57 protein-coding genes are annotated in these 57671 nt (G+C 35.5%); 8 read left to right on the top strand and 49 right to left on the bottom strand.

Annotated features, from left to right (window positions below; translation table 11 throughout):
- Positions 1-39 precede the first annotated feature (39 nt).
- From FHL05_RS02105 to FHL05_RS02015, 19 genes are all read right to left on the bottom strand, one after another.
- Complete coding sequence (locus FHL05_RS02105) at positions 40-291, bottom strand: helix-turn-helix domain-containing protein (RefSeq protein ID WP_162000164.1); 252 nt, start codon at positions 289-291, stop codon at positions 40-42.
- Positions 292-479: 188 nt separating this feature from the next.
- Positions 480-1421, bottom strand: coding sequence for a thioredoxin-disulfide reductase (gene trxB, locus FHL05_RS02100; RefSeq protein WP_153385224.1), 942 nt, complete (start codon positions 1419-1421; stop codon positions 480-482).
- Between the two features lie 64 nt (positions 1422-1485).
- Positions 1486-2301 (bottom strand): prolipoprotein diacylglyceryl transferase, encoded by an 816-nt coding sequence (lgt, locus tag FHL05_RS02095; protein WP_153385225.1) that lies wholly within the window; start codon positions 2299-2301, stop codon positions 1486-1488.
- Positions 2301-3260 carry an HPr(Ser) kinase/phosphatase gene (hprK, locus tag FHL05_RS02090; RefSeq protein ID WP_153521925.1) on the bottom strand — a complete coding sequence of 320 codons (960 nt, stop codon included), beginning with the start codon at positions 3258-3260 and terminating at the stop codon, positions 2301-2303. Before hprK ends, lgt begins: the two co-directional genes overlap by 1 nt.
- Positions 3261-3324: 64 nt before the next feature.
- Positions 3325-3702, bottom strand: a complete 378-nt coding sequence (locus tag FHL05_RS02085) for a phage holin family protein (protein WP_153385227.1) — start codon at positions 3700-3702, stop codon at positions 3325-3327.
- Positions 3703-3729: 27 nt separating this feature from the next.
- Positions 3730-3981, bottom strand: coding sequence for a PspC domain-containing protein (locus tag FHL05_RS02080; protein ID WP_153385228.1), 252 nt, complete (start codon positions 3979-3981; stop codon positions 3730-3732).
- Positions 3982-4040: 59 nt separating this feature from the next.
- Positions 4041-4715, bottom strand: coding sequence for a phosphate signaling complex protein PhoU (gene phoU / locus FHL05_RS02075; protein WP_153385229.1), 675 nt, complete (start codon positions 4713-4715; stop codon positions 4041-4043).
- Positions 4716-4726: 11 nt separating this feature from the next.
- Entirely contained in the window at positions 4727-5485 is a 759-nt protein-coding gene (pstB, locus tag FHL05_RS02070; RefSeq protein WP_153385230.1) for a phosphate ABC transporter ATP-binding protein PstB, read from the bottom strand.
- 11 nt (positions 5486-5496) lie between these two features.
- Complete coding sequence (pstB, locus tag FHL05_RS02065) at positions 5497-6303, bottom strand: phosphate ABC transporter ATP-binding protein PstB (protein WP_153385231.1); 807 nt, start codon at positions 6301-6303, stop codon at positions 5497-5499.
- A 3-nt stretch (positions 6304-6306) separates the two neighbouring features.
- Entirely contained in the window at positions 6307-7197 is an 891-nt protein-coding gene (gene pstA / locus FHL05_RS02060; RefSeq protein ID WP_162000163.1) for a phosphate ABC transporter permease PstA, read from the bottom strand.
- Positions 7197-8117, bottom strand: a complete 921-nt coding sequence (gene pstC, locus FHL05_RS02055; protein ID WP_153385232.1) for a phosphate ABC transporter permease subunit PstC — start codon at positions 8115-8117, stop codon at positions 7197-7199. The genes pstA and pstC overlap by 1 nt, the downstream gene beginning before the upstream one ends.
- 1 nt (position 8118) lies before the next feature.
- The gene (locus FHL05_RS02050) at positions 8119-8994 is read right to left on the bottom strand and encodes a phosphate ABC transporter substrate-binding protein PstS family protein (RefSeq protein WP_192917950.1); all 876 of its coding nucleotides are present in this window, start codon (positions 8992-8994) and stop codon (positions 8119-8121) included.
- Between the two features lie 99 nt (positions 8995-9093).
- Positions 9094-10743 (bottom strand): sensor histidine kinase, encoded by a 1650-nt coding sequence (locus FHL05_RS02045; RefSeq protein ID WP_153521923.1) that lies wholly within the window; start codon positions 10741-10743, stop codon positions 9094-9096.
- A gap of 2 nt (positions 10744-10745) precedes the next feature.
- Positions 10746-11411 (bottom strand): response regulator transcription factor, encoded by a 666-nt coding sequence (locus FHL05_RS02040; protein ID WP_153385234.1) that lies wholly within the window; start codon positions 11409-11411, stop codon positions 10746-10748.
- Positions 11408-12521, bottom strand: a protein-coding gene (gene prfB, locus FHL05_RS02035; RefSeq protein WP_153385235.1) for a peptide chain release factor 2 whose coding sequence is annotated in 2 segments (ribosomal slippage) — positions 11408-12448 and positions 12450-12521 — 1113 coding nt in all. Because the reading frame shifts where the segments join, the coding sequence is not laid out codon by codon here. Before prfB ends, FHL05_RS02040 begins: the two co-directional genes overlap by 4 nt.
- 42 nt (positions 12522-12563) lie before the next feature.
- Complete coding sequence (gene secA / locus FHL05_RS02030; RefSeq protein ID WP_153385236.1) at positions 12564-14924, bottom strand: preprotein translocase subunit SecA; 2361 nt, start codon at positions 14922-14924, stop codon at positions 12564-12566.
- Between the two features lie 222 nt (positions 14925-15146).
- A complete protein-coding gene (gene hpf / locus FHL05_RS02025; protein WP_153385237.1) occupies positions 15147-15695 on the bottom strand; it encodes a ribosome hibernation-promoting factor, HPF/YfiA family in 549 nt (182 codons plus the stop codon).
- Positions 15696-15791: 96 nt separating this feature from the next.
- A complete protein-coding gene (locus tag FHL05_RS12500) occupies positions 15792-16175 on the bottom strand; it encodes a ComF family protein (RefSeq protein ID WP_238333968.1) in 384 nt (127 codons plus the stop codon).
- Between the two features lie 293 nt (positions 16176-16468).
- Complete coding sequence (locus tag FHL05_RS02015) at positions 16469-17782, bottom strand: DEAD/DEAH box helicase family protein (protein WP_153521919.1); 1314 nt, start codon at positions 17780-17782, stop codon at positions 16469-16471.
- Positions 17783-17811: 29 nt separating this feature from the next.
- Between FHL05_RS02015 and FHL05_RS02010 the strand changes: the two genes are divergently transcribed.
- Positions 17812-18450 (top strand): YigZ family protein, encoded by a 639-nt coding sequence (locus FHL05_RS02010; RefSeq protein WP_153385240.1) that lies wholly within the window; start codon positions 17812-17814, stop codon positions 18448-18450.
- Positions 18451-18515: 65 nt separating this feature from the next.
- Here FHL05_RS02010 and FHL05_RS02005 read toward each other — a convergent pair whose 3' ends face one another.
- The 14 genes from FHL05_RS02005 to FHL05_RS01940 form a co-directional block, all read right to left on the bottom strand.
- A complete protein-coding gene (locus tag FHL05_RS02005; RefSeq protein WP_153385241.1) occupies positions 18516-19265 on the bottom strand; it encodes a helix-turn-helix domain-containing protein in 750 nt (249 codons plus the stop codon).
- Positions 19266-19404: 139 nt separating this feature from the next.
- On the bottom strand, positions 19405-20490 hold the full coding sequence (locus FHL05_RS02000; RefSeq protein WP_153385276.1) for a glycosyltransferase family 4 protein: 1086 nt from the start codon (positions 20488-20490) through the stop codon (positions 19405-19407).
- 121 nt (positions 20491-20611) lie between these two features.
- Positions 20612-22177, bottom strand: coding sequence for a ribonuclease Y (gene rny / locus FHL05_RS01995; protein WP_153385242.1), 1566 nt, complete (start codon positions 22175-22177; stop codon positions 20612-20614).
- A gap of 126 nt (positions 22178-22303) precedes the next feature.
- Entirely contained in the window at positions 22304-23452 is a 1149-nt protein-coding gene (gene recA / locus FHL05_RS01990; protein ID WP_153385243.1) for a recombinase RecA, read from the bottom strand.
- 88 nt (positions 23453-23540) lie between these two features.
- Positions 23541-24083: a CinA family protein gene (locus FHL05_RS01985; protein ID WP_153521917.1), complete on the bottom strand. Its 543-nt coding sequence runs from the start codon at positions 24081-24083 to the stop codon at positions 23541-23543.
- A 24-nt stretch (positions 24084-24107) separates the two neighbouring features.
- On the bottom strand, positions 24108-24692 hold the full coding sequence (pgsA, locus tag FHL05_RS01980) for a CDP-diacylglycerol--glycerol-3-phosphate 3-phosphatidyltransferase (RefSeq protein WP_153385245.1): 585 nt from the start codon (positions 24690-24692) through the stop codon (positions 24108-24110).
- A gap of 66 nt (positions 24693-24758) precedes the next feature.
- A complete protein-coding gene (locus FHL05_RS01975; RefSeq protein ID WP_153385246.1) occupies positions 24759-25616 on the bottom strand; it encodes a helix-turn-helix domain-containing protein in 858 nt (285 codons plus the stop codon).
- Between the two features lie 65 nt (positions 25617-25681).
- Positions 25682-26407 carry an elongation factor P 5-aminopentanone reductase gene (gene ymfI, locus FHL05_RS01970; protein WP_162000169.1) on the bottom strand — a complete coding sequence of 242 codons (726 nt, stop codon included), beginning with the start codon at positions 26405-26407 and terminating at the stop codon, positions 25682-25684.
- On the bottom strand, positions 26408-27646 hold the full coding sequence (gene yfmH, locus FHL05_RS01965; RefSeq protein WP_153385248.1) for an EF-P 5-aminopentanol modification-associated protein YfmH: 1239 nt from the start codon (positions 27644-27646) through the stop codon (positions 26408-26410). It lies immediately after the preceding gene.
- A 1-nt stretch (position 27647) separates the two neighbouring features.
- On the bottom strand, positions 27648-28922 hold the full coding sequence (yfmF, locus tag FHL05_RS01960; protein WP_153521907.1) for an EF-P 5-aminopentanol modification-associated protein YfmF: 1275 nt from the start codon (positions 28920-28922) through the stop codon (positions 27648-27650).
- Positions 28919-31312: a DNA translocase FtsK gene (locus tag FHL05_RS01955; RefSeq protein WP_153385250.1), complete on the bottom strand. Its 2394-nt coding sequence runs from the start codon at positions 31310-31312 to the stop codon at positions 28919-28921. The genes yfmF and FHL05_RS01955 overlap by 4 nt, the downstream gene beginning before the upstream one ends.
- Before the next feature lie 82 nt (positions 31313-31394).
- On the bottom strand, positions 31395-31835 hold the full coding sequence (locus FHL05_RS01950) for a DUF1149 family protein (protein ID WP_153385251.1): 441 nt from the start codon (positions 31833-31835) through the stop codon (positions 31395-31397).
- Between the two features lie 16 nt (positions 31836-31851).
- Positions 31852-32361 (bottom strand): tRNA (uridine(34)/cytosine(34)/5-carboxymethylaminomethyluridine(34)-2'-O)-methyltransferase TrmL, encoded by a 510-nt coding sequence (trmL, locus tag FHL05_RS01945; RefSeq protein WP_153385252.1) that lies wholly within the window; start codon positions 32359-32361, stop codon positions 31852-31854.
- A 188-nt stretch (positions 32362-32549) separates the two neighbouring features.
- Positions 32550-33761 carry an AI-2E family transporter gene (locus tag FHL05_RS01940; RefSeq protein WP_153385253.1) on the bottom strand — a complete coding sequence of 404 codons (1212 nt, stop codon included), beginning with the start codon at positions 33759-33761 and terminating at the stop codon, positions 32550-32552.
- 76 nt (positions 33762-33837) lie between these two features.
- On the opposite strand from FHL05_RS01940, the gene FHL05_RS01935 reads away from it, so the two are divergent.
- The 3 genes from FHL05_RS01935 to FHL05_RS01925 all read left to right on the top strand — a co-directional run bounded on the left by FHL05_RS01935 (position 33838) and on the right by FHL05_RS01925 (position 36624).
- Positions 33838-34854 carry a lactonase family protein gene (locus tag FHL05_RS01935; protein WP_153385254.1) on the top strand — a complete coding sequence of 339 codons (1017 nt, stop codon included), beginning with the start codon at positions 33838-33840 and terminating at the stop codon, positions 34852-34854.
- Between the two features lie 205 nt (positions 34855-35059).
- Positions 35060-35896 carry an undecaprenyl-diphosphate phosphatase gene (locus FHL05_RS01930; RefSeq protein WP_153385255.1) on the top strand — a complete coding sequence of 279 codons (837 nt, stop codon included), beginning with the start codon at positions 35060-35062 and terminating at the stop codon, positions 35894-35896.
- A gap of 83 nt (positions 35897-35979) precedes the next feature.
- Positions 35980-36624, top strand: a complete 645-nt coding sequence (locus tag FHL05_RS01925; protein WP_162000168.1) for a copper homeostasis protein CutC — start codon at positions 35980-35982, stop codon at positions 36622-36624.
- A gap of 145 nt (positions 36625-36769) precedes the next feature.
- Here the strand turns inward: FHL05_RS01925 and mgtE are convergent, their stop codons facing one another.
- The 4 genes from mgtE to yjbM are packed head-to-tail and all read right to left on the bottom strand — an operon-like array spanning position 36770 to position 40508.
- Positions 36770-38143, bottom strand: coding sequence for a magnesium transporter (gene mgtE / locus FHL05_RS01920; protein ID WP_153385257.1), 1374 nt, complete (start codon positions 38141-38143; stop codon positions 36770-36772).
- Positions 38130-39056: an RluA family pseudouridine synthase gene (locus FHL05_RS01915; protein WP_153385258.1), complete on the bottom strand. Its 927-nt coding sequence runs from the start codon at positions 39054-39056 to the stop codon at positions 38130-38132. Before FHL05_RS01915 ends, mgtE begins: the two co-directional genes overlap by 14 nt.
- Positions 39043-39855 (bottom strand): NAD kinase, encoded by an 813-nt coding sequence (locus tag FHL05_RS01910; protein ID WP_153385259.1) that lies wholly within the window; start codon positions 39853-39855, stop codon positions 39043-39045. The genes FHL05_RS01915 and FHL05_RS01910 overlap by 14 nt, the downstream gene beginning before the upstream one ends.
- Entirely contained in the window at positions 39855-40508 is a 654-nt protein-coding gene (gene yjbM / locus FHL05_RS01905; RefSeq protein WP_153385260.1) for a GTP diphosphokinase, read from the bottom strand. The genes FHL05_RS01910 and yjbM overlap by 1 nt, the downstream gene beginning before the upstream one ends.
- 146 nt (positions 40509-40654) lie before the next feature.
- Here yjbM and FHL05_RS01900 point away from each other — a divergent pair, with 146 nt between their 5' ends.
- A complete protein-coding gene (locus tag FHL05_RS01900) occupies positions 40655-41305 on the top strand; it encodes a DsbA family protein (protein ID WP_153385261.1) in 651 nt (216 codons plus the stop codon).
- Positions 41306-41425: 120 nt separating this feature from the next.
- Here the strand turns inward: FHL05_RS01900 and FHL05_RS01895 are convergent, their stop codons facing one another.
- The 5 genes from FHL05_RS01895 to FHL05_RS01875 all read right to left on the bottom strand — a co-directional run bounded on the left by FHL05_RS01895 (position 41426) and on the right by FHL05_RS01875 (position 47474).
- Positions 41426-42280, bottom strand: a complete 855-nt coding sequence (locus FHL05_RS01895) for a competence protein CoiA (RefSeq protein WP_162000162.1) — start codon at positions 42278-42280, stop codon at positions 41426-41428.
- Positions 42281-42354: 74 nt separating this feature from the next.
- Positions 42355-43032, bottom strand: a complete 678-nt coding sequence (locus FHL05_RS01890) for an adaptor protein MecA (RefSeq protein ID WP_153385277.1) — start codon at positions 43030-43032, stop codon at positions 42355-42357.
- Between the two features lie 135 nt (positions 43033-43167).
- Positions 43168-45783, bottom strand: coding sequence for a BspA family leucine-rich repeat surface protein (locus tag FHL05_RS01885; protein WP_153521905.1), 2616 nt, complete (start codon positions 45781-45783; stop codon positions 43168-43170).
- 308 nt (positions 45784-46091) lie between these two features.
- On the bottom strand, positions 46092-46490 hold the full coding sequence (gene spxA, locus FHL05_RS01880) for a transcriptional regulator SpxA (RefSeq protein ID WP_153385264.1): 399 nt from the start codon (positions 46488-46490) through the stop codon (positions 46092-46094).
- Between the two features lie 258 nt (positions 46491-46748).
- The gene (locus FHL05_RS01875) at positions 46749-47474 is read right to left on the bottom strand and encodes an MBL fold metallo-hydrolase (RefSeq protein WP_153385265.1); all 726 of its coding nucleotides are present in this window, start codon (positions 47472-47474) and stop codon (positions 46749-46751) included.
- A gap of 43 nt (positions 47475-47517) precedes the next feature.
- Here FHL05_RS01875 and FHL05_RS01870 point away from each other — a divergent pair, with 43 nt between their 5' ends.
- Positions 47518-47970, top strand: a complete 453-nt coding sequence (locus tag FHL05_RS01870) for a hypothetical protein (protein ID WP_153385266.1) — start codon at positions 47518-47520, stop codon at positions 47968-47970.
- Here FHL05_RS01870 and FHL05_RS01865 read toward each other — a convergent pair.
- Positions 47960-49951, bottom strand: coding sequence for an ABC transporter permease (locus tag FHL05_RS01865; RefSeq protein ID WP_153385267.1), 1992 nt, complete (start codon positions 49949-49951; stop codon positions 47960-47962). The two genes, FHL05_RS01870 and FHL05_RS01865, sit on opposite strands and share 11 nt — an antisense overlap.
- A complete protein-coding gene (locus FHL05_RS01860) occupies positions 49932-50708 on the bottom strand; it encodes an ATP-binding cassette domain-containing protein (RefSeq protein ID WP_162000167.1) in 777 nt (258 codons plus the stop codon). The genes FHL05_RS01865 and FHL05_RS01860 overlap by 20 nt, the downstream gene beginning before the upstream one ends.
- A gap of 77 nt (positions 50709-50785) precedes the next feature.
- Here FHL05_RS01860 and FHL05_RS01855 point away from each other — a divergent pair, with 77 nt between their 5' ends.
- Together FHL05_RS01855 and FHL05_RS01850 are read left to right on the top strand one after the other, a co-directional pair.
- Positions 50786-51460: a response regulator transcription factor gene (locus FHL05_RS01855; protein WP_153385269.1), complete on the top strand. Its 675-nt coding sequence runs from the start codon at positions 50786-50788 to the stop codon at positions 51458-51460.
- Positions 51461-51471: 11 nt separating this feature from the next.
- Complete coding sequence (locus FHL05_RS01850) at positions 51472-52464, top strand: sensor histidine kinase (protein ID WP_153521903.1); 993 nt, start codon at positions 51472-51474, stop codon at positions 52462-52464.
- Between the two features lie 46 nt (positions 52465-52510).
- Here FHL05_RS01850 and FHL05_RS01845 read toward each other — a convergent pair whose 3' ends face one another.
- The 5 genes from FHL05_RS01845 to FHL05_RS01825 form a co-directional block, all read right to left on the bottom strand.
- On the bottom strand, positions 52511-53851 hold the full coding sequence (locus tag FHL05_RS01845; protein WP_162000161.1) for a M20/M25/M40 family metallo-hydrolase: 1341 nt from the start codon (positions 53849-53851) through the stop codon (positions 52511-52513).
- 119 nt (positions 53852-53970) lie between these two features.
- A complete protein-coding gene (gene relB / locus FHL05_RS01840) occupies positions 53971-54201 on the bottom strand; it encodes a type II toxin-antitoxin system RelB family antitoxin (protein WP_153386732.1) in 231 nt (76 codons plus the stop codon).
- Between the two features lie 134 nt (positions 54202-54335).
- Positions 54336-56414, bottom strand: coding sequence for a heavy metal translocating P-type ATPase (locus tag FHL05_RS01835; protein WP_238334030.1), 2079 nt, complete (start codon positions 56412-56414; stop codon positions 54336-54338).
- Positions 56411-56833 carry a CopY/TcrY family copper transport repressor gene (locus tag FHL05_RS01830; protein ID WP_153386730.1) on the bottom strand — a complete coding sequence of 141 codons (423 nt, stop codon included), beginning with the start codon at positions 56831-56833 and terminating at the stop codon, positions 56411-56413. The genes FHL05_RS01835 and FHL05_RS01830 overlap by 4 nt, the downstream gene beginning before the upstream one ends.
- 290 nt (positions 56834-57123) lie before the next feature.
- Entirely contained in the window at positions 57124-57423 is a 300-nt protein-coding gene (locus FHL05_RS01825; protein WP_153386728.1) for a hypothetical protein, read from the bottom strand.
- Positions 57424-57671: the final 248 nt, after the last annotated feature.

Genomic DNA, 57671 nt, shown 5'->3' with positions numbered 1-57671 from the left:
AACAATAATATTATCGCTTTATTAATAATAATTTTTTTACTAATAATCACTACTAATTATTCGATTGATATCCGTATCATAATATCTAGCTAAGGCAATCAATGTATCAATATCCGGCATTCTAATGCCAGTTTCATAATGAGACAAGGTTGTAACATCAATGTTCAAATGTTGAGCCACTTCTTTTTGGGTCACATTCTTATCTCTTCTCAGTAGTTTAAGATTTCTTGCAATGTTAAACCCTGATTCGTGCATTAGTCGGTTCAAGTTCTTATCTACTACTTCGCGCATAAGAATCACTTCCTGTCTTTTTACAGATATTATATGTTTAAACATGTACACTACGGAACCAATTCCTAATAATTTATTTTTCGATATTTAGGTATTTACTGTAAATTCAACAATAAAAAAAGGATTATGCGATTAGGTCAAAAATAACCCATCACACAATCCTCAATTTATTTTTACTTAATGTTTAATTATTTAGCTGAAACTTTTTCATCAGACAATTCTTGAATATAATTGTAAGCTTGTTGTCCAGCAATGCCACCTTCACCAACAGCAATAGCTACTTGACGAAGATCTTTCTTTCTCACATCACCAACAGCAAAGATACCAGGGATATTAGTTTCCATGTGATCATTTGTATCGATCCAACCATTTTCATCCAATACGCCTAAGCTCTTGAATGGTTCTGTCATTGGTTTGATACCAACGTAGATAAAAGCACCTTTAGCTGGAACAACGTGTTCTTCGCCCGTCTTCTTATCAACATATCTTACGCCGGATACTTTATCATCAGCACTCGTGATTTCCTTAACGTCAGCATTCCAAACGAACTTAATCTTATCGTTCTTAAATGCACGGTCTTGCAAAATCTTTTGAGCACGTAATTGATCACGACGGTGAATGATTGTTACTGACTTAGCTAATTGTGTTAAATAGATACCTTCTTCAACGGCAGAATCGCCACCACCGATAACGGCAACGTCTTGTCCTTTAAAGAATGCTCCATCACAGACGGCACAATATGAAACCCCACGTCCTGACATTTCATTTTCGCCAGGTACGCCAATCTTTTTATATTGTGAACCAGTTGCAATGATCAAAGCTTTTGTTTCGTAGTCGCCATCATCAGTATGAATGATTTTGACATTACCCTTATCCTCAACAGATTCAACGGCGCCATAACCAAAGTCAGCACCAAATTGAGTTGATGATTTGTACATCTTTTCACTCAAATCAGGACCCAAAATTGAATCAAATCCAGGATAGTTTTCAATTGCAGCAGTGTTATTCATTTGACCACCATAGATACCACGGTCAAGAATCATTACTGATAAATTAGCACGTGAAGCATAAAGAGCGGCAGTTAAACCACCAGGACCTGCTCCAATAACAACTACATCATATGTTTTCATCGTCGATTACCTCCTATTACTCAACAAATCTTACCATTTTTTTCAAAGTTAGCAATTAAATTGCTCACAACTCATTATACCAAGGCTCCGTTTTTTTCTTTCTTCGATAAATGAACAATGCGATAGCACAGATAAATAAAACTAAAGATAAAACCTGTGAAACTCTTACTCCAGGAAAAATATACAGGCTATCAGTCCGCATCCCTTCGACGAAGAAACGAACAGCTGGATACCAAATCAAGTAAGTCAAAAAGACCTCGCCTCGTTTTAAGAGATGCTTGCGATTTCTCAGTACCAGAATCAATATCAAGCCGATTAAATTACCAACTGATTCATAAAGAAAAGTTGGTTGGCGATAAGCTCCATTGATAAACATTTGATCCACAATAAAATGTGGCAAATGCAACGACTGTAAAAATGACAAGGTCGTTTTAGCACCAAACGCTTCTTGATTCATGAAATTACCCCAGCGACCGACGATTTGACCAAGCAAAACTGAAGGTGCTGCAATATCTAACATCAACCAAGGCGATATTTTTCTTTTTTTGCACAATACTAGCAAAACAATAAAAGCAGCTATCAAACCACCATAAATAGCAATTCCTCCATGCCAAATCTTGATGATTTCGCCTGGATTAGCTAAATAAAATGGCAATTCAAAAATTACGTAGTAAAGCCTTGCTCCGACTAAAGCAATTGGTACTCCATACAAAACTAAATCCAAAATATTATCTGGATCTAAATGTCTTCTTTTAGCTTCTCTCATTGCCATGATTACTCCAACTAGGGCACCCATAGCAATGATTATGCCGTACCAATGAATTTGCAATTCACCCAAATTGAATGCAATTGGGTTCAATGCCAATAAATCAAAATTCATTACTTAGTTTCTCCGTCATTCTTAGTTTTTGTTTCATTTTCTTTAATTAGCAGTCCTAAATTATCTTCGAACTTCTTCGTTGCATCGTAACCCATCTTTCTTGCACGATAGTTCATCGCAGCAACTTCAATAATGATGGAGATATTACGACCAACTTTAACTGGTACTGTGATTTGTGGAACATCGACATCAAAGAAAGTTCTCTTATCTTCCAATGTTCCAATGCGGTCATAATTCTTATCAGCTGACCAATTTTCCAATTTGATTATCAATTGAATTTCACTTTGTGAACGAACCGCACCAGCACCAAAGAGATTCATGACATCGATAATTCCGATACCTCTGATTTCTAGTAGGTGATTCAAGATCTTAGGTGCTTCACCGACAATCGTTTTTTCATCACGTTGGTAAACATCAACTCGATCGTCAGCAATCAATCGGTGACCACGCTTAATCAATTCCAAGGCAGTTTCACTTTTACCAATGCCAGAATGACCTGTCAAAAGAATTCCAATACCATAAACATCGACCAAAACGCCATGAATCGATTCTCTAGGTGCTAATTTCTCATCTAGATATTCAGTAATCATACTTGAGAGTCTCGTTGTTGGCAATTCCGAACCAATCACTGGTACATGATGCTCTTCAGCTGCTTGTAAAATCTCTTTACTAGGTTGGATATTCCGAGAAATAAGTAAAGCTGGCGTATCTTCTCGACACAACTCCAACATGACTTTATAGCGATTATTTGAAGTCATTGAACGTGAATAAGCTGATTCTGTTTGTCCAAATAATTGAATCCGTTCACTTGGATAATAGTCAAAATAACCTGTCAATTCGATTCCAGGACGTGAAATATCGCTTGTTGTTACTTTTTTCTTTTCAAGCAATTGTTCTCCATTATAAACTTTTAGTTCATTATCTTTTACCATTTGTGATACGGTAACGAAATTTGTCATAGCCAACCCCCACTGATTCTAGTTTTATCTTAATTTTATCATTAAAAAAACAAAAAAACGCGCACTAGACGCGTCTTTGAAATTTATCCATGGTATAGCTGTTAATAATCGAATTACAAATTGCCAAAATAATGGCTACAACTATGGCTGAACCAAAGCTACTAAAATGGAAACTTGCAGGTCCGACTAAAGAAGAAGTTAATTCCAAGGTAAATGCATTTATAACGAATGAAAATAATCCAAACGTGATAAACGTAATCGGTAAAGAAATGATATGTAAGAATGGTCTGACAATCATATTTAGGATGGCCAAGACCACACTAGCAATTATGGCTGTTCCTAAACTGGCAATTTGAAACATACCTGGCAAGAGACGTGCAATTGCCAAAAATAATAACGTCTGTACAACCACTCTAATAATCACTCTAATAATCAACTTCATTTTGCTTCTCAAAAACTCCCTTTTAAATCAGTAATATTTTTTTGACGCCTTTGGACGATCATGCTTTTTATTATAATCCGTTTCTTGAATATTGCGCTTTTCCGGTAATGAAAAAACACAGATTACATAAATCAAAATCGGTAAAAAGTAAGTGAACGGTAATAAAAAGATAAAGGCTAAACGAATCCAAGTCGAGTCGATGCCAAAGTATTCACCTAAACCGCCACAAACTCCGGCAAGCATTCGGTCAGTACTTGATCTCGTAATTTTTCTTCTCATACATTCTCACCTCAACTTGTTCAAAAATATACTACACATCGTGATAAATATCAATTGTACTAATCTTCAACAATGTGCTTTCGATTCAGTTCTACCACATGTCCTGTATTTAAGTAAACGACCCATTCACAGATGTTTGTTGCATAATCACCGACACGTTCTAGATAACTGGCAACCAACATATATGATGAACCACTTAAAACATTTTCAACGGTCTTTTGCATATCTTTAATACATAATTCATTGATCATCGCACTTTTAGCATCAATTTCGATGTCACGATGAGCTACTTCTTCAGCTAATTTGCTATCTTTTTTCAAATAAGCTTCTAGGGCATCTTCAACGATACTTGTTGCCATATCGCCCATTTCACCAATAACTTTTTCAATTTCAGGGATTCTCGTTTCACCCTTAACTCTGATTGTTTCTTGAGCAATGCTGACTGCGTGATCGCCCATTCTTTCCAAATCAGAACTAGCTTTTAAAACGGTCACGATCATCCGTAAATCAGAAGTCACTGGCTGTTGTAAGGCAATCATTTCAAACGATTCTTTTTCAAGATCCATTTCACGCTTGTTGATAAAGTGGTCATTTTTAATAACCTCTTTAGCTAATGATTTATCGTGATCAATATATGCCTTAACTGATTTCATAATGGCTTCACTTGCCATCATACCCATTTCTGAGAACCGTAAATGTAAATTATTTAGTTGTTCTTCAAATGTAGTACGCATCTTTTTTTCTCCTAACCGAATTTTCCAGAAATATAATCTTCCGTTTGTTTTTGTTTTGGATTTAAGAAAACATTTTTAGTCTTATCGGCTTCAATTAATTCTCCATTTAGGAAAAAGGCTGTCCTATCAGAAATTCTTGAAGCTTGTTGCATATTATGTGTAACTGTAATGATAGTATAGTCTTCACGTAATGCCAACATTGTTTCTTCAACTTTAGATGACGAAATAGGGTCCAAGGCACTTGTTGGTTCATCTAATAAAATAATATCAGGTTTCACTGCTAAAACTCTAGCAATACAAACTCTTTGTTGCTGTCCACCAGAAAGCGATAAAGCACTTTGGTGCAATTTGTCTTTAACGTCATCCCAGACAGCAGCGTTTTGTAAACTAGTTTCAACTGCTTCATCTAAAGTCTTTTTATCCTTAACTCCCGCTAATCTTAATCCATATATTACATTATCATAAATTGAGAATGGAAACGGATTTGGTTGTTGAAAAACCATTCCGACCTGCTTTCTTAATTCAACAGTGTCGATGTTAGGTGCGTAAATATTCTTTCCATCAAGGGAAATCGTGCCTGTGATTGTAACGTTTGGAATCAAATCGTTCATTCGATTCAAACATCTCAGATATGTTGATTTACCACAACCCGATGGTCCAATCAAGGCTGTAATCTCATTTTTATTAAAATCGAGATTTACTCCCTTTAATGCTTCTTTCTTACCATAAAACAAATGTACATCAGAAGATGTTAAAATTTTCTCTGCCAATTTTAATGCTCCTATCCAAAGTGTCCAGAAACATAATCTTCAGTCGTCTTAACTTTTGGACGAGTAAAGATTTTTCTAGTTTCGTTAAATTCAACTGCATGTCCCATATGAAAAAATGCTGTGTAATCACTAATTCTAGCTGCTTGTTGCATGTTGTGCGTCACGATAATAATGGTGAACTTATCTTTCAAACTCAACATTGTTTCCTCAACATTTGACGTTGAAATTGGATCTAGAGCACTTGCCGGTTCATCCATCAATAAAATATCTGGTTTCATAGCAATTGCTCGAGCAATACAAAGTCTTTGTTGTTGACCCCCAGAGAGCGCTAAAGCACTTTTGTTCAGATCATCTTTGACTTGATCCCACAACGAGGCCTGTTTCAAAGTTGTCTCAACAATTTCATCTAATTTCTTTTTGTCATGTAAACCATGACGTTTTAAAGCAAAAGTAATGTTGTCATAAATTGATTTTGAAAACGGATTCGGACGCTGAAATACCATTCCAATATGTTTTCTAACCTCATAAATATCAACATTATTTTTATTGATATCTAAACCACGGTACATAATCTGTCCTTTAACTGTAGCTCCGGGGATATTGTCGTTCATTCGATTCAAAGATCTTAAATAAGTCGACTTACCTGATCCTGAAGCTCCAATCAAAGATGTAATCTTGTATCTTTCGAACTGAAGCGATGCCTTATGCATCGCTTCTTTTTCGCCATAAAATACTTGTAGATCCTTAGTACTCATGGCAATTTCATGCTCATCCTTATCTAAATGAAGGATGGATTGTTTTACTCTTTGTTCATCCATATATTACTCGCCACCCGTCATTTTTTTATAAACTAAATTACCGATATATCTTGAAAGTAAATTGAAAATCAAAACTGCGATAATCAAAACTGCAGAAGCTCCAGCTGAAACTTGTACAGCATCTGGAATCAATCCTTCTGAATTCACTTTCCAAATATGAACAGCTAATGTTTCGGCAGGTCGCATCAAGTTCAATGGACTAGTGATACTGAAAATATTGAAGTTAGTAAAGTCAAGTGGCGGAGCACTTTGACCAGCCGTATAAATTAATGCAGCGGCTTCACCAAAGACTCTTCCGGCCCCAATAATCATACCTGTAATAATACCAGGAAGTCCATCAGGAATAATAACGTGAATCACTGTTTCCCATTTTGAAAGTCCTAAAGCCAGACCGGCTTCACGTTGAGATTGCGGAACTGATTTCAATGAATCCTCAACATTTCTTGTCAAAATTGGCAAGTTGAAAACTGTCAAAGTTAAAGCACCTGACAAAATGGAAAAACCGAAATTGAAACTGATAACGAAAATCAAAAATCCAAACAAACCAACAACGATTGATGGCAATGAACTCAATACTTCAATTGAAACTCGAATCAATTCGACGAATTTATTTTTACCAGCATACTCTGATAAGTAAATTCCGGCACAAATTGAAATCGGTATTGAAATCAACATAGAAAGAATCAATAAGAAGAACGAATTGAACAATTGAATCCCCACACCGCTTCCAGCTTGAAAGGCCTTAGATCCAGAAGTGAGAAAGTGCCAGTTTACATATCGTAAACCACTTCCCAAAATATAAACTAACAATCCAATAAGAATCAAAACGATGATCCCTGACATAAAGTAAATTACGCCAGTTGCAATCTTATCTTTTGTTTTAGCATTAAACACTAGAATTCACCTCGCTTAGCAATTGATCTAATCACAAAGTTGAACAATAGTGACATTAATAGCAATAGTAAAGCTAAGGACCAAAGTGCATTATTTGCGGTCGATCCCATAATCGTATTACCCATGTTCATAGTTAGAACACTGGTTAGAGTTGATGATGGCGAAACAAGATTCTGTGGCAGAAGCATGGCATTACCAATAACCATTTGCACAGCTAATGCTTCACCAAATGCCCGTGCCATTCCAAAAACGACAGCCGTTAAAATTCCTGGCGTGGCAGCGCGTAACACTACCTTAGAAATTGTCTGCCATCTAGTTGCTCCAAGAGCTAACGAAGCTTCTCGATAATATCTAGGAACGGCTTTTAAAGCATCGACTGACATAGAAGTAATCGTTGGTAGAATCATGACGAATAAAACAAATGACCCGGCTAAAATACCAAACCCACTGCCTCCAGCAATTTTTCTAACGAAAGGAACCACAATTGTTAACCCGATAAATCCATAAACTACTGATGGAATACCCACCAATAATTCAATGACCGGTTGTAAAACTTTGCGACCCCATTTAGGCGAGATTTCAGTCATAAAAATGGCTGCTGCAATCGCAAATGGCGTTCCAATTAAAGCTGCAATCAAAGTAACTGAAAATGATCCGATAATCATTGGTGCAGCACCAACAATTGGATGGCCTGAACTATCTAACTTGTTTGGAGACCAAACTGAATGAGTTAAAAAATCAATTGGATTGACGCCATCCTTAAAGAAAATAACTAACCCTTTTGAAGCGACGAATCCAATAATAGTGATAACTAGTAAAACGATAATGGCAGTAAAACTGAAAGAAATAGCTTTTCCACGAGTTTCTCTTTTAGCGGAGACAGATTTCTTAGTTAAACTTTCTTTAATTGGATCTTTCAAATTATTTTACCCCCTTTGTAACTGGCGTAACATTGCCCTTATAATCTTTTTGATATTTCATTTCATTGATTGGAACATAGTTCATCTTTTTAACGACATCGTTTTGAACTTTCTTAGTCATAATGAAGTCCAAGAAGTCCTTGGTCATACCAGTTGGTTTGCCATTGGTATAAAGATGTTCGTAGGACCAAATCTTCCAAGTATTATTCTCAATATTTTTAATAGTTGGTGCAATATTGTTAATGTTAATAGTTTTGACAGTATCATTTAAATATGGCATTGCTAAATAACTGATGGCACCAGCAGTATTGTAGACAATTTGTCTAACCATTCCGCTAGAATCTTGTTCTTGAGAGCGAACAAACGGCGTACCGTCCATAACGTCACTTTCAAAGGCTGCTCTAGTACCACTACCATCGGCACGATTAATAATGGTGATCGGTAGATCCTGACCACCAACTTGTTTCCAGTTAGTTATTTCACCAGAAAAAATTTCTTTTAATTGCTCGATAGTTAACGATTTAACCTTAACATTTTTGTTCACTATGGGAACCATTGCGACTGCAGCTATACGATGATCGACAAGTTTACTAGCATCGATATCCTTTTTTTGTTCTGCATAGAGATCGGAATTTCCAATATCTACCGCACCTTGTTGAATCTGACTGAGTCCTGTACCAGTTCCGCCACCCTGAACGTTAACGTACTCGCTTGAATTACTCTTGGTAAATTCTTCCCCAGCGAGTTCTACTAATGGCTGAGCGGCAGACGATCCCACCGCTGTAATCGTTTGTTGGCTTCCGCTGCCTTTGCAACCACTCAATATAAAAATCATGGGTATTACAATTGCAAATAATGCGACAAGTCTTTTTTTCAATGTTCTCACCTCTATCTAGCTTAGAATAGTATAGAAATGTATATTTTTTGTATAAAAAAATGTCGCAACAAAATAAATTATTTTGTTGCGACATTTTCTTTAAAGTGGTATATCGACTGTAAATTTAGTTCCTAATCCCTTATGGGACTCGATTCTGATATCACCGTCAAGCGTATCAAGTGTTTCCTTAACGATAGCCAGACCCAAACCAGTTCCACCAGTCTCTAAACTTCTCGACCGATCGACACGATAAAATCTTTCAAAGATTCGACCTTGATCCTCTTCAGAGATTCCGATACCAGTATCTTTAATGATGAACTTGATTCGATTCTCAATTTCATCATGATGAACTTCTAAGTCAATCTCACCATTTTCTTTATTATATGAAATAGCATTTTTAATTAAATTACGAAAGACCAAGTTAATTTTTTCTTTATTGACCGTAACTTCCTGATTACCGAAATAATCTTGCTTAACAGTCAGGTTATGCTTTTTAATAGCCAGTGATTGACGCTCTAAAATCTTATTCACATCATCATGCAAATTGATAACATCGGTCTTTTCAGTATCTCGTTTAACTTTTGAAAGCGACAAAATATCTTGAATCAATTCTGTCAAACGAATACTTTCACTGTGAATAATCTTCAAGAAATGATCCAATTTTTTAGGATCATCTTTGGCTCCGCCCAAAAGCGTTTCTGAAAAGCCCTCAATTGACGTTACTGGAGTCTTCAATTCATGACTGACATTGTTGACGAAATCAACTTGCATCCGTTCAATTTGGCGGCTTTCAGTCAAATCATACAAGATAACCAAAACTTGTTGATCAAAGTCTTCTCGCGAGTGAATCAGGCGAATAACATTGGCATCAACGAATTTTTGCGAGTTGCCAACCAATTGAATCTCTCGATGATGATTCTTATTCTTCTTCAAAGTATGTTCGATCATTCGACTCAAACTATAAGTCTTAATGTCTTCAATGAAGGGGTGAATATCATTTGAAATGTTTACGTTCAACAGGCTTGCCATAGCTTGGTTATGCAACAAAACATCCCCTTGCGAATTCAACAGCATAACACCGATTGGCAAATGACCTACTAAACCACGAAATCTTCTCTCACGTAAACGGACATCATCACGTAAATCATTGATATCCATACTGATTTTATTAGTTTGTTCGACCAAGCCATACAATTCGTCATCTGGCGACAGAATCAGTGAGGCCATTTCCTTATTTTTACGTACTCGACGTAAATTCTCGGTAACGCTCTTAATATCATTGCTCAATTGCTGACGTTTGCGGTAATAAAACAGAATTACTGAATCAGTAATGAGAAAATACATCAAGGCAATGATAACTGAAGTCATTGGGCTTTGACTCCACAAACGATCAAACTTTTTAGCAACGACGTGACGATTTGAATTCGACATGAAATACATCGTTCTCGTTCTAAAGGTTGTATCCGTCACGTAATTTTTACCCGGAGCAATACGGCCACGGTGATACATATCATAGGCTTGCTTTTGCAAGGGCGTATCTTCTTTTTTCAAATCGACGTAACTCAAGCCAGCAATCCTTGCCGCCTCGGATGGATCGTGATTCTTCTTTAATTCTTGAAATGAATCAGTTTCTTCGGTAAACATATTATTTTGTGAACTGCCCAAAATACTGTCGGAAAATGTCGCCAAAATAATAAAGATAATTACGGAAATCAAGATAGCAACTATTGGTCCTATTTTTCTCTTCATCATCATACCTCTAAAATATAACCGAACCCGTGGACGGTCTTAATTATTTGTGGATTTTTCGTATCCGTTTCAATTTTATCACGGAGGTGACTAATTTGGATATCGACCATCCGCATTTGTGAATTCGAATTAATTCCCCAGACATTGTCAAAAATTTGCTCACGAGACACGACAATGCCTTTATTTCTAATCAAAAACTCCAATAACTCATATTCCTTTTTAGTCAAACTGATTTCATTTCCATCAATAATCAAACTTTTGACATCGGTATTGAGTCTGAAATTCTTTTCTTTTTCTTCACTCGAAGTTCTTCTTAGAACAACTTCGATTCGTGCCAGTAATTCTTTGATGCTAAAAGGCTTGGTGACATAGTCGTCAGCACCACTGATCAAGCCTTCAATCTTGTTATCTTCAGAATCCACCGCTGTTAAAAATATAACTGGTGTAAGATTACCTGACTTGCGCATTTTTTTCAGTACATCAATTCCACTCAATTTGGGTAACATTTGATCCAATAAGATTAAATCAAAAATTCCGGTATTGGCCTTATCAAGCGCCATTTGCCCATCTGTGGCAGTAGAGACTTGGTAATCATTACTTTCCAAATTGTATTCTATTAATTCTACGATCGTAGGTTCATCATCGACAACTAAGATTTTCTTTTTCATTGTTTGACCCCTTGTAGTTTCCATTGGAGATAAGCATAAATAAATGGATCTAAATCGCCATCCATAACGGCCTGACCATTGCTCGTTGAATAATTGGAACGATGGTCTTTAACCATTGTGTATGGATGAAAAACGTAGGAACGAATCTGTGAGCCCCAGCCAATATCCTTTTGCTCGCCTTGGATTTCAGCATGCTTTTTAGCACGTTCTTCTTCTTCTCGTTGGAAGAGCTTAGCCTTTAACATGTTCATGGCTGTTTCTCTATTTTGTAATTGGGAACGCTGTGCTTGCGAACTAACGACGATTCCTGTTGGCAAATGAGTGATTCTGACCGCTGATGAAGTCTTATTGATATGTTGACCACCAGCACCAGATGATCTAAAAACGTCAACTCTTAAATCGTCATCGTTAATTTCAACATGAATACTATCATCCAATTCGGGCATTACGTCAACTGATGCAAACGATGTATGTCGACGTCCAGCCGAATCAAAGGGTGAAATTCTTACTAAACGGTGCACTCCTCTTTCGGAACGAAGCAATCCATAGGCGTTTTTACCACGAATCATCATTGAAACACTCTTAATTCCTGCCTCATCGCCGGGTTGATAATCTTCGACTTCAACTGAAAATTTATGCTGTTCAGCCCATCTTTGATACATTCTTAAAAGCATTGAGCCCCAATCTTGCGATTCAGTTCCACCTGCTCCAGGATGTATTTCTAAAATTGCATTATGAGAATCATATGGTTCTGACAAAAGCATCATCAATTCATAATTACGCAATTCATCAGCCAACTTATCAGAATCAGTTTCCATTTGTGTTATCAAGTCATCTTCTGGATCTTCTTGATATAGCTCAGCGAGAACTTGTAAATTTTCCAAACCTTCGCTTAACTTTTTGAAATTGTCGTATTTATCTTTGAGATCATTAGTTTGATCAATTAATTTTTGAGCTTTTTCATGGTCATCCCAAAAACCATTCTCAGTCATCTTAGCTTCATTTTCAGCAATGCTTTCTTCAAGGTTCTCTAAGTCAAAGAGACCCCCTGAATTGAGTTATTTTGTTCTCCATATCGGAAATACGGTTTTTAATTTCTCCAAATTCCATTTAATCACCCTTATAAAAAAAGCCGGCCATTTGGCCCGCTTTTTATCTTTCCATATTTTGTCTAATTTCGGCCTTCATGAATAGTCTTGTAACATCATATTCAATATCAGAAACCATTTCTTCAAACATACGATATCCTTCTTCTTGATACTCAACCAAAGGATTCAATTGTCCGTATCCACGTAGACCAATTGATTGACGAAGTTGATCCATAGCATCGATATGATCAGTCCAATGTTCATCGACAACTCTTAGTATAACAACTTTCTCAAATTCTAGCATTTGTGAAGGGTCGCCTAATTGTTGTTTCTTCTCTTCATAATTCTTTGTAACAAAGTCCATCAAGTACTTAATGATTTCTTCAGGTGTCTTGAGTTGCAAATCAACAACACTCATCTTATCTTCATTAACTAAGGCTGACTTAGCAAAATCAGCAATAGCTTCAAGTTCCCAATCTTCTTCTTTACCTTGAGTATGAACATCGACTTGAGCTTTAATTGTACGTTCAATCATTGGAAGCAAGACCCTATCCAGATCCTTATCTTCAGTTATAACTTCCATTCTCTCTTTATAGATAACTTCACGTTGTTCACGCATAACATCATCATATTGCAAAGTATTCTTACGTGTATCGTAGTTATTACCTTCAACACGTTTTTGAGCTGATTCAACTTGACGAGTCATCATCTTACTTTGAATAACAGCATCGTCGTCTTCAACCTTCAAAGCCTTCAAAACGTGCTTGATTCTTTCAGAACCAAAACGTTTCATCAAGTCATCTTCAAGCGACATGTAAAATTGTGTTACACCAGGATCACCTTGACGACCTGAACGTCCACGAAGTTGATTATCGATACGACGTGATTCATGTCGTTCAGTACCAATAACAGCTAAACCGCCAAGTTCAACAACTCCCGGTCCAAGTTTAATATCAGTACCACGACCAGCCATATTAGTAGCAATCGTAACGGCGCCACGTTGACCAGCGTTCATGATGATTTCAGCTTCTTTGGCGTGGTTCTTAGCATTCAAGACAGCGTGAGGAATACCTTCTTTATCCAATAATTTAGATAGGTATTCTGAAGATTCAACCGCAACAGTACCAACTAAAATAGGTTGACCCTTTTCGTGACGAGCTTTGATGTCGCGAACAACAGCCGCAAACTTACTCTTCAAAGTTGGATACAAAACGTCATCTTTATCATCACGGATAACTGGCTTGTTAGTAGGAATTGAAATAACTTCCATGTTATAGATTTCTCTAAATTCTTCTGCTTCAGTCTTAGCAGTACCAGTCATACCAGCTAATTTATCATACATTCTGAAGAAGTTTTGATAAGTGATATTAGCCATGGTCTTAGTTTCATCTTGGATTTCAACGCCTTCTTTAGCTTCAATAGCTTGGTGCAATCCATCAGAATAACGACGGCCATCCATAACACGACCAGTAAATTGGTCAACGATTTTTACTTCACCGTCTTGAACCACGTAATCAATATCCAAACTCATAATAAAGTTGGCACGTAATGCTTGATCCAAATGGTGATTTAAAACTGTATTATCAATATCATACAAATTATCAAGGCCAAAGTAATCTTCAGCTTTTCTAATTCCTGTTTCAGTTAAACTGATTGACTTTGTAGGCCAATCAATCTTGTAATCATCCTTGTCAAGCGTCTTAGCGAAACGATCAGTTCTAACATACATTGCAGTTGATTTTTCAGCTGCACCAGAAATGATCAATGGAGTTCTAGCCTCATCGATCAAAATAGAATCGACCTCATCGACAATTGCATAGTGAAGTGGACGTTGAACCATTTGTTCCTTGTAAACGACCATGTTATCACGCAAGTAGTCGAATCCTAATTCACTGTTAGTTGAATATGTAATGTCACAATTGTAAGCAGCACGTTTTTCTTCTGAGTCCATGCTATTAATGTTCAAGCCAACTGATAGACCTAACCAGTTATATAACTCACCCATTTGTTTAGCATCACGGCCAGATAGATATTCATTAACTGTAACAACGTGAACACCCTTGCCAGCTAAAGCATTCAAATAAACGGGCAATGTAGCTGTTAAAGTTTTACCTTCACCAGTTTTCATTTCCGCAATATTACCTTCATGCAAAGTGATACCACCGATTAATTGAACTCTAAATGGATATAGTCCAAGAACTCTTTTGGCACCTTCTCTAGCTGTAGCAAAAGCTTCTGGTAAAATATCGTCTAAAGTTTCACCGTTTGCTAGTCTCTCTTTAAATTTAGGAGTCTTAGCTTGAAGTTCTTCATCAGACAATTTACTGTAAGGTTCAGCATAAGCTTCAATCTTATCGGCAATCTTGCCCATACGTTTAACTTCTCTTTTATCGCTTTCGACCCATCTTCTTAGTGGATTTGCCATTTTAATCTATCTCTCCTAAGTGTTATAAACATACTCTTAATAGTAGCATTAATTTTTAAAGTTTTAAACTCATTATCAATTAAACAGACTTTCAGGATTACAATGATACACTATTTTTTAGTGCTTTGTATTAAAAATGCTTTACATTTTTTATAGTCAAATTAAAAAGAGCTTCAAATAAGGATTCAATCCTCATTTGAAGCTCTCTTTGTATATTATCAATTATTCATTAGTTTCAATCAAGCCATATTTGCCATCGTTACGTTTGTATACGATGCTTGCTCCATTTGTTTCTGAGTCTTCAAAAATGAAGAATTCGTGGCCAAGCATTTCCATTTGTAGAACAGCTTCTTCAGCATCCATTGGTTTCAATGAAAGACGCTTTGTTCTAACAATTTCTGAGGCATCTTCTTGAGTATCATCTGGCGTGATATCATCCAATGGAAGATCCTTAACGCTTCCACCTTCACGGCTCTTACGATTTACACGTGTTTTGAATTTCTTAACTTGTCTTTCGAGCTTATCGACAACTAAATCGATTCCAGCATATAAATCATCATTGACCTCTTCGGCTCTCAATGTGATATATGGCAATGGAATTGTTACTTCAACCTTTGTACCTTTTGAAGGGTATGTTTTCAAGTTTACATGAGCAATCGGATTGCTTTCACCACTAAAGTATTTTTCCATTTTGGAAAGTCTTTTTTCGACATATTCGCGAATTGATGAAGTTACTTCAATATTTTCACCACGTACATTAATAGTTAACATAATAATCTCTCCTTCCAACGATAGGAAATTTAAGAGTGTTCTTACATCTCTTTAATGCAATTATAATATTCTTGAGCTTATATGACAACGTTTACACTATCTAGATAATGAAAATGTCGTAACATTGTGCAAATTTTGTGCCAAAAATATCTCACGAGCGTACATTAAAGTCCGACCAGTCGTATAAATATCATCCAAAATTAAAATACTCTTGTCCTTAGGAATCGTCCTAATTTCTGGTCTGGCGCTAAAAGTCTGTGGCGTCTGCAATCGCTCTAAACGATTTTTTTGGGCTTGGGGCTTATCAGCGTCAGCTTTAATTAGGAGTTTCTTCAAATCAAAAACCTCAGAGTACAATTCATAGACTGGATCGAATCCGCGCTCTAGAAGATGACTTGGGCTTGCTGGAATATACGTAACTACATCAAAGTGATGCAAAGAAGACCACTGCATGATATCTTGATAAAACAAACGAGCCAATAAGACATCTCCATATCGTTTATACAGCTTGAAGTAGCTGTGTATGAACTGATTATACTCAAACAAAGCGTGATGACAATTGATTATATGGTATTTTTCTTCCCAAATCAGACAATCATCACAAATTCTCCCACTATTTGGTTTAAAACAGCGTGAACAATTATTGCGTCCAGCTAATGGTATTACTTGGCTACGACATAAATTGCAAATATAATTTGGATTGATTTTATTTAACGAAAAAATTTCATTTATTTTTAAATTTTTATTTATATCACTGCCACAAAAAAGACATTTCATTTTTTGACCGCCTGTCTATTCAAATAGCTGATTTCTTGGCAAGCTTGTTTTATCTGACGATTGTAAAATCGATAATAAAAATGAACTTCATCGTCAAAAGAATCCACGCCACGACCCGCTCTTCCGGCAATTTGAATCAAAGTTGTTTTAGTAAATTCTTTTGCCTGAGCTTCCAATACTATGACCGTGATTTTTTTAAAAGTTACGCCTCTTTCTAAAATAGTCGTAGTTAGGATAGCTTGGACTTGTTGTTCTCGAAATAGTTGAACCTTTTTCAAACGCTGTTCATCTTTTGAACTAACATCAACAAAAGATAATTCTGGATATAATTTCTTTAATTTCTTCGCAAATGATTTCATTATTGGAATCTGGGGAAAGAAAAGCATAAATCTTTCGTGATTTCTAATCAATCGGTTTAATCTAAGGCGTAATTTCGGATTGATTCCTAAGAATTCTAATTTTTCAATCAGCAGATGGCAATGAGGCTCTGGTAATGGATGTCCGTGAAATCTTTGATACAATTTAGTTAAGGTTACTTTCTTACGTTTTACGGCTTGCAATAATTTTTGAGGTGGCGTAGCTGATAAATAAATGATTATTCCATTATCTTTCTTTGCCTTTTTTATAGCCTTGTACAACATGTTATTGCCCGCCAAGGGGTAAGAATCCACCTCATCAATAATTAATACATCAAAGGCTCTTTCAAATCTAACTAATTGATGAACCGTCATTAATGAGATTTGAGCTAAATAATATTTTTGGTCGCTTTTACCATGAAATAATCCCACCGATGTTTGTGGAAAAACTTGCTGAATCCGAGGATATAATTCAATACAAACATCCACTCTGGGCGAACAAATGGCGACTCGTTTTTGTTGAATCAAAACTTGTTCTAATAATGGGAAAATCATTTCTGTTTTTCCGGCACCTGTCACCGCCCAGACTAAGTGATCTTGATGATTTTGAAACGCTTTGAGGAGCTCTCTAACTCCTTTTTCCTGATTGACGGTTAGTTGTCCATGCCAGGTTAAATAATTAGACTGACTTGGAAATTTTACGTTTGTGGGGGTAATTATCAATTCATCGTTAACTTCAATCTTTCCTAAATTTATACAAGCTCGACAATATTGGGATTTAATCGGCAATTTGACGATTTCCATCAAACATCTCCGGCAATACAACTTGTTACGTTTTTTAAAAGTCGCTGGAACTAAGCAGCCGCCGTTTTCTAATAAGTAATTCAATTCATCTATTTTTAAATCAGCCTTTTTTAAAATTCGGCCACCTAAATATTCATTTATTTTATCCATATTAAAAAATACGCAAGGGAGTAAATTTTTTGCAAAATTATAAAACAATTGCCAATACTGGCAGTCACGAAAAAGATATTAAGAAATCACGCTTCATCGCTCACATCGCACAAACTTTTTCAGAAGCTGAGGCCAATGATTTTATTCAAAAAATCAGAGAACAAGAATCAGGAGCTACCCACAACTGTACCGCCTTTATTGTTATGGAAAATGTTAAAACAGAACGAATGTCAGATGACGGAGAACCTAGTGGAACTGCTGGATCACCAATTCTTAATGTTTTGCAACAACAAGACCTTTTAAATGTCACAGTGGTTGTAACAAGATACTTCGGTGGCATCAAACTCGGAGCTGGCGGTTTAATCAGAGCTTATTCATCTACTACTGCAGAAGCTGTTAAAGAAATAGGCTTGGTCGAAAATCGTATTCAACAGGGATATGAATTAACGATTCCCTATCATTTATTCGATAAATTTAATAATTATGCTCAAACTGAAAAGATTCAACTAGAGAATAAACAATTTGCAATCGATGTGAAATGTGAAGTTTTCTTGGATTTAGATACAGCTGAACAGACCGAACAAAACATTCGAGACCTTTTTCAGAATCAAATCACTTTAAAGAAAACCAAACAAAGCTATAAACAAGTTCCAATTGCTGCTAATTAAACGAGTTTTCGACAAAAGGACCTAGCGATTATATAAAATCACTAGGTCCTTTTTACAATCAATTTTTAATACTTACCAGTTTGAACAGTAAATCTAACTGTTTTTTCCCACTTAGCCTGCTGTGGCAGATTTTGAGACATTTCTCGATACGTTTCATAATCAGGATACATATTATTTCGAATCGGTTTAGGAATTGATTCCCAATCGATAAAATTAATTTTAGAGACATAAGTACCATGATGTTTGACCATTGCATACGGTTTATCCTTTGGTGCCAACCCTCCGTAAAAAGTTAAATACATTGATTCTCCCCAAGCGTTGTCGGTCACCACCATATTTTTATATGGACTTCCCAAAAGTTTTTTCGTTTTATTTTTGGAAATTTTTTGAACATTATAATCCGACTTTTTCGCAGATTCCTTTGTTGGCACAGCAGCATAACCAATTTCAGTTGGTATCAGAGGATTGAATCGATCAACCACTTCATTTTTATACTGATAGGTCAAAAGAAATATAAAACTACCAAGAATGGCAATAAATACAAAAGCCATGATGGTAAACCACTTCTTATAGACTCCCTTTAACTTTAAATCTTTATCAATTTTATCCACAGTCTCTGCGTCTCCTTTTAAAAACTCATCTAAGGAAATATTCAAAATAGAACTAAGATTAATTAATGAAGAAATATCCGGATAGGTCCGACCAGTCTCCCAACTCGAAATGGTTTTATCAGAAACGTTTAGTTTCATCGCCAATTCTTTTTGAGTCAGATTAGTTTTTTTCCGATATTTTTTTAATTGCTGGCTTAATTCCATAATGTTTTCTCCTCAAAGTCAATTTAACAAGGCCAAATCTAATTAACTACCTACAGACACAAGAATTCAATAACTAGTCAGTCTATCAATTGTGGAATTAATTCTAGAGCAAAAAAAACAGGCGTTATAACGACGTCTGTTAATTTTTCTTTTCTAATCTTTTTACAAGTCTTTGAATTGCTTTTAATAAAGGTTGTCGATCATCGCCCAATAATCCAATCGATTCAATAAATAATTCCAAGCCAATCAAAACACCAATTGTTAAGAGCACGCTGCCCCACAAGGTTGACAATGGATAAAGCAAGGAAATAAACGCAAATACCAACGACAATCCGTAAATTACTAGAACCGTCTGGCGATGCGACAATCCTAATTGCATTAATCGATGGTGCAAGTGATGCTTATCAGCTTGCATAATTGGCTTTTTGTTCAATAATCTTCTTAAAATTGCATAAACAGTATCGGTAATTGGCACACCCATAATAACTACCGGCATTAACAAAGTAATGAAAGTTACGTTTTTCAAACCCTTGAGTGAGAAAACAGCCATCATGAAACCAATAAATAACGAACCGGTGTCACCTAAGAAAATACTAGCTGGATGGAAATTGTGCGGCAAGAACCCTATCAAGGCTGAAACCATCGCAAAAATCCAAATAGCAACGTAAACGTTGGTAAAGTTCAAGAAGAAATATGCCATGACGCCCATTGTGAACAGGGCAATAATTGAAACCCCCGTCGCTAAACCATCCAGACCATCAATCAAATTGACGGCATTAGTAATGGCGATAATCCAAATAATGGTAATCGGCAAACTCCACCATCCTAAGTAGAAAGTCCCTACAATTGGCAAGGTAACCTCATTCATTCTGATTCCTGCTAAGAAATAAATAACTAAAGCAGCTGCAAAAATACCGGCTAACTTAGCTTTCGGGGAAAGCTCTCGAATATCATCAATAATACCAGTCAAAATAATTATACATTCCGCTAAAAAAACACTAAATAATTCATGTGTAGGGAACTGTTCCCGTAATAACGCAAACGTGGAGAAATTAAACGCAATAAAAATAGCCAGTCCACCCATTGTGGGCATTGGCTTGATATTAACACGACGTGCATTGGGCTTATCCACTGCCCCTAAGATATAAGCTAACTTCACTACGAAAGGAGTTATCGCAGCCGATAAGATCATCGTTAAAAATAATTTTACTATTACACTAAACATACCCGACATTTTTAGAAAAACTCACTTTCCATTAATAAAACAATTATACAATACCAAGCGCTTATTCCAAAAAGAAATTAAAAAAAGAGTGCATCAAAAGACACACCCCTTAATATTTTAATTATTTAGCTAATTCAACTTTTCTAACTTCACGTACGACTGTAACTTTGATATGGCCTGGATATTCAAGATTTTCTTCAATCTCCCCTTTGATATCTCGAGCCAAAATTGCAGCTTGGTCATCAGAAATTTCTTCTGGTTTGACCATCACGCGAATTTCATGACCAGCTTGAATTGCGTAACAATGATCAACACCTTCATGCTTATTGGCAATTTCTTCCAATTTTTCAAGTCGATGGATGTAATTTTCCATCGATTCAGATCTGGCACCTGGACGTGCCGCAGAAATTGCATCAGCCGTTGCAACAATTGTTGCGATGAATGATGTTGGTTCTACATCCCCATGATGTGAAGCAATCGTATTAACGACTACTTCTGGTTCTTTATACTTAGTGGCGATATCCACACCAATTTCAACGTGTGAACCGTCAACTTCACGATCGATAGCTTTACCGATATCGTGCAATAAACCTGCTCGTTTTGCTAACATAACATCTTCACCCATTTCAGCAGCCATTACAGCGGATAATTTAGCTACTTCGATTGAGTGACTCAAAACATTTTGACCGTAACTCGTACGATATTGCATACGTCCAATGATCTTGATTAAATCTGGATTGACAGAGCTGATGCCCAGACTATAAACTGTCTGTTCACCGACTTCACGAATATGATCATCCATTTCTTTTCTAGCTTTATCGACCATTTCTTCGATTCTAGCTGGATGGATACGACCATCTTCAATCAATTTCTCCAGAGCCATGCGGGCAATTTCTCTTCTCACTGGATCATAAGCGCTCAATGAAACCGCTTCTGGCGTATCGTCAATAATCAAGTCGACACCAGTAAGTGATTCAATGGTACGAATATTTCTCCCCTCACGGCCAATGATTCTGCCCTTCATATCTTCATTAGGTAGGGTAACGGTCGTAACGGTAGATTCTGAAACCGTATCAGCCACACTTCTTTGAAGAGCTGCAACGATTAAGGCTTTCGCATCTTTATCAACATGTTGCTTAGCCTGTTCGTCGCTTTCTTTAATCATCTTGGCACGTTCATGTACTAATTCTTTATTTAATTTACCAAGAATAATCTTTCTTGCTTGTTCACGAGTTAAATTACTTACTCTAACCAGCTCCGCTTGCTGTTCATTTAGAGTATCAGTCAATTGTTTAGATTTTTCATCAAGTTTATGTTGTCTTGCTGTAATATTATTCTCGCCATTTTCAATATTTTCCTCACGTTTTTCTAACGATTGGTCCTTTTTATCTAAAATGTCTTGTCGTTCGAGAACTCTATTCTCTTGTTTCTGAATGTCTTTACGACGTTCTTTAAGTTCATCTTCTTGTTTCTCACGATAACGATGAACTTCATCTTTTGCTTCAAGCAAAGTCTCCTTTTTCAAAGACTTAGCCGCTTTTTTAGCATCTGAAACAATATCTTCAGCAGTTTGTTTTGCTTGTGAAAGTTTTTTCTCATAAGCATCCTTACAGAGAGCATATCCGAAAAGAACACCTACGATCAATGTTACTAGAGCGAAAGAGAAGGTTATGATAGCAGGATACATGCCATCACCTCCATGTTTGCTTTTAAAAAGTTTGTTGTAAAATCATATGTTACAGAATATTTACATACAACTTAATATTATAGAATAAATATGACCTGTCAACCAAATAAAAAGAAAAAAAGAGACCTAATCAGTCTCTTTTTTATTTGAATTTGGAATTAAATCGATGGTTTCAGCATTTTTTTGACCTTTTTTAGTTGATGATTTTGTCTCAGAAGACTTATCATCATCCTTTTTTTCTGTAGCTGAATCATCTGGTTTTCCATCCATTCCATAAGCGGCTCTGACACGACTCTTGATCTCTTCCATCTTCTCAGGATTCTCAGATAGATAAGTCTTCGCGTTTTCACGACCTTGTCCAATCCGTTCATCGCCATAAGAGTACCAAGAACCACTCTTATCAATGATATCCTTATCGACAGCCATATCGACCAATTCACCTGTCTGTGAAATACCATGTCCATACATGATATCTACTAGAGCCACCTTAAATGGAGGCGCAACCTTGTTCTTCACGACTTTAATCTTAGTTCTGTTACCAATTACATCTGAACCATCTTTAATTTGTTCAGCACGGCGAATTTCAAGTCTGATAGTCGAATAAAACTTCAAAGCACGACCACCAGGCGTTGTTTCAGGATTACCGAACATAATACCGACTTTTTCACGAATTTGATTGATAAATAAAGCGATTGTCTTAGTCTTGTTGATTGAACCCGAAAGCTTACGTAAAGCTTGCGACATCAATCTAGCTTGAAGGCCAACGTGAGCATCGCCCATTTCCCCTTCAATTTCAGCACGTGGAACTAAGGCTGCAACTGAATCAACAACAACAATATCAACTGCACCACTGGTAACCAAGGCATCAGCAATTTGAAGTCCTTGTTCACCTGTATCAGGTTGAGAAAGCAATAATTCATCAATATTAACGCCTAAAGCCTTGGCATATTCTGGATCCATGGCATTTTCAGCATCGATATAAGCAGCTGTACCGCCTTGTTTTTGCACTTCTGCAACCGCATGTAAGGCCACAGTAGTTTTACCAGAACTTTCAGGTCCATAGATTTCAACGATTCTACCACGTGGAAATCCTCCGACACCTAGAGCATTATCTAAGGCTAGTGAACCAGTAGATACTGTTGAAATCTGGGTATTTGCGTCATCACCCATTCTCATAATGGCACCTTTACCAAAGTCTTTTTCAATCTTTTTCAAAGCAACGTCTAACGCTTTTTGACGTTCATCTTTTACCTTTTGTCGTTCATCTTTAGCCAAATTGAGTTCCTCCTAATGCATTCATCACTAAGTATATTATTAGTAATTCATCAAAAAAGCAAGAAAAAAGCGAACAAATGTTTGTCCGTTATATTATTTCCCAAACGAGAGCAAATCCACAAAGCATTGCTTGCAAACGAATCGCCTGACGTGTTCCAGAAAAGTGAAATTCTTTAACTATTGTTTGGTTCTTTTGACTATTATTAACACCGATAAAGACGGTTCCGACCGGATTGCCTTCTAAAGGATCAGGACCAGCTACACCTGTAAAGCCTACGCCAATATCAGCTTGCAACTTTTTAGCTGATAATTCGGCCATAGCTTGTGCAACAGGACCACTGACGACAGTATTTTTTTTAATCAAGTCTTCATCCATCCCTAATAACTGAACCTTAACAGAATCAGCATAGGTAACGAATCCTCCATCAAAAACATTTGAGGCTCCTGGAACAGATGCCAAAGTTGCTTGAAATAATCCTGCCGTTAAACTTTCAGCAGCAGTAATTTTTAAACCATTGCTTTTTAATGATTCCACCACTTGTTGAGGAATATCTTCATATTCCTTAGGCAAGCCAGATTCAAAATCAGTCGATTCAATTCTCTTTAAAATTTCAGTTACTTTGCTATTCATTGTTCTCACTTTCCAAATTACGTATTAAGATTTGAAAACATCTTTACTTTGAATAAAGTAATCAGCACCTGAATAAATCGTAAAGATCAAACAGATGTATAAGAATATTTCTCCAATAGGAATACCAATAGCGGAGAAGAAAATATCGTGTAGCAATAAGAAAATAATTGCTAACATTTGTGTAGTTGTTTTAATTTTTCCAGGCATTTGTGCTGCCATAACTTTGCCACCAAATTCCAAAACAATCGTTCTCAATCCGGTAACGGCCAATTCACGGCAGACAATAATTGCGACTACCCATGCTGGAGCCATGTTAAAGCTAACTAAAAAGATAAATGCTGTCATAACTAACATCTTGTCAGCTAAAGTATCAGCAAACTTACCAAAATTAGAAACTAAATTATATTTACGAGCAATTTTACCATCAAGTAAATCTGTTAATGAAGCTACAATGAAAACTACTGTTGCAATAACGTGATTCATTGGAATCAAATCGTTAGCAACATAAATATCGCCCCAATCACTCCAACCGAATGCCAATAAAATAATAAATACTGGTATTAAAATAATGCGAAACATGGTTAATTTATTAGGTACATTCCAAACCATCAGATATCCTCCAAGATTTTTAACAAAATAATGGTGTCTACTCATATAAGATTAGACACCATTATTTTATTTTTCAATATTAAATGTCAAAGTTTTAACGATTGAACTGCCACTTTGAGATTTTGATAAATCAACAGCTTTTCCATCAATAGTAACTTTCGTATTGTTGACGTTACCTGTTTGAATCGAGAAAGTTGAAGTATCGCTTGGTACAGTCGTTGATTTCTTATCGCCAGAACTCAATGCTTGTTGCCAAGTCGTGTCTGAGCCTTCATCAAATTGAATCCAAGCTTGACCACCACTACCTTCGACAACTACTTTCAAGCCATCTGAAGGAACGTTCTTAACTGTGAATGTTCCAGAGGTACTTGATTCTTCAACACTTGCTGAAGTTGACTTTTTAGTTGTCTTAGACTTTTTCTTAGTATCTTTTTTAGCTGTTGTTTTTTTACTGCTGCTGCTCTTCTTTTTAGTTGTTTGCGTTGTATTATCCTTAGGAATTGAGACACTTGATTCGTTTTGACTACGGTGTACCATTCCAAAAGCAATCACAGCAATAATTACAATTATAATTATTCCAACAACGATTTGAGGAATATAATTACTCAAATTGGAGAAAAATGAATTGGATTCTTCTTTGATTGTTCGAGTTTTTGTTTCTGTTGGTTGTGCTTCTTGCTTTGGTTGAGAATTAGGTATCTCAGCCTTATATTCATCCAACAAGTCATCGCTATTTATCCCAACTGCATCAGAATATTGTTTGATAAAAGCTCTAACGTAAAAGTCACCAGGAAGATGATCAAATTGACCCTCTTCAATAGCAATTAAATATCTTTTTTGAATTTTTGTGATTTGTTGTAAATCATCAATTGTGTAGCCCTTTTTAATACGGGCATTTCTTAACTTTTGGCCAATTTCGTCCATTATTTACCACCGATTAACTAATTTTTCTAAGTATAACATATATTATTATCCAACTACTAGCGACCTTATAACAACCAGCCACCAGCAAAATATATCGTTTGTCCAGTCAGATAATTCGACTTGATATTGACTAAATAACTGACTAAATCAGCTATTTCATCTGGATTTGCCAACCTGTCAGCTGGTATCTCATCTTTGACGCTTTCCAAATCCTCTTGTGAAAACTCTTGTGTATTCATCTTGGTATTCACCGCACCTGGTGCAACAACATTGACAGAAATACCTAATGAAGCAACTTCTTTAGCATAAGCATCCGCAAAAGATGACATTGCACCCTTCACCGTGCTATAAACGACTTCCATTGCTGAACCAATCTTTCCATAAATGGATCCAATGAAAACCACTCGACCATGATGCGTCTTTGCAAGCTTATCCTGCAATTGTTTCAGAATAAGAATTGGTAATTTCACATGAATATTCCAAAGAGAATCAATTTCCTCTTCTGAAATATCAACTAATAACTTGTAGTAAGTATTGCCTTGTGCAAACACAATCGCATCTAACCCAAAGATTTGTTTCGTTAAATCTGAGACAGCATCATGCGTCATATCAAATTTAATGGGAATGAAATCTTGTTGCGGATACTTATCGACAAGCTCTGTGCGTAACTTTTCAATTCGTTCTTTATTGCGATTGTAATGCAGATAAAGAGACCAGCCATTTTTAGCCAGTTTCTTTGCACTGCTAGTCCCTATATCGCCAGAACTACCCATAACCAATGCATACATAATTTACTTCCTATTTGGTAAAAGATTGTAATAGGTACAATTATCATCTTTTAGAAATTTCGCAGATATTTCTAGCACATCATCCTTACTTATCGAATCAATCATATGGATAAGTTGCAAATAATCGACATCATAAAAATACAATTCTGCCATTTGATTGGCAATTGCATCTGGTGAATTTTGTGCAAAAAGATAAGAACCGATTGCATCACGTTTGATTCTTTCAAATTTTGCGTCGCTTAAGACTTCTTTTAAGACCTCGTAAGATAGATGATTGCGTAAATATTCTTGAAATTGCTCAGGATTATTTGTTGACCCACTAACAATGATAAAACAATAGTTGTTTTCTGCAACAACATTATAAGAAAAACTATCATCAATTAAATTAAGTCGGCTCATTTCTTGATAATTTTTAGAAGATTCACCGATTAAGGTTTCCATAATCATGTTCAATTCAAACTGCTTTTTAACTAAATCATATCCAGACATTTCAGTATCGATTCTAATTCCAAATGAACTTCGAGCCTGACTGATATCCATTGTCTCCTGTCCGCCTTGAGCAATTGGAGCAAATTTTCCTTGAATTTTTTTCAAAGGTGCATCTACGGTATGAAAGTCAGATGATTCAACAATATTTTCAATTTTTTCAAAATCAACATCGCCAACTAAAACTAAATCCATATTATCTGGACGATAATTTTGAAGATAAGTCTCTGACAAGTTAGTTCGATTGATTTGTTTTAAAGATGCACTGGAACCAGCTATATCTTGAGCAATAGGGTCATTTGGATAGAGTTTTCCTAAAATTCGTTGTTCCAAGACCCACTCTGGCATATCAAGATACATTTGAATTTCTTGATCAATAATTCCTCGTTCTGAAGCCACGTTTGCATCAGTGAAATAAGGATTTTGAACCAAGTCCAAAAGGATACGCAAATTATCATAAGGATTCTCTAAAGTTTGAAATAAATAAGCCGTCTTAGTGTAACTGGTATAAGCATTTGAGTTAGCCCCATATTGAGCGAATTTTTCAGATACATCATAATTTGGCTTGGCAAACAGCTTATGCTCAATAAAATGAGCTATCCCGGCTGGCAAAGCGCCCTTTTGCGTCTGAGTGTCAACTGATCCAAAATTAGCCATCGCCAATCCATAAACTTGGTTAAAGCCTGGCATTGGTACGACGCTTATTTGCAAACCATTGGCCAATTTTTTTGTTTGTTTCTCTAATTTTTCCGTCATACTAATCTCCAATCAACTGATATTGCGCAATTGCATGCAGATTTTGAGCTGCATTTGCAATATGTTCTCGATCCAAATTATCCAAATCATTTTGAAATTGTTCATCAGTTAGTAAAGTCTTTGGATAAACTGTTTCCCAAATGCTTCTCATAATGTAATAGTGAATCGAATCAGTTGAAATCTTTCGTCTAGTTAACATAACTTTTTGAGCATGGCTAACTTGATTATCAGTGAAATCGCCACGCTTGATGTAATCAATTTGTTGATTGATCAAGTCCAAAGCCTTATCAATTGAAGCAGAATCAAGACCTGCTTGAATCATCACTAAGTGACTGATTGGTTGATAAACGCTAGAAACTGAATAAGCTAAACTATTCTTTTCTCTGACTTGTTGAAATAGTTGCGATTGGTCGTCTCCTCCTAAAATCAAGTTCATAACTTGTGGAGCCAATCGGTTAAATTTTTTATTGATATTTTCAGTCGAATAAGCTAGGGCAATTCGACTTTGGTTTAAATGTTTATGATCAATTTGTTTCAAAGGATGTTTAACTAATTCCGTGAATTTCTCAAATTCAATTTGTAAGTCATTTCGATCATTTGTCATTTGTTGATAAAAATCACTAGCCATTATTTCTTGAAGAAACTCATCTTCATTAACATTTCCGACGACATTGATCACAATCGTATCGTTTTTGACAACATCTTGATAAGTTTCCAATAACTTTTCATTTGTTAAATCTTTTAGTTGCTCAATACTTCCAAAAATTGGAATTTGACGGTTAGGATTATTTTGATAGATTAGCTTAGCTAATCCCAAGGTACTAACAAGGTCTTGATTATCTTGGACCGAAATTAAATTGGACATTAAGTTTCTTTTCTCTGTCTCAAAGGCAGTCTGATTGAACTTATTTCCATCTAAATTGGGCTTAAAAATAATTTCACCAAGTAAATCAAGATTATCCTTAATCTGCTTTTGTCCATCTATTAAAAAGTTAGGATCAGCAAACTCTACGCTAAATGCTAAATCGTTGAAGTTTAGAAGATTGCGCGTAAAGACGTTGATTTCTGAACCATAAAGTTCCATTTCACGGTCATTTATCGCTTTAAAACTGGGATAATCTGCCGTTGAATTAGACATAACATTAGCCAATAAGCGTCGGCTAGTGGTTTCATCTTTGTTTAATGGACGTAAGAAGTCCATCTGAATCTTAATGGTTCGGAATTTTTTTATTGGATTAATATTCAAGAAAATATTTTTTGCTAATGTTTTTCTCAATTTTTCACCTGATTTTTCTTTATTGTTTCAAGTTGTTCGGGAGTGATTAAGACTTTGCGGGGTTTACTTCCCTCTGAAGCACCAACAATGCCCTTATTCTCCATTTCATCGACCATTCTAGCGGCTCGATTGTAGCCAATACTGAATCTTCTTTGAAGCATCGAAACACTGGCTGATTGCTTATCAACTATCATGTCGACAGCATCATCCCAATATTCATCTTCAGGTTTTTCACCATCACCTGTGCCCGATTCATCAACATCAGTTGGAATCATATCTTCATCATATTCTGCCGTCTGTTGATTTGTAATAAAGTTAACGACATTTTCTACTTCAGATTCCGAAATATAAGCTCCCTGCAAGCGAACTGGCTTACTCTTTCCAATCGGTTGAAATAGCATATCGCCTCGCCCTAAGAGCTTCTCTGCACCAACTGAGTCAAGAATTGTTCTTGAATCGACCCCACTAGAAACAGCAAAGGCCATTCTTGATGGAATATTGGCTTTGATCAATCCAGTAATAACATCAACAGATGGACGCTGCGTTGCAATAATAATATGCAAACCAGCAGCACGCGCCATTTGAGCCAATCGAACGATAGCTGCTTCAACTTCATGCCCAGCAACCATCATTAAATCAGATAATTCATCGACTATAACGACGATATAAGGCAAACGTTCCATTTTTTCTTCATCGCTAGCTGTTTTATTGAATTTATCTACATCGGCGTTGTATTCAGTGATATTACGGTGACTGGTATCGGCAAAGAGCTTGTAACGCCGTTCCATTTCTTTAACCGCCTTTTGTAAAGCTCCAGCAGCACGTCTTGCATCAGTTACAACTGGAATCAACAATTGCGGAATGCCATTATAGACATTTAATTCCACCATTTTTGGATCAATCAAAATTAATTTGACATCATTTGGCTTAGCTTTCATTAAAATACCGGTAATAATCGTATTAATAGCTACAGATTTACCACTACCAGTTGAACCAGCAATTAATAAATGCGGCATTTTAGTAATATTTGCTTCAATAATGTTACCTGAAACATCTTTTCCTAATGGAACAATCAACGGATGAGTCTTATCCTTTTGATTCTCAGTAATATCTTTGAATGAAACAGTCGAAATAGTCTTATTAGGCACTTCAATACCAACGAATGGCTTACCAGGTATTGGCGCCTCGATTCTAATATCTTTGGCTGCTAAAGCTAGTGCTAAATCATCGGCCAAGTTAACAATCTTGCTGACTTTAACACCGACAGCTGGTTGAACTTCATATTTTGTGATGGTTGGTCCAAGACTAGCTTTTTTAACATCAACGTCAACGCCAAAACTCTTGAATGTCTCACGTAATTTATCTTTATTTTCCTCAATCAAATGTACTTCTGATGTTTGGTCAGTCTGAGGAACTTCTTTTAACAAGTCCACTCCAGGCAATTGATACCCTTCATCACTAACATTTGTATCGCCCTTTTTAGCACTGACTGGGTCTGGTAAGTCCTTATCTTTAGTCCCATCGATACCATAAGGTTTGGAAACCACTTGAGCTTTATCAGAATTAGGTTCAGACATTTCCTTCGATGCCTTTTTCATTGTTGGTTGTTCAATTTCAAACGGTTCAGAATCTGGCTCTTTTTTAGTAAAACTATTGATTCCATCGGCAAACTTATCATCGTCACGATCCACTGTATCTTCTTTAGCTGCTTTATTAGCCGTCTTCGGTTTGTTATCAGTTGCTTTTTGATCAACATAATCGTTATATTTTCCACTCAAAGCATCTTTTATTTTGATGAACAAATGTTTGAAATAAACTAAAACATCCGTTGTAACGATTGATACCTGTTTCATCGTCACATTGCACAACATCAATATTCCTATAAAAATCAATATTGCCGTGACAAAATAAGTCCCCACAGTTGAAAACATCGGCATAAAAATACTGAACAAGTATGAGCCTATCATACCTCCACCGACAGTGTCATTAACTGAGACTTGCGTTATGTCAGCAGCCAATGTATTCCAAGTCACTAAATTATAGTTATGATAAAGCGACATATTTGAGAAGAAAATGCCATGTAAAATAATTAAAGTTCCTAAATATACAAATAAAAATCCGAAATTTCTCTTCGGCGTCATAACGGGTATTCGACCCGTTGCAATCACTACTGCCCCAATAAAAATGCTAATAATCAATAATGCTTGATAACTGTCACCAACTAGAATTCGATAAAGATTATCAAAGGTTTTTCCAACCAGTCCAAATTTGAACAGGCCTAAAACTGACAAAATTATCCATACTAGACTGATTAAAGATTTAATCAAGCGTGAATTATCAACAGTCTTTTTTCTCTTTCTAGGCTTTGAACTTGCCTTTTTTCTTACCATAAGTACCTCACACGATTTTAAAAGTCATCATCTAAAATTATACCTTTTTTAAGACCTAAAAAAAACAGCCCAGCTGGACTGTTTATTTATCTTCATTCTTCAAATCATTCATAGCGTCATTGGGCTTAATCTCTGAATTTTCATTAAAGTTCAATGAAACGCCATGATTCAACGTAACGCTAGTAACTTGATAAACCAACGTTTCAATATATTCCACTACTGAACGTGATAATTGTCTAACCTGTTTAGAATCGAGATCTTTGATTTCACCATGAAAATCAACTGGCTGAACAACTTGTCCAATAAGTCCCGACACCTTGAATGGTGCATCTTCAATGTGAATTTCAAATGGAACCACGATTTGTAAAATCAGACCTTCATCTTCATTCATTGGCGTTCCATCCTCGTTTTTGAATCCAGGATGTTCAATATTGATATTCAAATTTGTTTTTGCATCGGCTGTCGGTGCTTCTGCATCATAATGAAACGACTGAACAGTAACTTCACCTTTATTAATTTTCATAATCTAATCTTTCCCCCTAATCTAATTTATCATGTTGATAATGGTGACTTAATTCTAAGCCTGCAAACTTTTGTTGACGAACAGCTTCATATATAACTAAAGCAACACTGTTAGATAAGTTCAAAGCTCGAATATTATCACTCATTGGAATACGAAGACATTTCTCAGGATTTTGACGCATAAAATCTTCTGGCAAACCTGTTGTTTCTTTACCAAATAAGAAATAGTGATCAGCTGAAGTATCAGTGAAATCTTGATCACTGTAAACTTTATTTGAAAACTTAGTGATTAAATAAAGATATTTATCATCAGGAATAGAATTCAAAAAGTCATCTAAATCATCATGATAAGTAATATCGACCTTATCCCAATAATCTAAGCCAGCTCTTTTCATATGAGCATCATCAGTACTGAATCCTAATGGACGGATGAGGTGTAATTTAGTGTTGGTACCAGCACAAGTTCTAGCAATATTACCTGTGTTTGCTGGCATCAATGGTTCGTAAAGTGCAATATGATTTGTCATTATTTAAATTTAGTCTCCTTTTTACCAAAAAAGCGCATACCCTCGGTGAAAACCACAGCAAGGACATGCGCTAGTATAGCCTCTCATTTACCTGCTTTTGTCAAAATTTCTCCTGAGAAAAACAAGCAAATACAAAACTCAAAGAACATTATATACGATATGCCCGGTCTAGACAACACAAATATGAATTATTTGTGAATTTTTTTGGAACTATCATCATCTGAATCCTCTGATTCAGTTTTTTTATCCTCTATTAATGGCTCATCTTGATACCAACTTGAGTTTCGTTTGAACCAATTAAAGAATCTCGTACAAATAATTTTCAAGATAGCAAAGATTGGAATTCCGGCAATCATGCCAATCAAACCATACATCCCTGCTGAAACTAACAGTACTAGGATTGTCGTAACAGGATGCATTTGCATTTTGTTTCCAACAACAATTGGCGAAACAACACGTGTTTCAACTGTTTGTTCAACAATAAAGACAATGACGACCTTTAAGACCATTGATGGTGCAATAAATGCAGCAATCACAAGCGATGGTATTAAAGCTAAAGTCGAACCGATATAAGGAATCAAATTAAGAATCCCAGCTACGATACCCAAAATCAAAGCGTATCTTTGACCAATAATCAGGTAGCCAATGAAAAACATCACAGCAACCCAAAAGGCAACCGTCAATTGACCTGTGATATATGAACTCAAAGCTTTGCTGATTTCAGATAACATATCGCCAACTGATTTTTTCACACGGTTTGGAACAAAACGAATCACTGACTCTTTAAATTTATTATTATCCTTTAACATAAAGAACAAAATAAATGGCGCCGTTAAGATAACTACTACCACATTGGTCAACACGCCAACAGCTGAACTGATATTATTGACGGTCTGTGGCAAAATCTGGTCCATTGATTTCTCAAAACTCTTCGTTATGCTGGTATTCGTATCAGCTAATCTCTTCTGAACAATATGAAGCTTAGGATCAGAAAATAAATTCTGCAAACTCTTATTCAAAGAATCCCAATACTGTGGCCAATTTTGAACTAACGAAGCAACTTGGCTTTGAACAAAAGGAATCAGCGACATAACGCCCCAAATCAATAATGCCAAAATAATTATGAAAACGAAGGTAATCGAAACTATCCGATTAATATGAAACCTTTTTTCTAATAAATTAATTAACGGATTAATCAAATAATATAACACCAGCGCTAAAATCACTGGTGGCATCGTAATCCCCAGAATTTGGCTTATTGGTTCAAAGACAAATTTTATTTTTGAAAATAAGTAAATTATCAAAAAAACTAGGAAAATATTAATCAGAATCACCGTCAATTGGTTATTCAGAAACCATTTGTAAAACCAACTTTTCTTTCTTTCTGGTGTTTCTTTCATGAATTACTCCCCAAAAATATTCTAGTAAGATTATACTGTATATTATAATACTATACATTATTTGGAGGAATTATTAATGATTGAAAACGTTCTTTTAAGTGGTTATACCAATACCGGCAAAGGTGTTTATCAAGCACAATTCAATTCTGAAAACGGCGAATTGACAACACCTAAAGTTCTACTAGAACTCAATAGTCCCACATATATTGACGTTACTAACGATATGAAGTTGATTGCCTTAGCCAAAAAAGGCGACAAAGGTGGAATCGTCATTTATGATATTTCCGAAGATTCACCAAAATTATTGGATGAAGATTTTTCAGAAGAAACTTCCCCATCATATGTAAAATTTGATGCCAGTCGCAATTTGATTTTCAGTGCCTATTTCCATTTGAGCAAAGTTAAGATTGACCATCTGACAGAAGATGGCAAAATTGAACACTACTCCGAATTAAATTTCGAAGGCCATGGTCCACGTACTGAGCAAGACCAATCAAAACCTCACTATAGTGCCTTGACACCAGATGGCAAATTGATTATTTGTGATTACGGTGCAGACAGGATTTATATTTATGACCTCGAAAATCCTAAACAACCTAAATTAATGAATAATTATGTTGCTCCAAGCGGCTATGCTCCTAGACATTTAGTCTTCAATCCTACTAAGCCTTATGTTTATGTGGCCTGTGAGTTATCATCTAAAGTATTAGTGATGGAATACAATAAAGAAACAGCTGGATTGACCTTAGTTGATGAAGTAGAAGCTGCTAAAGATGAACAAAAGAATACCACCGCTGCTATCCGTATCAGTAAAGATGGTAAATTCCTTTATGTTTCAACTCGTGGCGCCGATACGATCGCAACATTTTCAGTTAGTGCAGATGGCGATCGTCTCAAGAAACTCAATACTACTTCAGCTAATGGCAATGGTCCACGTGATTTTGAACTCGACCCAAGTGAAAATTACCTTGTTGTGGCTAACCAAGATTCTGACAATATCTCAATCTTTAAACGCAATGCCCAAAAGGGAAATTTGACTGATTTGAAAAAAAATATTTCCATTCCTGAGTGCGTTTGTGTACACTTTATCTAGTTCTAGTCTTAATCTAAATTTGGTCAATTTTTTAGCTAGCATATAAATCAATGTGAGGTGCTTGTTATTAAATACTAAGAATCGTTTTTCATTCATTGACCAATTACGATTTTAGAAAATGAAATGTAGAAGGGAAATATACAATCTTTCTTAAGTGCCTTTATGACATTTACTCACATCTTGTATATCAGAATAATTATTTATTATGTTCATTGAAATTATAAAAACCATCATCCTTGGTATCATTGAAGGTTTCACTGAATTTCTACCTATCAGTTCAACTGGACATTTATACTTAGCTGACGAATTCGTTAAATTAAATGAATCCACCGCTTTTATCAACATGTTCATGGTAGTTATTCAATTTGGTGCAATCTTAGCGGTTATCTTGATTTACTTCCACAAGTTGAATCCTTTCTCACCCAAGAAAAATCACGTTGAGAAAAATCAAACTTGGAATATTTGGTTCAAGGTCATCGTTGCCATCTTGCCTTCAGTAATCTTCGGATTGCCACTAAACGATTGGATGGATGCTCACTTAACTAGTTGGCAAGTCATTTCAGCCACACTTTTGATTTATGGTATTTTGTTCATCGTTGTTGAAAACTGGCTTAAAGACAAGCAACCTCAAGTAGCTGATTTAGATAGTCTTTCTTATAAAACTGCCTTGCAGATTGGACTTTTCCAAGTTCTCTCATTGATTCCCGGTACTTCACGTTCCGGTGCAACTATTTTAGGTGGTATGACAGTTGGTACTTCTAGATTCGTTGCAACTGAGTTCTCATTCTTCTTAGCCATTCCAACAATGTTTGGTGCCAGTCTTTTGAAGATTTTTAAATACTTTAAAAATGGTCATTCCTTCACAGGTGATCAAACGATAATTTTAATTGTCGGTACGTTAGTTTCATTTATCGTTGCCTACGCTTCAATCAAATTCTTATTGGATTACATCAAACGTAATGACTTTAAGGCTTTTGGTTGGTACAGAATTATCTTGGCCATCATTGTAATTGCTTACTTTGGTTTCAAAGCAATTCTATAATCGTAAAGAACGTCGTCTGACGTTCTTTTTTTTGTAATAATTGTTAGAATATAGTCACAACGAATAAAGAGAGGTTGATTATTATTTATAAGGAAGTTGCATTAGAAAATTTCACAAAGGTCCCTACTGCTGTTTTAAAGGGTGCCAATCGAATTGAATTAAACGATAATCTAGCCGTCGGTGGAACATCCCCAAGTTTTGGAGTTCTCCAAGAGACTACCAAATACCTTCAAGAAAAATCCATTCCCATAGTAGAAATGATTCGTCCTCGTGGAGGAGATTTCGTCTACAATGATTTGGAAATTAAAATGATGGAAGCTGACTTGTTCCAAGCTCAAAAATTAGGCGTCGACGGCGTCTGCTTTGGTGCATTAACTAAGGACGGAGAATTAGACACTGATGCAATGGAACAATTGATTGCTGCTTCATCTGGAATGCAAGTAGTCTTCCATATGGCTTTTGATTTCTTAGCAGAAGACAATAAAAAAGATGCTATCGACTGGCTGATCGATCACGATGTAGAGCGCATCCTGACTCACGGTGGACCACTAACTACTCCTATCGACCAAACCTTAGACAATATTAAAAAGTACATCGATTATGCCGATGGCAAAATCACAATTCTTCCTGGTGGTGGCATTAACCATCAAAATTGCGATGAAATCGCTGAAAAATTAGGTGTTAAAGAATTGCACGGTACTAAAATCATCGCTGGAATCAACGATTAGAATGATTAATTAGAAATAAAAGAGTTTAAGGACATAACTATTTTCTCCTAAACGGGGAATATAACATCCAAAATAAATAGCTCCTGGTAATTAAAGTACAATTACCAGGAGCTATTTATCTTAATTTTTCAAATATATTAACTTTTCAAACCTTGACAAAGTACTGTAAGAAACTACCTGCAATACTGAAGTAAATCAAAACACTGGTCAAATCACTCAAAGTTGAGATAAAAGGACCACTGGCTACAGCTGGATCAAATCCGAAACTAGACATCAACATAGGGATGAAACTTCCGGCTAAGTTAGCTACTGTAATCGCAGCACACATTGCCATTCCGATAACCATTCCTAAGATGAAATTGTGTTTCCAAATTCCGACAAGTAAAAAGACTGCTATTCCTGTCACCAAACCAGTTACGAATCCGGTGATGAACTCTTTAACTAAAAGCTTCAAGAATTCATGACGATCTATTTCTTCAACAGCTAGACGTCTAACCGCCACAGCCAAGCTTTGCGTCCCCGCATTACCAGCTGTACCAGTAATCGTCGAAATAAAGACTGCTAAGATACTCGCTTCAGCTAAAAGATTTTCGTAATGGTTGATTAAAGTCGCCGTAATCATACTAAGCAACAACAAAGTAATCAGCCAAGGCAAACGCTTAGAAGCAGCCTTTAAAGGCCCGTCATTATTGGCTTCATCCATACTAACACCAGCCAAACCGGAGTAATCTTGCTGAGCCTCGTCATCGATAACTTCAATAACATCATCAACAGTGACGATACCAACTAATTTATTAGAATGGTCGACGACCGGTACGGCCAAGAATTCATAATCTCTAAATACTTGTGCAACTTCAGCTTGTTCAGCATCAACGTTGACCGTAATAATATCGCTATTCATTTTTTCACCCAATGTGTCATTATCATCAAGCAAAATCAAATCACGTAAAGACATCACCCCAACTAAATCGTCGTGGTGGTCCAATACGTATAAGTAATAAATCGTTTCAGCTGTTTTAGCAAATTTTTTCAGTGCTCGAATAGCTTCTTGAGCAGTTTCTTCTTCATGAAATTCAACGTAATCAGTCGTCATGATACCACCGGCTGTTTCCGTATCATAATGCAACAAGCCACGAAGATTATTTGCATCATTTTTTGGCATTTGTTCTAAAAACCGATCAACATCGACTTTTTCTAAATGCTCCAAAACATCGGCGGCATTATCATCGTACATATCGTTCAACATCTTAGAAGCATATTCCAAATCCATTTCCTTTAATAATGCTGGAATTTGAGGATTATCGTCTTCAATCGTGTCGAACATATCGCCCATTTCATCAGGTTCAAGAATTCCATAAAGAGCTTCTCTTTCAGCCTTATTCAATGTGAGGTAAAAAGTACTCTGATCATAAAAATGCATATCCAAATAAGTTTTTCGGAACCTTTTTTTATCACCACTATCAAGATAGCCCTTTAATTGGGTAAATCTATCTTGGAGTCTTTTTTCATTTTCGTCCATTCTTCTCACCCCTTAGCACACCCTTTAACATTACCATATCTTTTGGCAATGGTGCCTTTAATTTTAATAATACTTTCGTAACAGGGTGAACAATATTTAATCGGTAGCAATGCAAGGCTTGTCGATTGATTCTTGAATCGCGGACTTTACTATACATATCATCACCAATGATGGGATGACCAATGGCAGTTAAATGAACTCTGATTTGATGAGTCCGTCCTGTCAGCAATTTCAATTTCAATAAACTAGCCTGTGGATAATTTTCAATGGTCTTATAAAGCGTCTTTGATTCTTTTCCTTTAGAATGATCGATCGTTCGCATATAAAAAGCTTTAGAATCAATCCCAATTGGCAAGTCCACCAGACCATTAGGAGGTTGAACTTGTCCGTATACTAGTGCTAAATAATATTTTTGAAAATTCTCGGTGTGGAGAATTTGATCCAACAATGAATGAGCATAAGAAGTTTTAGCAAAAACCATCAATCCCGATGTATCTCGATCTAGGCGCGTTACCAAATGAATCGAACTATTCTCATTTTTGTCAATTAAATAAGCCTTAACTAAATTAGCCATCGTTTGGGTATCTTTAGCTTTAGCTGGTAAACTAGCAATCCCGGGTGGTTTGTTCACAACTAATAAATAATTATCTTCATAAATAACATCAATTTTTCCCTTCATCGGTTTAATCAAATCCGATGGTTCTTCCGCATTCAAAACGACTAATAACTCATCGCCTGGTTTCATTTTGAAATTGAAGTGACGTTTTTTATGATTGACAAAAATTAGTCCACCTTTATTTTTTAAATTGTGTAACTGACTAGAGGAAAACTTGTGTTGAACTAAAAATTTTCGAATTACTGGTTTGTCATTTTTACCAATTGTGAACTTTAAGAAGCGATTACTTCTTCTCATCTTGTCCTAAGAAAGCCGTCTCTACTCTAGTCCAGAAATGACGATGACGATATTGGGCAAACTGGGCTCTTTGATAGTTGAGCTTAATAGTTATCTTTTTGACATTCTTCAGCTTAGTAGTAATTCCGTCACAACTGATAACATAGTCGTCAGCAATTTGCGGATATAAGTCAACTTGTTGATTATGCGGAATAATGATTGGCGACGATATCGTCCGATAAACTCGATTGTTGATCGAAGCAATTTCAATCATCTGAAAAACGCTGATTTTAGGATGAATCAAAGCTCCACCGACTGACTTAGAATAAGCCGTTGATCCAGTTGGGGTTGAAAAACAGAGTCCATCCCCCCGAAAACTCTCAAAAAATTCTTCATCCAAGTCGATTCGCGATTTCATAGTCAAAGAAGATAGTCTTCTAACCACTGTTTCATTGATAGCAATCCCATGAAAAGCGGCTCCTTCTTTATTTTCGACTGTAACATCCAAAAGTGGATAACTTGTCGAAGGAATATTATCCTGACATTTGATAATCCGTTGTGCTAAATCATCAATCTCAGTATCCGTCCAATCAGAGTAAAACCCTAAATGTCCGGTGTGCAGTGCTAAAAATTTCACTTTGTCTAATCGAGCAGCGTATGCATGAAAAGTACTTAGTAAGGTACCATCTCCGCCAACACTGATGACAAGCTTGGGATCGCGTCGATCTAAAACTAAGCCCGCATCTAACAATTGTCCGCGTAATTTATTGGCTGCAACGACAGACTGTTCTTTATTATTATTATTAATCCAAAATTTCATTATTTTCTGTGCTCCGTGGAGTTATTTAAATCTCGTTTTCGATCGGTAAAGTATTGTTGTGCATCCTGAATCTCTTCTCGAATTTTAGACATTTCCTCATCGAGCATAAAGGAGGCTTCAGCGGCACGCTTCAATCTTTCATTGATCTCTTCAGGGAAATCACCCTTGTATTTGTAGTTGAGAGAATGTTCAATCGTTGACCAAAAATTCATGGCTAGCGTTCTAATTTGAATTTCTGCGAGAATGTTGATTTGACCATTCGCTGTTTGAATTGGATACTCAATAACTACGTGATATGAGCGATACCCACTAGGTTTACTGTTAGCGATATAATCACGCTCTTCAATCACTTTCATATCTTCTCTAATATGTAAGAGCTTAGCAACATCATAGATATCTTCTACAAATTGGCACTGAATTCTAATTCCAGCAATGTCTTGCATATCTTGTTTCAAAAGTTCTTCTGTGATGAAGCGACGACGCATTTTTTCTTTGATACTATCAACTGTTTTAACACGTCCAGTCACAAATTCAATTGGCGAATGTTCATTTTTTTCTAAAAACTCTTTACGCAGGTTTCTAAATTTGATTTTCAACTCATCAACTGCCTGTGAATATGGTATCAAAAATTCATTCCATTTAATTTCTGACATATTAACCTCTCTTTACTTATTAAATATATCGTATATTTGTGAAAGATTCACCCAATTGTGAATATAATGTACGTGAGTTTAAAATTTTACCTTTTTACTGAATGTTGGTAGAATGACATTGCAATAGAGATATGGAGGGAATCATAATGTGGGAAGTATTTTTATATATTAATCCCCTATGTTCATATTGTTTAAGAGTGGAACAGGCTATAATCGACTTCACTAGAAAACATGACATCGAGACACAATATCATTTCGTAACTAACTATAACATGGCAACTATCAATGGCTACATGCACCTTAAGGGCTGCAAGATTTCCGATACCAAGACACGTAACAAAGCAACTCACGAAGTTGTTGAAGCAGCAAAACTTTATAAAGCTGCTTCCTGCCAAGGAAACAAAAAGGCACGTAACTTTTTGATGGATCTTCAAGAACAAGTAAATGTTCTAAACAATCCCTTTGATGATACCACTATCAGGACTGCAATTAACAATAGCGGACTTGATTACAAGGCCATCATGGCTGATAAAGACAGCCAATGCGTCATTCAAGGTCTTAAACGAGACCAACAGTTGTCAATGGAAATGAATATTAAAAAGGCTCCAACTGCAGTCGTCTTTGACTGTGAGAATGAGGAAAAAACCGGAATCATGATTAATGATTTTGGAGAAATCAACTCCCAAGAAGAGATTTCTTCAAACGTCAATGCTTTGCTGGAACGAGAACTTCCACAAACAGATGACGGTTATGTCGATTCTAGTACAGTGATTAGTCTGGATAAATTCAGAAGATAACAATTTATGAACTTTTACATGAGGATGTAATTGAGGATAATATAAGAACTAAGCGAATCAACCAATCGAATAAGCAACACCGATAAAATAGGTGACTTCAAGGATTAAACTTGAAATCACCTATTTTTTGTCTAGCAGTGGCTGTCGCAACAAGATATTCTTTTGTCCACATGACCTTTGCCACGCTGGAAATCGATAAATTGGTGCTGTCATACAAAATGTCTGGTTCAATAAATACGTTTCGACTGGTATTTTATGTCTTTGATAAAATTGCAATTTTACTTTCTGTGATTCAGGATCATTTTTTCGACGTATTCTTTCCAGCACTCTTTCATCCACCCTTTGTAGACAATTCGTCTTTAATTGGAAATCGCTTTTCACAAACTTTTGCCAATCATTTGCAGACAAAATTCGCTTTTGAAAATAAATTTTATTGAAGGGACCGACAAATGAAATATTATAAAAAATGAGCAACAATTCCTTTTGTGCATCTAGCATCACCAAATGATAACCTAATTTTTGATTATAGCTGATGAATTTTAAATGCTCTCGTTTCAAACGGCGATTCAAATAAGCTTGTCCTAAAATCCAAATACTCTTGATGCCTAAACTTCGATAACCTTGAACCCGTTTTTCAAACGTAGGCAAATCTAATTTTGCACATTGATATTCGAATGCTATTTTTTGATTCAAGAAAAGATCTGGAGGCTGCTTAATAATCGGCAAATAGACTTCATCTAAAATCTGTTCAAAGCCTAATTTAGTCAACTCACGATGAATAATTGCTTTGCCCTTAAAGTGTACTGCTCGTTCGTTAATTTCGTTGTGACGCTTACTTTGATGCTTGAAATAAGACTTTTTAGCCGTCTTAATTAATTTGACTTTTTGTGCACAGTGACAGCAAAGATAGCTTTGGGTCAATCGAGCTTGTTTAGCGTAAATTAATCTTCCTTTATCGTCTAAAGCAGCATACATTTTTATCACCTCAGAAAAAATTACGCAAAAAAAATAACTCATCAATCCCAATTGTATTGATGGGTTAATTTTATCTATTTATCAAAGTAATATCTTGTTAATTCCAAAGCAGTCTTTGACATAATCTCTTTACCATACTCAGACAATACAGCAGCTGTGACCTTTGTCTTAAAGCTGTATTCGCTCAGTAATGCTAAAACATCGCTATAAGTCATTTCGTGCATCTCATCTGTGAACAAGATAAGTTGTAAATAATACTTCTTATCGTATTCATAAAGATTAGAAATACCACTTTCTAAGTGTAATAAGTTAGCCAATTGGACGTAATCTTCAAAGTCTTTAAACTCGACAATAATCGTCTTGGTAGGTGTATCTGGGTCATTCAAATATGGTGCTGTGTCACTGTCATATTCGGCAGTACCCAACTTATCATCATTTAAACTATCGTCATTATCATTATTACCGACTGAATTTTGTAGCCCACTCAATGGCAATGAACCTTTACCCTCAGAATCATCACTCTTACTAATCAATAATTCCAAACCTTCCTTGTTTGGCATTATCTGGAACGTAACTGGTTCATTATTCGTAAAGACATGATCCTTATCAACTTCATCCAAAATACTGTAGAAGAACGATTCAATCTGCTTTTTATTACCAAGCAAATCTAAAACAGTTACCCCACGTTCTTGTAAATCTTCCGTACTAAGAATGACTCTGATTGTATTCTCATTAAGTCGATCCATTTCCATCATAGTCACCTCAATTCTGTATCTACATTTTAACAGTCTCAAAAACTATTTCAACTATCATATACTGAAGTTTTGAGTCATTGGACAAATATACTAAAACTTAAAATGTTAGTCAAAAATAAAGACTTATAGAATTTATAAACTATTCTCCAACGTCCAAGTTAAGGTTGTAGAATAAGTTCCACTAACAATGTTTTTCCCCGTGATATTTAAGAGTATCCCCTGATCATTTTCCCAATTGAAAGTCTTGGTCTCATTACCGATCATCCCGTCATAAATTTCCGCTGGCGATTCATCTAATGAAATCACTCTATTGTTGGCATCACGATATATCAAAGTTCCAGGCAACTGATTTTGACCATCGGCAGTTGTCAATGGATGATCCATCGAAACTGTCAAATCATATTTCACATTCGTAGTTGGATAGGAGTACTTCGTGATTGAGAGATTAGTTTTATTTTGACGATTTAGAACGCCTTGGGGAGCATTGACCGTCCCATAAGCAATGTCAGGTACCGTCATGCTAAGTTCTCGATATTCTTCTTGCTGCCACACAAAGGTCAAAACATCTTGACCACTATTCGAATACATCGCAATTATTTCATCAGTACTGAATAACTTTCCGACCGGATCATGATCTGTACCCCCACTATCAGGTGCAACTTCCTGCCATTTTGTACTAATAGCGCTGTAATTAGTATCCTGGTCCTGGAATTTCGTTCCTACAACAGGAATCGGCAAATTCATCGTACTATTCAATAAAGAATTTGGTCCTAAACTAATTTTCCACAAATTTTTATCTGAATTTAGCATTCTAGACCGATCACTATTAGCGCTCATAGTCCAATTAGATAAATCAAGTGCCTGTAAATTATCGTCTTTTTCAAACATTGATTTAAAATTCGTACATTTCTTGGGATTCCAATTTTTTAAAATATCGAGTTTTTCATAATCAGAATTGCCAAAGGCTGTTGATAAATTAGTAACATTTTCAACATCCCACTCAGCAATATTAAAATCGCTGAAATCTTGAACATCGGTATTATTAAATAATGATTGCATTTCTTTCACATTAGAGGTATCAAAATTACCGATAATTTTGGTCAAATAATTTTTATTATTGCTGAACATATTACCCATATTGGTTACTTTTGAGGTATTAAAACTAGACAAGTCTAATGTTTTAAAGCCAGTATTGCTAAACATTCCAGACATGTCAGTAACGTTTGAGGTATCAAATTTGTCCAATCCTTTTAAAACATTTTCATTGGCGGCTAAACTAACAGCAAACATATATTGCATAGTGGTAACCTTAGAAGTATCCCAAGCAGATAAATCTAAACTAGTTAATTTTGTACAATTATAAAATAAATAACTCATATCAGTTACATTAGAAGTATTCCAATTTTCAATTGCCAATTGAGTCAAACGTGTTCCCGAAAAAGTTTGTGCCATATTTTCAACTTTACTAGTATCCCAAGTATCTAAACCCTTGATTTCTGTTATTGCACTATCGTTGTAAAACAAGCTGGAAATATTTATTACATTAGACTTATTCATTTGCGACAAGTCAACATTAGTTAATTTAGAACAACTAGCAAACATCCCATTCATATTAGTTACTTTACTAGTATTCCAATTCTTAATATCATCAGTGTTTTCAATCCAGGTGCCAGAAAACATTGATTCCATATTTTCAACTTTGCTAGTGTCAAAATCAATTAATCCTTGAATATTTGCGTGACAATTATTAAAAAAAGAATTCATATTAGTGGCATTGGAAGTATCGAATTTACTTAAATCAAGTTTTCCCAGTGCACTGCATCCAGAAAACATCGAACTAAAATCAGTCACTTTACCAGTTTTAAAGTTTGAAACATCTAAATTGGTCAAAGAAGAGTCATTATTGAACATACTACCAATGTCATTCACGTTAGTGGTATCAAAATTTGAAACATCAAGCTGGGTTAGATTACTGTCATTATTAAACATTGAATTCAAGTTTTCAGCTTTAGAAGTATTCAAATTATTTAGGCCTTTAATTTCAGTTAAAGCATTCTCGGTCTTGCTACCATTAGCCATACTGAACATACTTGAAAAATCAATTACATTTTTGGTGTCAAAATTTGAGACATCGATTGAAGATAATTGATAAGCATTCATAAACATCCCTGACATGTTAATTGCACTATTAGTATCCAGTTTATCCAAACCGATTATTTGAGTTAAAGATGATGTATTTGGAGAGGTTGACATTAACTTCCTTTCAAAATAAAACATTCTATAAAAACTCTTAACATTACTAGTGTCCAAATTTGTCAAATCAATCGTCTGGACATTTGTCAGCATCGCAAACAAATTATTGGAATCAGTTGATGCGACAACGCCTGGTTCAACATAAATTTTCTTGATTAAAGCATTTGATTCAATCCAATTTCCTTGCCCAACTCCGAGTTGACCAGCATGAATCGTCAATAAACCATCGCTATCAATATCCCAGTCGCAAGTACCAAAAGTACCACTCGTACTATTAATAGCTAAAGGTTGTAAAACGGTCTTTACCATAGATTGATTTTGCAATGTTAAACTACTATTCTGATCAATTATTTGTTGAGCGTCCACATCACTATCTGCTTTAATCAAAACCGGTTTAAAAAGGATAATATTTAAACCAAAAATAAAATTTGTGAGTATAAAAACAAAACGAGGGTGTGTCTGTCTAGGACCGTGTTTATTCTCGATTTTTTTCATGATATTCCCCTACCTAAACGTTTTCATTGAGCAATTATATCGGAATAAATATCAAGTCATAATTCTTTTTATATAAAAAAATCTTGTGAAAAGTGGTTAATTGTCTAGACACATTCTGTTTGACCACAAATTCAACAAATTTGGTCATTATCTCAGCAAATTGGTAGAAAAAATCTGGTAAAAACACAAAAATCGATTCCGCTTATGATACAGGGAATCGATTTTGTCTTATTATTGTGTACTTTTTAATTTATTGCTTTTTCTTACAAAAAAAGATCACTTCCGAAAAGAAAGTGATCTGGTATATTTTAAAGTCCAGCCATTAATTGAGCCTTTTGAAGTTCCATAGTTCTGACACTTCTTGGCAAGAATCTTCTGATTTCGTCTTCATTGAATCCAACTTGGAGACGTTTGTCATCCATGATGATAGGACGTTTCAAAAGACCAGGGTTTGTTTGAACAAGGTTCAACAATTGATCAATTGTTAAATCATCCAAATCAATCTTAAGGTTTTGGAATGCCTTTGAACGTGTTGAAATAATTTCTTCTGTACCGTTCTCTGTCATTTGAAGTACTTGTTTGATTTCTTGCTTATTTAAAGGTTCGGAGTAAATGTTTCTTTCTTTGTAAGGAATGTCATGTTCTTCGAGCCAAGCCTTGGCTTTACGACATGATGTGCAACTTGGAGATGTATAAATGGTTACCATAAATAATCTCTCCTTTCCTGTGTAGTATCAAACTCTTTAAACACATTAACATTGTAACTTACTATCATAATAAAATCTATACTTTTTCAATAAAAAATTACGAATGTTTGTTCTGTTTCGGTTCAATTGTGAAAACACGTACCCGATAAACGGCTCTTTATGTAAAATTTTCACAAATTACATAAATACGACGTTATTTATTTTATTAGTTATAATCAATGTTACTTTCAATGAAAGTATTCATGTCAGTGGTTCAACTTACAGTTCTACTTCCAATCCCTTAAATGCATGGATAACAGGAACATCGCTTGCATATTTCTGTGATTGTTTTAACATAGTCTCAACATCAACTGTCTGAGGAAGATGACTAATCATCAAACGCTTGACATTAGCCTTCTTTGCCAAGGTTCCAGCTTCCTTAGTATTAAGATGAGCTTTACGACCTGTTACATCTTCAGGGAAGTTAGTATCAGCAATCAAAAGGTCGCAGTCTTTTGCAAAATCTACTAAACCATCGAAGTAAGTTGTATCAGCTGTGTAAACTAAGACCTTTCCTTCTTGATTGGTAACACGGATTGCATATGCTGGCACCGGATGAACAGTTTTTAGAAATTCAAATTTCAAATTACCGATCATCGTTGGTTCATAGTCATTATAAGCAATACCCTTTGTCGCATTTTCCACAGTTAATTGTGCAAAGTTGACAAAATCTTGAGTGTGACCATAAATTGGTAGTGGACTTTCCTTTTTAGCAGCGAGCCAATTGTACTGTAAGACACCAACGTCTGCTGTATGATCATGGTGATAATGAGATAAGACGACTTCATCTAGATCAGTTGGTTGCATGTAACTAGCAAGTGCATTTAAAACACCGCTCCCACAGTCAATCAACAAGTTCTTGCCATCATCTTGCAAGAGGTAACCGGATGTACCGATTCCCTTATAGGGATAACCACCGTAAAAACCTAAAACCGTAACTAACATAGAAAACCTCCAAAATTTATTAATTGAAAGGATTCCAATAATTATGAACATAACATTAAAACTAGGCACATATAATTTTTTAAAGAGTCAGCTAAATCCTGCTGATACTTTATTAAACCCTTTATTCCACGCTAACGCAGACCATCTTTTGATAAAAAATTTATCCACTTCTGCACAATACCGCAGTCTGACAGGAACGTACGATAAATCAAAGAATCTATATTCCTTGACTTATCTAAAATTAAATGCGGACCAAGCTAAGTTATTCGAAAACAAATTATTTAGCACCCAACAATTCTCCTTTAATTCTAACTCAACTGCTATCCTCCAAAAAAGCGAAAGTCCAAGAGAATACCTAATTATCAAAACTTTCACCGAGACGACTCAGATTAAAGATTGGCAAAAAATGCTGCAAAATGATATTCAAAAGCAAATTCAAGGAAATACTGAAGAAGACTTCGGTTTCTTCTCCAAAGCTTATTCAGTCACAGACTAAACTTTTGCTTGACGCTGCGCCATGACACTTGATAACTGATAACGCCGAATAGGCAATAAAGCACCACAAAACCTAAATAAATCAAAATAATATTTTTTGATAAATGCTTTCCAGTATTAAAAATAGCCACTGCGGTGAAAGATTGAACTAAAGCAAAGATTAACGGAATCATAAAGGTCAAGGCATTTTCTTTCTTCACGATACCTTTAATCTTGCTTTCTTCAACGCCGATTTTTTGCAGAGTCCTTAACTGATTCATCTGATGATCGTCACGCAACAAAATCCGCAAGGTCAAAACGCTGCCTAAAGCTATTAATAAGGCGACGCTAAATAATGCAACCACGAACAAGTAGAATCCTCCACCTTGAGCGAATTCTTTTTTAATATCACCCTGTCTAAGAAAACCAGTTTGCATATAAGTACTGGAAGGATATTTTGATTTAGGGTCTTTTTTTAAAACCTGAATAGTCGAATTGGCAAGCGATTTTTTAAAATTGATTTTCATAAAGTAGGCATCTCGATAACTATCAAGTTTTTCCAATTGTGATTCCTGTAATCTATCACCCTTTTTGAAGTCCCAACCGTAAAAGGTATCGTTAACTTCAGAAGGCATCTTTTGATAATAATTATCAGGAACAATCATCATTGGTCCAAAATGCATGGGACTTCCATAAGGAAAAGAGCTTCCCGTCTTAGCAGTAGCAATCAAAGGAGCATTCTTAACTTCAATATCGTGTTCCTTAAGCGTATTTTTATTAAGGATAGACGAATTGTAATCAATTTTTAGGAATTCATGCGAATTAATTTTACTATTACCTTTGCGCATTCGTTTAGGCAATGACTGATATTGCGAGTAGGACATAAATGTCATCGGTTGACGAACATAACTTTGATTTTCTTTATTATAATAAGATACTAAATTGATTTTTACATTTGTCTGATAACGACCTTTTATTTTAGCATCACTCTTTTTTAATTCCTTTTTAATCACTTTGACCGTATCCTTATTGGCGGCCAATTCAAAAGGATAATTGGAATTATAATTTTGATGAACAGCTTGATAGCCAAAGTAACAAAAAGTCAATAATGCTAAAGCAAATGCCGATACTTCAGTAACGAACCACAAAATAGAAATATTATGAAAAAGTCTTTCTTTCAAATATTTAAATGAAAAAATATTTACACCCGAATAAGCAATCGAGTGTATTTTTTGTAGCAAATTTAAGATTGATGGTAAAAAGCCAAAGTAAACTAAATAAGTCCCAAAAATATCAGCTACTAAAACAAAAAGGATTTCCATTGAAGGACGAGCTGAATAACTGATTGTATGCATATCGTAAAATAAATAAACTGAACAAATTTGCGCTGCAATCAATAGAATCAAACCAAATATACCTGCTGGTATCCTTAACCACCAACGAGTTTTAGTACTACGAGATTTCTTCTTGCGTGTCAGTATCAGCAGCGCTTTAAAAGCATTAATAAAACTCAGAATCAAAGTCGAAAAGAAGAATAGTCGTACAATTAAAAACAAATCATTCAGACTGATCGACATCTCGAAATTGACTCTTACATGCATTAAGAAAAGTAACAACATCCCCATAAATTTTTGGAAAATAATAGTTAAACTTAAGCCAATAATCCAAGCGATTGCTTGTACAAATGCCGTTTGAAAAAAACTAATGGCAACTATTACCCAATCTTGCATCCCCAATTTTTCAAAGGTCAAAAATTCATTGCGCTGTTGTTTTATAAAAAAACCACCCACATAAACCATGTAGATAAAAGCAAAGAAAGCAAAAATAACACCAGACGCTTTCACGAGATCATTTAAATAAACTAAGGCTTTGCCTAATGATGGATTGTCGCCCAACGAAAGCAAAATTCCGAAAACGCCGATGGCAAAACTGCATGCCAAAATATAAATCAAATAGCTATCACGCATATTGTACAGACTGCGTTTAATTATTTTGCGATACATTAAAGTAACTACCCCCTCCAATAGTGCGCTGCATATTGATGATTTGTTCAAAGAATTGGTCCCGGTTTCCCGGATTGACTATCTCTGAAAAAATCACGCCATCCTTTATAAAGACAACGCGACTGCAATAACTAGCTGTAAAGGCATCGTGCGTTGCCATTAAAATAGTTGTTTTTTCGCGTTGATTGACCAATTGCATATAATTCAATAAAATAGTCGCTGATTTAGAATCAAGACTTCCTGTTGGCTCGTCCGCAAATAATATTTCAGGACGATTGATTAAAGCCCGGGCTGCCGCCACAATCTGTCTTTGGCCTAACGAAAGCTCATCGATATTTCGATTGCTTAAATTTTCAATATTCAATAAATGCATCATATAGTTAAAACGTTCTTCAATCAGTTTCTTGTTGGCCCGACTCAAGGCTAAAGGCAAAATAACATTTTCCTTAACATTCAGTGAATCGAGCAATTCAAAACTCTGATAAATAAAGCCCATTTTCTTGCGCCGATATTTAGCTTGTTGATGATCATGCATCTGCGTAATATCTTGACCATCAATCAAAATCTCTCCATGATCTGGTCTTGCATTGGTGGAAAGCATATTCAAAAGCGTCGTCTTACCGGCTCCTGATGGGCCCATGATACCGAGGAACTCGCCATGATCGACTTTTAAACTGAAATCCTTGATAGCATGAACGGTGCTTCTTTTCTTTCCAAAATCCTTTGAGATATTCTTTACAACAATTTGCATGGTAATTTCTCCATTAATAAATAATTATTGTTATCATACTAATATACATAGTGTCTTTATTCTAGCACGGAGGGAATTTTAATATGGCTAAAATTATGATTATTGAAGATGACCAATCCATCTCCAAATTAATCAGCGAAAATCTTGCCAAATGGCAAATCGACTCTTACATCACGACTGATTTCAACAACATCATCGAACAATTTAATGACTATCAACCTGACTTAGTTTTACTCGACATCAATTTACCTGTTTATGACGGCTACTATTGGAACCAAGAGATTAGAAAAATTTCTAAGATTCCTATCATTATTATCTCATCACGCAATTCAAACATGGATCAAATCATGTCGATGAACATGGGAGCAGATGATTTTGTCGAGAAGCCTTTTTCAATCGACATCTTGATTGCTAAAATCAATGCTCTTTTACGTCGAACTTACGATTTCACTAAGAATACCAGCGACATCATCGAATACAACGGTTTGAAACTGAACTTATCCAGCGGCAATGTTGAAATCGGCAATAATAAAATTGACCTTTCAAAAAATGAGTACAAGTTGCTGCAGCGCTTATTAAAAGATAAAGGTAAAATCGTCACGCGTGAACAATTGCTAAACTTCATGTGGGACGATGAACGTTTCGTCGATGACAATACTTTGACCGTTAACATCAATCGCCTCAGAAGCAAGATTGAAAAATACGGTCTCAAAAATTACATCGTGACTAAAGTCGGACAAGGATACATTATTCCTTAACGAGGTAAATTATGACAATTTTTAAATACTTGCGTGACCACATCTACTCTATCCTGATTGTTTTAATTGGGATGACTTTTGTTGAACTAGTCTTATTTCTCGACCCTCGAGTTCACTTTCATATCGGTACCTTGATTTATTCTTGGATTTTAGCGGTCATCTTTTTAATTGCCAATTTACTGATTTCTTACAATCATAAAAAGAATTGGTATGAGCAACTGACTAATTATCAAGAGGACCTTTCAAAAGAATTAGCCGGTGCTCAAAACAATGAGCAACGATTCATTCAAAGCAAAATCAATAATATTTCGTTAGAATACCGCAACGAATTGACTAAACTCTATCAAAATCAAAAAGACCAACGTGAATACACTGAATCCTGGGTACATGATATTAAAGTTCCTCTAGTTGCTTTGAAATTGTCGCAAGATAACCAGTTAGATAAGGCCTTGATTTCTGAGGAACTGGACCAAATCGATTACCTAGTCGACCAAGCACTCTACTTTGCTCGTTTAAATAATTTTTCCAATGACTATCTGATTAAAGAACAGGACTTAAACGACATTGTTAAGGCTTGTATCCGATCCAACAAACGCCTCTTCATTAGCAAACGTATCGGGATTGATTTTGATATTACCGATAAAAAGGTTTTGACTGATGAAAAGTGGCTGAGTTTTATTATCAATCAAATTATTTCTAATAGTTTGAAATATACTGATACTGGTGGAAAAATCACTATTTTCACAGATATGAAAGACAACAATATTCAACTTCATATTAAAGATAATGGGGTTGGAATTATTGATACAGATATTAGTCGTATCTTTAACAAAGGATTTACAGGTAAGAATGGTCGCCAATCCGGCAGCAAATCCACTGGTATGGGACTTTATCTTGTCAAAAATATGGTTGATAAACTTGGCCACACGATTTCCGTCAAATCAAAAATTAATGAAGGAACCGAATTCATCATTACCTTCTTGGATTTACCTTATTACAAGTAAAAGAGAGCTGCAGCAATCATTTTTGATTACTTGCAGCTCTCTTTTACTATCTATTTAATAATTCATAACTGATTCTAATTCCGTTATAAAAATTCTTTTCCGTAATATTTTCGTTAAAGTCGTGATTATGCTCATCTGAATTGGCATAAGGAATCGTAAAGACGGGAACTTTTAAAATATCTTTCCAAACGTAATTAGGAACAGAACCAGGCATTGCTGGCTCAATATAAACTTTTCCAGTGGCTCGTTTAATAGCTTGGAAGAGCTGATTAATCTGTTCGTCAGGTGCTTTTGTCTTCTCTGGAGGCAATTGGCCTAAGGTCTTAACTTCTAACTTATTGGTCGTAATTTCATCACTGAAAATTTCAAATAAATCAGTTTTTATTTGATTGATATCTTGCTGACCCACTAAACGGCAATCGACTTTTAGCATTGCTTGATGAGGGATGCTCGTCTTAATGCCTTTGCCCAAGTAACCAGCTTTAAAACTAGAGATATTAAATGTTGGTTTAAACATCAAATTGCGATAATAAGTTTCCTGATCCATATCTAATTCATTTATACCAGCTTGTTGCATAATTTGCTTTTTATCAAATGGCAATAATTTAATCCAGGCTAATTCTTGCTTGGTAGGCTCAGTTACTCCGTCATAAAAATGGGGTAATTTCACTAAGCCATTTTTCGAGTCATAAATTTTATCCAAAAAGTTTAATAATTGTGTCACAGAATTTTCCATCACATTGCCTAAACTTCCGGAGTGATTATCGTGGGTCGCAGTTTTTGAAATTAATTCAAAACTAAAGACGCCACGATTTCCTAATCTTAAAACGTTAGTACCGTCAGGGTTAGCTGATCCATCAACGACAATGGCTGTATTGACTTGCGACAATTTAGTGTTTTTTAATTTTTCAATGGTTGGAGCAAGATTAGGACTGCCTTGCTCTTCTTCGCCTTCAATGAACAAAGTTATATTGAAGGGTAAACTTTCATGAGTTTGCAAGTAGGTATAGATTCCCAAAATTTGTGCTAATAATTGTCCCTTATTGTCACCTGCGCCACGAGCTACAAACCGCCCATTAGTTTTTGTTAATTTAAATGGATCTGATGACCAAGAATTCAAATCGCCTGGTTCCATGACATCATAATGTCCGTAAAACAAAACATTTTCATCGCTTTTACCAGCTAATTTAGCCAAAATTATTGGATGTCCAGCAGTCTTTATAACTTCAATTTGAGCTTTCAATAATTTCTTTAATAATTTTTCTAAAAAATCAACTGTCTCGTCGATTCCTTCACCGGTGACGCTGAGGCTTTTTAAACCAATAAATTCTTTAAAAATATTTTCAAATTCTGTTTGATGTTGCTCAATAAATTCTTCTCTACTCAAATTACCGCTTCCCATCGTGAATTTAATGACTAGTCTAAACCTCATTTTTTAGGAAATCAAAAATAGCCTTAATAATCAATCTCCGATTATTAAGACTATGAAAAGTTGACCATATTGGTCTATTCGCAATATATGCTTAATTCTTTTTCCATCTCATCCAGTGAAATATCCTGTGGATTCTCCTTGAATTCTCTCACAGCTCTTTCATAGAGTTGATCGTCAATATCGTCTTCAATTTTCTCGACAGCTATTGAACGAAGAAAAGACGAGACACTCATATTTTTTGACTTAGCGTAATTTTTAATTAGCTTTTCGTCATGACCATCCAAATATAAAGAAATTGTTGCCATCTTTTCGTCACCTGCCCTTTATCAGATACAGTTTATTATGTCGAACAGCTTTTTTCAATAGTTATCCATTTCACAATTCAAAATTATATAAAAAATATTCTGTCATTTGATAACAGAATATTTAAAATAAAAATTTACATTTTTAGAGTCAACGCATTTAACGCAACAACAACCGTTGACAACGACATAATGATTGCTCCGACAGCAGGACTAAGAATAAATCCAATTCCGGCTAAGATACCGGCAGCCAGTGGCAAGGCAATGATATTGTAACCAGCACCCCACCAGAGGTTTTCGACTGTCTTTCGATAAGTATGTTGTGACAATTTCAAGAATTTGATGATATCGAATGGATCACTGTTATAAAGAATTACATCAGCAGAATCAATTGCGACATCAGTTCCGGCACCGATAGCAACACCAATTGTAGCAGCCGCCAAACTAGGTGCATCGTTGATACCATCACCAACCATCATTACATGGTGACCATCATTTTCTAATTGTTTAATCACTTTATTTTTATCTTCGGGCAATAATTCAGCTCTAAATTCATCAATACCCATCTGTTTAGCCATAGTGGCAGCGGCATCCTTATTATCACCTGTCAACATGATTGGAGTAATGTTTCTTGATTTTAGTTCTTTAATGAATTCAACGGTATTTTCTTTAATTCGATCACCTAAGGCAACAAATCCGATGACTTCTTTATTGACGACTAAATAACTAATTGTATTACCTTTGTCAAGATATGTTTGAACATCTTTGCTATCTAATTTAATATCATTTTCATTAAGATACTTCATATTAACTAAATAATAATCATCGCTATTAAGTTTGGCACTCATTCCGTAACCTTTGAGAGCTTGAGTATCATCAAATTTAGTCAATGAAACTTTCTTATCTTTTGCATATGCGACGACACTATTGGCAATGGGATGACTCGAACCACTTTCGATTCCAGCAATCAAAGACAATAACTTATCTTTATCTGTTGATTTTCCAATTGTTTCCAAACCATTAACCGTAAACTTACCTTCTGTCAGAGTTCCAGTTTTATCCATTGCAATGTAATCAATCTTACGACTATTTTCCATAGCTTGGTTATCACGAATAATTAAACCATTTGTAGCAGCGATGGAAGTACTACGTGACATTACTAGAGGAATTGCTAGACCTAAAGCATGTGGACAAGCGATTACTAGAACCGCCACTAATCTATTCAAAGCTGTACTCATGTCGCCAACGATCAACCAATAAACAAAAGCAATGATTCCGACCGTTAAGGCAGCGTAGAACAACCAACTTGATACTTTATCAGCCAATAATTGCGTCTTAGAACGATTGTTTTGTGCATCTGAGACCAACTGACTGATTTGTGATAAATAGCCTTCATCGGACGATTTATCGACTTTTACGCGAATAGTACCTTCACCATTAATTGAGCCACCAACAACCTCACTGTCGACGCCTTTTTTAACGGCTTTTGATTCACCCGTAATCAATGATTCATTGATATAGCTTTCGCCTTTTACGATATGTCCATCAAGTGGAATTGACTCACCGGCACGGATTTCTACGACATTATCTTTTTTAACGTTAGAAATATCTTTGTCGACTGTTTCATCGCCCTCAACAATATGAACTTGATCAGGAACTAATGAAGCAATTTTTTGAAGCGCATTGCCGGCATTCATTGTTGATTTCATTTCAATCCAGTGACCTAATAACATAATGACGATTAAGGAAGCAAGTTCCCAGAAGAAGTCATTGATATGGTTATTTGACTGAACTAAATCATTCATAACAAAAGCGTACAAACTGTAAATATAAGCCACACTGATACCCATGGTAATAAGGGTCATCATGGCAGGCTTTTTCGAAGCTAACTCACCTTTAGCTCCACTTAAAAATGGTTTCCCGCCGTAGAAATACAAAATCGTACTTAAAATCAAAACGATCCAATCTGAACCGGGGAACTGGACTTGAAATGGTAGGTGCAAGCCCATAAAAGGTGAAAAAATAAACACTGGTATTGCTAAAACAAGCGAAACCCAAAACTTTTGTTTCAGATCCCCCATGTCCATCATATGGCCACCATGCATCATCATGTGGCCACCTCCGGACATATTCATACTAGACATATCTGAATCTGAATCCATGTCCATGTGGTTAGAATCTTTCATATCCATATTCTTCATATCTTCATCCTTCATTTCAAATCTGCCTCCAAACAATTGCATTCAACTTCATCGGGTGCTGATTTTTCTTTTTGGGTTAAAGTTTTAATAATCAATGAAATATCATCCTTTGATATCTCTGAATTTTCAACCAAATCATTGATTGCTTGACCCTTCTTCATACAACAAAGATTATCAAACAAGTTACTAACGCTTTGATGTATGGCCGTACTTTCAGGAATCAATGGCTTATAAACATATGGACGCGCTTTCTCATCAGCCTGCAAGAAATCTTTCTTTTGCAAACGGACAATTAAAGTCTTAATCGTAGCAGCTTTCCAACTAGTTTTTTTCTCTAAAATCTCAATGACTTGTTTACTAGTAGCCTGTCCTAACGTCCAAATGATCCTCATTACTTGCCATTCAGCCTTACTCATTGTTTCAACCTCTGACATCTCTTCGTCCTCCTTGGTTTACATGTGTAATCCTTATCAACAGAACACAGTTTACAACCGTAAACGTAAGATGTAAAGTTTTAACTCTCGAAACTATTTTTCGTGTCTAATTAATTAATCTGGAATTTCCCTCGCTTAGATTATAACAATTCCTATCGTATATATCCTTTATAAACTCTTGGCCAAAAAAATACCCTATGATTTGGAATAATTCCATTCATAGGATAAGACTTATTCAAAAAGCTATTAACTAACCTTCAAATCGAGTACTCTTCAATTATATTTATTTACTAATTTACATGCTTAATAGGAATCGCACTTTCCTGAGGTTTATATTGCATAAAAAATTTGATTCCATGGATTTTTCGATAATAATTCCAATCCATATTACGGACCCACAATCTTGTATTTTTGTCCAAAACACTTGAGACCATCACTTTGGAATGGCAAAACGGATAAATAACTATTAACAATAATGATAACAAATATCCCTTAGCAAAAAACAAGAAGCCAATAATCATCACAAGCGTCATAACATCTAAAACTGTAATTCTTCGATAATATGATTTTGATTGATCCAAAGTTTGCATGGAAATCTCCCCTTTTTCCCCTGAATGTCTTCATTATATTATTTAAATTTAATCCATGTTCCCCTTTTAGAAAAATTTAACCATTAATTTTAAATTATTTGTAAATTCCGGAAATAAAAAAGGCTGTACGATAAATAAAGTTGATAGGTATTTTGCCATCAACTTTATTTTTGTATACCATTTATTAGTAATAACCATTTAAGAACACCAAAAAAGGACACCATTCATGCCCTTTAGATGTTCGACCC

Source organism: Companilactobacillus halodurans, assembly GCF_009600995.1.
GTDB classification, from domain to species: domain Bacteria; phylum Bacillota; class Bacilli; order Lactobacillales; family Lactobacillaceae; genus Companilactobacillus; species Companilactobacillus halodurans.
Note: the sequence above shows the minus strand (reverse complement) of the source record. Positions and strands in the feature narration are given on the sequence as shown.

What these genes read in the sequence shown, in the direction of transcription:
- FHL05_RS01950 (WP_153385251.1), bottom strand. Translation starts at nt 31,835, where the DNA reads ATGAAAATTAATAAAGGTGAAGTTACTGTTCAGTCGTTTCATTATGAT.
- FHL05_RS01835 (WP_238334030.1), bottom strand. Translation starts at nt 56,414, where the DNA reads ATGAAGGATGAAGATATGAAGAATATGGATATGAAAGATTCTAACCAC.
- FHL05_RS02005 (WP_153385241.1), bottom strand. Translation starts at nt 19,265, where the DNA reads ATGGAATTAAGCCAGCAATTAAAAAAATATCGGAAAAAAACTAATCTG.
- FHL05_RS01895 (WP_162000162.1), bottom strand. Translation starts at nt 42,280, where the DNA reads ATGTATGCTGCTTTAGACGATAAAGGAAGATTAATTTACGCTAAACAA.
- FHL05_RS01955 (WP_153385250.1), bottom strand. Translation starts at nt 31,312, where the DNA reads ATGGTAAGAAAAAAGGCAAGTTCAAAGCCTAGAAAGAGAAAAAAGACT.
- pgsA (WP_153385245.1), bottom strand. Translation starts at nt 24,692, where the DNA reads ATGGTTTGGAATGTACCTAATAAATTAACCATGTTTCGCATTATTTTA.
- FHL05_RS02040 (WP_153385234.1), bottom strand. Translation starts at nt 11,411, where the DNA reads ATGAAAAAGAAAATCTTAGTTGTCGATGATGAACCTACGATCGTAGAA.
- FHL05_RS01825 (WP_153386728.1), bottom strand. Translation starts at nt 57,423, where the DNA reads ATGCAAACTTTGGATCAATCAAAATCATATTATCGAAGAATTACAGTT.
- FHL05_RS01915 (WP_153385258.1), bottom strand. Translation starts at nt 39,056, where the DNA reads ATGAGAAGAAGTAATCGCTTCTTAAAGTTCACAATTGGTAAAAATGAC.
- secA (WP_153385236.1), bottom strand. Translation starts at nt 14,924, where the DNA reads ATGGCAAATCCACTAAGAAGATGGGTCGAAAGCGATAAAAGAGAAGTT.
- FHL05_RS01890 (WP_153385277.1), bottom strand. Translation starts at nt 43,032, where the DNA reads ATGGAAATGGATCGACTTAATGAGAATACAATCAGAGTCATTCTTAGT.
- FHL05_RS01940 (WP_153385253.1), bottom strand. Translation starts at nt 33,761, where the DNA reads ATGAAAGAAACACCAGAAAGAAAGAAAAGTTGGTTTTACAAATGGTTT.
- FHL05_RS02045 (WP_153521923.1), bottom strand. Translation starts at nt 10,743, where the DNA reads ATGAAGAGAAAAATAGGACCAATAGTTGCTATCTTGATTTCCGTAATT.
- trxB (WP_153385224.1), bottom strand. Translation starts at nt 1,421, where the DNA reads ATGAAAACATATGATGTAGTTGTTATTGGAGCAGGTCCTGGTGGTTTA.
- yjbM (WP_153385260.1), bottom strand. Translation starts at nt 40,508, where the DNA reads ATGTCAGAAATTAAATGGAATGAATTTTTGATACCATATTCACAGGCA.
- hpf (WP_153385237.1), bottom strand. Translation starts at nt 15,695, where the DNA reads ATGTTAACTATTAATGTACGTGGTGAAAATATTGAAGTAACTTCATCA.
- FHL05_RS01885 (WP_153521905.1), bottom strand. Translation starts at nt 45,783, where the DNA reads ATGAAAAAAATCGAGAATAAACACGGTCCTAGACAGACACACCCTCGT.
- lgt (WP_153385225.1), bottom strand. Translation starts at nt 2,301, where the DNA reads ATGAATTTTGATTTATTGGCATTGAACCCAATTGCATTCAATTTGGGT.
- FHL05_RS01985 (WP_153521917.1), bottom strand. Translation starts at nt 24,083, where the DNA reads ATGAATAGCAAAGTAACTGAAATTTTAAAGAGAATTGAATCGACTGAT.
- hprK (WP_153521925.1), bottom strand. Translation starts at nt 3,260, where the DNA reads ATGACAAATTTCGTTACCGTATCACAAATGGTAAAAGATAATGAACTA.
- phoU (WP_153385229.1), bottom strand. Translation starts at nt 4,715, where the DNA reads ATGCGTACTACATTTGAAGAACAACTAAATAATTTACATTTACGGTTC.
- FHL05_RS01865 (WP_153385267.1), bottom strand. Translation starts at nt 49,951, where the DNA reads ATGTATCGCAAAATAATTAAACGCAGTCTGTACAATATGCGTGATAGC.
- relB (WP_153386732.1), bottom strand. Translation starts at nt 54,201, where the DNA reads ATGGCAACAATTTCTTTATATTTGGATGGTCATGACGAAAAGCTAATT.
- FHL05_RS02105 (WP_162000164.1), bottom strand. Translation starts at nt 291, where the DNA reads ATGCGCGAAGTAGTAGATAAGAACTTGAACCGACTAATGCACGAATCA.
- rny (WP_153385242.1), bottom strand. Translation starts at nt 22,177, where the DNA reads ATGTATCCTGCTATCATAACCTTCTCTTTCGCTCTAGTAACATTGATC.
- FHL05_RS02080 (WP_153385228.1), bottom strand. Translation starts at nt 3,981, where the DNA reads ATGAGAAGAAAAATTACGAGATCAAGTACTGACCGAATGCTTGCCGGA.
- FHL05_RS02085 (WP_153385227.1), bottom strand. Translation starts at nt 3,702, where the DNA reads ATGAAGTTGATTATTAGAGTGATTATTAGAGTGGTTGTACAGACGTTA.
- FHL05_RS01875 (WP_153385265.1), bottom strand. Translation starts at nt 47,474, where the DNA reads ATGTTAGTTACGGTTTTAGGTTTTTACGGTGGTTATCCCTATAAGGGA.
- spxA (WP_153385264.1), bottom strand. Translation starts at nt 46,490, where the DNA reads ATGGTAACCATTTATACATCTCCAAGTTGCACATCATGTCGTAAAGCC.
- FHL05_RS01935 (WP_153385254.1), top strand. Translation starts at nt 33,838, where the DNA reads ATGATTGAAAACGTTCTTTTAAGTGGTTATACCAATACCGGCAAAGGT.
- yfmH (WP_153385248.1), bottom strand. Translation starts at nt 27,646, where the DNA reads ATGACGGAAAAATTAGAGAAACAAACAAAAAAATTGGCCAATGGTTTG.
- FHL05_RS02015 (WP_153521919.1), bottom strand. Translation starts at nt 17,782, where the DNA reads ATGGATAAAATAAATGAATATTTAGGTGGCCGAATTTTAAAAAAGGCT.
- mgtE (WP_153385257.1), bottom strand. Translation starts at nt 38,143, where the DNA reads ATGGACGAAAATGAAAAAAGACTCCAAGATAGATTTACCCAATTAAAG.
- FHL05_RS01830 (WP_153386730.1), bottom strand. Translation starts at nt 56,833, where the DNA reads ATGTCAGAGGTTGAAACAATGAGTAAGGCTGAATGGCAAGTAATGAGG.
- FHL05_RS02000 (WP_153385276.1), bottom strand. Translation starts at nt 20,490, where the DNA reads ATGTTTAGTGTAATAGTAAAATTATTTTTAACGATGATCTTATCGGCT.
- FHL05_RS01900 (WP_153385261.1), top strand. Translation starts at nt 40,655, where the DNA reads ATGTGGGAAGTATTTTTATATATTAATCCCCTATGTTCATATTGTTTA.
- FHL05_RS01855 (WP_153385269.1), top strand. Translation starts at nt 50,786, where the DNA reads ATGGCTAAAATTATGATTATTGAAGATGACCAATCCATCTCCAAATTA.
- FHL05_RS01850 (WP_153521903.1), top strand. Translation starts at nt 51,472, where the DNA reads ATGACAATTTTTAAATACTTGCGTGACCACATCTACTCTATCCTGATT.
- FHL05_RS01975 (WP_153385246.1), bottom strand. Translation starts at nt 25,616, where the DNA reads ATGGACGAAATTGGCCAAAAGTTAAGAAATGCCCGTATTAAAAAGGGC.
- pstB (WP_153385231.1), bottom strand. Translation starts at nt 6,303, where the DNA reads ATGGATGAACAAAGAGTAAAACAATCCATCCTTCATTTAGATAAGGAT.
- trmL (WP_153385252.1), bottom strand. Translation starts at nt 32,361, where the DNA reads ATGACAAATCATATTGCACTTTACGAACCATTGATGCCAGCAAACACA.
- FHL05_RS01930 (WP_153385255.1), top strand. Translation starts at nt 35,060, where the DNA reads ATGTTCATTGAAATTATAAAAACCATCATCCTTGGTATCATTGAAGGT.
- FHL05_RS01910 (WP_153385259.1), bottom strand. Translation starts at nt 39,855, where the DNA reads ATGAAATTTTGGATTAATAATAATAATAAAGAACAGTCTGTCGTTGCA.
- FHL05_RS01870 (WP_153385266.1), top strand. Translation starts at nt 47,518, where the DNA reads ATGAACATAACATTAAAACTAGGCACATATAATTTTTTAAAGAGTCAG.